The organism is Rhizobium sp. WYJ-E13, assembly GCF_018987265.1.
In the GTDB taxonomy this organism is placed as follows: Bacteria; Pseudomonadota; Alphaproteobacteria; order Rhizobiales; family Rhizobiaceae; genus Rhizobium.
On record NZ_CP076853.1, the window covers coordinates 111,638 to 167,488 of the forward strand.

Annotated in this window: 54 protein-coding genes, 2 tRNA genes and 1 riboswitch (2 of these 57 only partly in view); of the genes, 24 read left to right on the plus strand and 32 right to left on the minus strand. The window is 60.6% G+C overall.

Annotated features, from left to right (window positions below; translation table 11 throughout):
- The 7 genes from KQ933_RS00560 to KQ933_RS00590 form a co-directional block, all read right to left on the minus strand.
- Nucleotides 1-2,290 carry the 5' portion of a glycoside hydrolase family 2 protein gene (locus KQ933_RS00560; protein WP_216756898.1) on the minus strand. The gene continues 161 nt to the left of window position 1, outside the view, so only the first 2,290 of its 2,451 coding nucleotides appear in the window; the start codon lies at nt 2,288-2,290; its stop codon lies beyond the left edge, outside the window.
- Between the two features lie 15 nt (nt 2,291-2,305).
- On the minus strand, nt 2,306-2,701 hold the full coding sequence (locus KQ933_RS00565) for a VOC family protein (RefSeq protein WP_192728284.1): 396 nt from the start codon (nt 2,699-2,701) through the stop codon (nt 2,306-2,308).
- A 48-nt stretch (nt 2,702-2,749) separates the two neighbouring features.
- Nucleotides 2,750-3,499, minus strand: coding sequence for an ABC transporter permease (locus KQ933_RS00570; RefSeq protein WP_216756899.1), 750 nt, complete (start codon nt 3,497-3,499; stop codon nt 2,750-2,752).
- The gene (locus tag KQ933_RS00575) at nt 3,496-4,440 is read right to left on the minus strand and encodes an ABC transporter ATP-binding protein (protein WP_216756900.1); all 945 of its coding nucleotides are present in this window, start codon (nt 4,438-4,440) and stop codon (nt 3,496-3,498) included. Before KQ933_RS00575 ends, KQ933_RS00570 begins: the two co-directional genes overlap by 4 nt.
- Complete coding sequence (locus KQ933_RS00580) at nt 4,437-5,603, minus strand: ABC transporter permease (RefSeq protein WP_216756901.1); 1,167 nt, start codon at nt 5,601-5,603, stop codon at nt 4,437-4,439. Before KQ933_RS00580 ends, KQ933_RS00575 begins: the two co-directional genes overlap by 4 nt.
- A gap of 59 nt (nt 5,604-5,662) precedes the next feature.
- Nucleotides 5,663-6,571, minus strand: a complete 909-nt coding sequence (locus tag KQ933_RS00585) for an ABC transporter substrate-binding protein (RefSeq protein WP_216756902.1) — start codon at nt 6,569-6,571, stop codon at nt 5,663-5,665.
- Nucleotides 6,572-6,660: 89 nt separating this feature from the next.
- Nucleotides 6,661-6,978, minus strand: coding sequence for a hypothetical protein (locus KQ933_RS00590; RefSeq protein ID WP_216756903.1), 318 nt, complete (start codon nt 6,976-6,978; stop codon nt 6,661-6,663).
- Between the two features lie 40 nt (nt 6,979-7,018).
- Between KQ933_RS00590 and KQ933_RS00595 the strand changes: the two genes are divergently transcribed.
- Both KQ933_RS00595 and KQ933_RS00600 read left to right on the plus strand, forming a co-directional pair.
- The gene (locus KQ933_RS00595; RefSeq protein WP_216756904.1) at nt 7,019-8,233 is read left to right on the plus strand and encodes a LysR family transcriptional regulator; all 1,215 of its coding nucleotides are present in this window, start codon (nt 7,019-7,021) and stop codon (nt 8,231-8,233) included.
- Between the two features lie 33 nt (nt 8,234-8,266).
- Complete coding sequence (locus KQ933_RS00600) at nt 8,267-8,989, plus strand: copper homeostasis protein CutC (RefSeq protein ID WP_216756905.1); 723 nt, start codon at nt 8,267-8,269, stop codon at nt 8,987-8,989.
- Here the strand turns inward: KQ933_RS00600 and KQ933_RS00605 are convergent.
- The 7 genes from KQ933_RS00605 to KQ933_RS00635 all read right to left on the minus strand — a co-directional run bounded on the left by KQ933_RS00605 (nt 8,986) and on the right by KQ933_RS00635 (nt 16,941).
- Nucleotides 8,986-10,005 (minus strand): zinc-binding alcohol dehydrogenase family protein, encoded by a 1,020-nt coding sequence (locus KQ933_RS00605; protein WP_216756906.1) that lies wholly within the window; start codon nt 10,003-10,005, stop codon nt 8,986-8,988. The genes KQ933_RS00600 and KQ933_RS00605 overlap by 4 nt on opposite strands.
- Nucleotides 10,006-10,070: 65 nt before the next feature.
- Nucleotides 10,071-11,045, minus strand: a complete 975-nt coding sequence (locus KQ933_RS00610; RefSeq protein WP_216756907.1) for an ABC transporter permease — start codon at nt 11,043-11,045, stop codon at nt 10,071-10,073.
- Between the two features lie 27 nt (nt 11,046-11,072).
- A complete protein-coding gene (locus KQ933_RS00615; protein ID WP_216756908.1) occupies nt 11,073-12,626 on the minus strand; it encodes a sugar ABC transporter ATP-binding protein in 1,554 nt (517 codons plus the stop codon).
- 103 nt (nt 12,627-12,729) lie between these two features.
- Nucleotides 12,730-13,719 (minus strand): ABC transporter substrate-binding protein, encoded by a 990-nt coding sequence (locus KQ933_RS00620; protein ID WP_216756909.1) that lies wholly within the window; start codon nt 13,717-13,719, stop codon nt 12,730-12,732.
- Nucleotides 13,720-13,931: 212 nt separating this feature from the next.
- Complete coding sequence (locus KQ933_RS00625; protein ID WP_192728272.1) at nt 13,932-14,378, minus strand: RbsD/FucU family protein; 447 nt, start codon at nt 14,376-14,378, stop codon at nt 13,932-13,934.
- 9 nt (nt 14,379-14,387) lie between these two features.
- Nucleotides 14,388-15,407 carry an aldo/keto reductase gene (locus KQ933_RS00630; RefSeq protein WP_216756910.1) on the minus strand — a complete coding sequence of 340 codons (1,020 nt, stop codon included), beginning with the start codon at nt 15,405-15,407 and terminating at the stop codon, nt 14,388-14,390.
- 31 nt (nt 15,408-15,438) lie between these two features.
- Nucleotides 15,439-16,941, minus strand: a complete 1,503-nt coding sequence (locus KQ933_RS00635) for a UxaA family hydrolase (RefSeq protein WP_216756911.1) — start codon at nt 16,939-16,941, stop codon at nt 15,439-15,441.
- A gap of 249 nt (nt 16,942-17,190) precedes the next feature.
- On the opposite strand from KQ933_RS00635, the gene KQ933_RS00640 reads away from it, so the two are divergent.
- Nucleotides 17,191-18,090, plus strand: a complete 900-nt coding sequence (locus tag KQ933_RS00640; RefSeq protein WP_216756912.1) for a GntR family transcriptional regulator — start codon at nt 17,191-17,193, stop codon at nt 18,088-18,090.
- A 64-nt stretch (nt 18,091-18,154) separates the two neighbouring features.
- Here KQ933_RS00640 and KQ933_RS00645 read toward each other — a convergent pair whose 3' ends face one another.
- Entirely contained in the window at nt 18,155-19,648 is a 1,494-nt protein-coding gene (locus KQ933_RS00645) for an MDR family MFS transporter (RefSeq protein WP_216756913.1), read from the minus strand.
- A gap of 349 nt (nt 19,649-19,997) precedes the next feature.
- On the opposite strand from KQ933_RS00645, the gene KQ933_RS00650 reads away from it, so the two are divergent.
- The 3 genes from KQ933_RS00650 (at nt 19,998) to KQ933_RS00660 (ending at nt 22,446) form a co-directional block, all read left to right on the plus strand.
- The gene (locus KQ933_RS00650; RefSeq protein ID WP_216756914.1) at nt 19,998-20,840 is read left to right on the plus strand and encodes a glycosyl transferase; all 843 of its coding nucleotides are present in this window, start codon (nt 19,998-20,000) and stop codon (nt 20,838-20,840) included.
- Between the two features lie 78 nt (nt 20,841-20,918).
- Nucleotides 20,919-21,422, plus strand: a complete 504-nt coding sequence (locus tag KQ933_RS00655) for a hypothetical protein (protein WP_216756915.1) — start codon at nt 20,919-20,921, stop codon at nt 21,420-21,422.
- A 310-nt stretch (nt 21,423-21,732) separates the two neighbouring features.
- Nucleotides 21,733-22,446, plus strand: coding sequence for a hypothetical protein (locus tag KQ933_RS00660; RefSeq protein WP_216756916.1), 714 nt, complete (start codon nt 21,733-21,735; stop codon nt 22,444-22,446).
- 75 nt (nt 22,447-22,521) lie between these two features.
- Here KQ933_RS00660 and KQ933_RS00665 read toward each other — a convergent pair whose 3' ends face one another.
- On the minus strand, nt 22,522-22,785 hold the full coding sequence (locus KQ933_RS00665; protein ID WP_216756917.1) for a hypothetical protein: 264 nt from the start codon (nt 22,783-22,785) through the stop codon (nt 22,522-22,524).
- A gap of 65 nt (nt 22,786-22,850) precedes the next feature.
- On the opposite strand from KQ933_RS00665, the gene KQ933_RS00670 reads away from it, so the two are divergent.
- The 3 genes from KQ933_RS00670 (at nt 22,851) to KQ933_RS00680 (ending at nt 26,884) form a co-directional block, all read left to right on the plus strand.
- The gene (locus tag KQ933_RS00670) at nt 22,851-23,084 is read left to right on the plus strand and encodes an AlpA family transcriptional regulator (RefSeq protein WP_216756918.1); all 234 of its coding nucleotides are present in this window, start codon (nt 22,851-22,853) and stop codon (nt 23,082-23,084) included.
- Between the two features lie 32 nt (nt 23,085-23,116).
- Nucleotides 23,117-25,609: a VapE domain-containing protein gene (locus tag KQ933_RS00675; protein WP_216756919.1), complete on the plus strand. Its 2,493-nt coding sequence runs from the start codon at nt 23,117-23,119 to the stop codon at nt 25,607-25,609.
- Nucleotides 25,610-26,080: 471 nt separating this feature from the next.
- Nucleotides 26,081-26,884 (plus strand): hypothetical protein, encoded by an 804-nt coding sequence (locus tag KQ933_RS00680; protein WP_216756920.1) that lies wholly within the window; start codon nt 26,081-26,083, stop codon nt 26,882-26,884.
- Between the two features lie 36 nt (nt 26,885-26,920).
- Here the strand turns inward: KQ933_RS00680 and KQ933_RS00685 are convergent, their stop codons facing one another.
- The 4 genes from KQ933_RS00685 to KQ933_RS00700 all read right to left on the minus strand — a co-directional run bounded on the left by KQ933_RS00685 (nt 26,921) and on the right by KQ933_RS00700 (nt 29,669).
- Nucleotides 26,921-27,517 carry a hypothetical protein gene (locus KQ933_RS00685; RefSeq protein WP_216756921.1) on the minus strand — a complete coding sequence of 199 codons (597 nt, stop codon included), beginning with the start codon at nt 27,515-27,517 and terminating at the stop codon, nt 26,921-26,923.
- Nucleotides 27,514-28,179 carry a DUF4393 domain-containing protein gene (locus tag KQ933_RS00690; RefSeq protein ID WP_216756922.1) on the minus strand — a complete coding sequence of 222 codons (666 nt, stop codon included), beginning with the start codon at nt 28,177-28,179 and terminating at the stop codon, nt 27,514-27,516. Before KQ933_RS00690 ends, KQ933_RS00685 begins: the two co-directional genes overlap by 4 nt.
- Before the next feature lie 330 nt (nt 28,180-28,509).
- A tRNA-Thr gene (locus tag KQ933_RS00695) sits at nt 28,510-28,585 on the minus strand.
- A 124-nt stretch (nt 28,586-28,709) separates the two neighbouring features.
- Entirely contained in the window at nt 28,710-29,669 is a 960-nt protein-coding gene (locus KQ933_RS00700) for a nitronate monooxygenase family protein (protein WP_216756923.1), read from the minus strand.
- 378 nt (nt 29,670-30,047) lie between these two features.
- On the opposite strand from KQ933_RS00700, the gene KQ933_RS00705 reads away from it, so the two are divergent.
- Nucleotides 30,048-31,298 carry a hypothetical protein gene (locus KQ933_RS00705; RefSeq protein WP_216756924.1) on the plus strand — a complete coding sequence of 417 codons (1,251 nt, stop codon included), beginning with the start codon at nt 30,048-30,050 and terminating at the stop codon, nt 31,296-31,298.
- A gap of 38 nt (nt 31,299-31,336) precedes the next feature.
- Here KQ933_RS00705 and ppk2 read toward each other — a convergent pair whose 3' ends face one another.
- Nucleotides 31,337-32,218: a polyphosphate kinase 2 gene (ppk2, locus tag KQ933_RS00710; RefSeq protein ID WP_216756925.1), complete on the minus strand. Its 882-nt coding sequence runs from the start codon at nt 32,216-32,218 to the stop codon at nt 31,337-31,339.
- A gap of 245 nt (nt 32,219-32,463) precedes the next feature.
- Here ppk2 and phoR point away from each other — a divergent pair, with 245 nt between their 5' ends.
- The 7 genes from phoR to phoB all read left to right on the plus strand — a co-directional run bounded on the left by phoR (nt 32,464) and on the right by phoB (nt 40,289).
- Nucleotides 32,464-33,687: a phosphate regulon sensor histidine kinase PhoR gene (gene phoR / locus KQ933_RS00715; RefSeq protein ID WP_216756926.1), complete on the plus strand. Its 1,224-nt coding sequence runs from the start codon at nt 32,464-32,466 to the stop codon at nt 33,685-33,687.
- A 198-nt stretch (nt 33,688-33,885) separates the two neighbouring features.
- Nucleotides 33,886-34,920 carry a substrate-binding domain-containing protein gene (locus KQ933_RS00720; protein WP_216756927.1) on the plus strand — a complete coding sequence of 345 codons (1,035 nt, stop codon included), beginning with the start codon at nt 33,886-33,888 and terminating at the stop codon, nt 34,918-34,920.
- A gap of 165 nt (nt 34,921-35,085) precedes the next feature.
- Nucleotides 35,086-36,567 (plus strand): phosphate ABC transporter permease subunit PstC, encoded by a 1,482-nt coding sequence (gene pstC / locus KQ933_RS00725; protein ID WP_216756928.1) that lies wholly within the window; start codon nt 35,086-35,088, stop codon nt 36,565-36,567.
- A complete protein-coding gene (pstA, locus tag KQ933_RS00730; protein WP_216756929.1) occupies nt 36,564-37,886 on the plus strand; it encodes a phosphate ABC transporter permease PstA in 1,323 nt (440 codons plus the stop codon). Before pstC ends, pstA begins: the two co-directional genes overlap by 4 nt.
- A 14-nt stretch (nt 37,887-37,900) precedes the next feature.
- Nucleotides 37,901-38,716 carry a phosphate ABC transporter ATP-binding protein PstB gene (gene pstB / locus KQ933_RS00735; protein WP_216756930.1) on the plus strand — a complete coding sequence of 272 codons (816 nt, stop codon included), beginning with the start codon at nt 37,901-37,903 and terminating at the stop codon, nt 38,714-38,716.
- Between the two features lie 44 nt (nt 38,717-38,760).
- Nucleotides 38,761-39,474: a phosphate signaling complex protein PhoU gene (gene phoU, locus KQ933_RS00740; RefSeq protein ID WP_007821274.1), complete on the plus strand. Its 714-nt coding sequence runs from the start codon at nt 38,761-38,763 to the stop codon at nt 39,472-39,474.
- A gap of 131 nt (nt 39,475-39,605) precedes the next feature.
- On the plus strand, nt 39,606-40,289 hold the full coding sequence (phoB, locus tag KQ933_RS00745; RefSeq protein WP_004672768.1) for a phosphate regulon transcriptional regulator PhoB: 684 nt from the start codon (nt 39,606-39,608) through the stop codon (nt 40,287-40,289).
- A 223-nt stretch (nt 40,290-40,512) separates the two neighbouring features.
- On the opposite strand, the gene KQ933_RS00750 is transcribed toward phoB, so the two are convergent.
- Together KQ933_RS00750 and KQ933_RS00755 are read right to left on the minus strand one after the other, a co-directional pair.
- A complete protein-coding gene (locus KQ933_RS00750) occupies nt 40,513-40,740 on the minus strand; it encodes a hypothetical protein (RefSeq protein ID WP_216756931.1) in 228 nt (75 codons plus the stop codon).
- A gap of 280 nt (nt 40,741-41,020) precedes the next feature.
- Entirely contained in the window at nt 41,021-41,551 is a 531-nt protein-coding gene (locus KQ933_RS00755; protein WP_216756932.1) for a GcrA family cell cycle regulator, read from the minus strand.
- Between the two features lie 422 nt (nt 41,552-41,973).
- On the opposite strand from KQ933_RS00755, the gene KQ933_RS00760 reads away from it, so the two are divergent.
- The 3 genes from KQ933_RS00760 to KQ933_RS00770 all read left to right on the plus strand — a co-directional run bounded on the left by KQ933_RS00760 (nt 41,974) and on the right by KQ933_RS00770 (nt 45,219).
- Entirely contained in the window at nt 41,974-43,173 is a 1,200-nt protein-coding gene (locus tag KQ933_RS00760; RefSeq protein WP_216756933.1) for an aspartate aminotransferase family protein, read from the plus strand.
- Between the two features lie 44 nt (nt 43,174-43,217).
- On the plus strand, nt 43,218-44,135 hold the full coding sequence (gene argF, locus KQ933_RS00765) for an ornithine carbamoyltransferase (RefSeq protein ID WP_216756934.1): 918 nt from the start codon (nt 43,218-43,220) through the stop codon (nt 44,133-44,135).
- A 91-nt stretch (nt 44,136-44,226) separates the two neighbouring features.
- Nucleotides 44,227-45,219: an Hsp33 family molecular chaperone gene (locus KQ933_RS00770; RefSeq protein ID WP_216756935.1), complete on the plus strand. Its 993-nt coding sequence runs from the start codon at nt 44,227-44,229 to the stop codon at nt 45,217-45,219.
- Here the strand turns inward: KQ933_RS00770 and apaG are convergent, their stop codons facing one another.
- Together apaG and KQ933_RS00780 are read right to left on the minus strand one after the other, a co-directional pair.
- A complete protein-coding gene (gene apaG / locus KQ933_RS00775; protein ID WP_183728254.1) occupies nt 45,220-45,612 on the minus strand; it encodes a Co2+/Mg2+ efflux protein ApaG in 393 nt (130 codons plus the stop codon).
- Nucleotides 45,613-45,856: 244 nt separating this feature from the next.
- Entirely contained in the window at nt 45,857-47,041 is a 1,185-nt protein-coding gene (locus KQ933_RS00780; RefSeq protein WP_216756936.1) for an O-succinylhomoserine sulfhydrylase, read from the minus strand.
- A 46-nt stretch (nt 47,042-47,087) separates the two neighbouring features.
- Nucleotides 47,088-47,166, minus strand: a riboswitch (SAM riboswitch).
- 73 nt (nt 47,167-47,239) lie between these two features.
- Between KQ933_RS00780 and KQ933_RS00785 the strand changes: the two genes are divergently transcribed.
- Both KQ933_RS00785 and KQ933_RS00790 read left to right on the plus strand, forming a co-directional pair.
- A complete protein-coding gene (locus tag KQ933_RS00785) occupies nt 47,240-48,334 on the plus strand; it encodes a 2'-deoxycytidine 5'-triphosphate deaminase (RefSeq protein ID WP_216756937.1) in 1,095 nt (364 codons plus the stop codon).
- A gap of 60 nt (nt 48,335-48,394) precedes the next feature.
- Nucleotides 48,395-48,468, plus strand: a tRNA-Gly gene (locus KQ933_RS00790).
- Nucleotides 48,469-48,478: 10 nt separating this feature from the next.
- On the opposite strand, the gene KQ933_RS00795 is transcribed toward KQ933_RS00790, so the two are convergent.
- Complete coding sequence (locus KQ933_RS00795) at nt 48,479-48,760, minus strand: hypothetical protein (RefSeq protein WP_216756938.1); 282 nt, start codon at nt 48,758-48,760, stop codon at nt 48,479-48,481.
- Nucleotides 48,761-49,076: 316 nt separating this feature from the next.
- On the minus strand, nt 49,077-51,077 hold the full coding sequence (locus KQ933_RS00800) for a methyl-accepting chemotaxis protein (RefSeq protein WP_216756939.1): 2,001 nt from the start codon (nt 51,075-51,077) through the stop codon (nt 49,077-49,079).
- A gap of 488 nt (nt 51,078-51,565) precedes the next feature.
- On the opposite strand from KQ933_RS00800, the gene KQ933_RS00805 reads away from it, so the two are divergent.
- Nucleotides 51,566-52,402 carry a transporter substrate-binding domain-containing protein gene (locus KQ933_RS00805; protein WP_216756940.1) on the plus strand — a complete coding sequence of 279 codons (837 nt, stop codon included), beginning with the start codon at nt 51,566-51,568 and terminating at the stop codon, nt 52,400-52,402.
- A 98-nt stretch (nt 52,403-52,500) separates the two neighbouring features.
- Here the strand turns inward: KQ933_RS00805 and KQ933_RS00810 are convergent, their stop codons facing one another.
- From KQ933_RS00810 to KQ933_RS00830, 5 genes are all read right to left on the minus strand, one after another.
- Entirely contained in the window at nt 52,501-52,914 is a 414-nt protein-coding gene (locus KQ933_RS00810; protein WP_007821246.1) for a tellurite resistance TerB family protein, read from the minus strand.
- 48 nt (nt 52,915-52,962) lie between these two features.
- Nucleotides 52,963-53,712 carry a thermonuclease family protein gene (locus KQ933_RS00815; protein ID WP_216756941.1) on the minus strand — a complete coding sequence of 250 codons (750 nt, stop codon included), beginning with the start codon at nt 53,710-53,712 and terminating at the stop codon, nt 52,963-52,965.
- Nucleotides 53,713-53,723: 11 nt separating this feature from the next.
- Nucleotides 53,724-54,395: a helix-turn-helix transcriptional regulator gene (locus KQ933_RS00820; RefSeq protein ID WP_216756942.1), complete on the minus strand. Its 672-nt coding sequence runs from the start codon at nt 54,393-54,395 to the stop codon at nt 53,724-53,726.
- Between the two features lie 116 nt (nt 54,396-54,511).
- Complete coding sequence (locus KQ933_RS00825) at nt 54,512-55,159, minus strand: response regulator transcription factor (RefSeq protein ID WP_216756943.1); 648 nt, start codon at nt 55,157-55,159, stop codon at nt 54,512-54,514.
- A gap of 90 nt (nt 55,160-55,249) precedes the next feature.
- Entirely contained in the window at nt 55,250-55,648 is a 399-nt protein-coding gene (locus KQ933_RS00830) for a hypothetical protein (RefSeq protein WP_216756944.1), read from the minus strand.
- A gap of 133 nt (nt 55,649-55,781) precedes the next feature.
- Between KQ933_RS00830 and KQ933_RS00835 the strand changes: the two genes are divergently transcribed.
- Nucleotides 55,782-55,851, plus strand: the 5' portion of a protein-coding gene (locus tag KQ933_RS00835; RefSeq protein WP_216756945.1) for a DUF952 domain-containing protein. 284 nt of this gene lie beyond the right edge of the window; 70 of the gene's 354 nt are visible here — the first part of the coding sequence; the start codon lies at nt 55,782-55,784; its stop codon lies off the right edge, out of view.

Here is a 55,851-nt window from a genome sequence, read left to right on the forward strand (position 1 = left end):
CCGCCATCAGACACAGATCCTTAAGGAAGCTCTTCGCCGCGACGGTAACCTCATAGCCGTCGGCCAACCTTGCCACCGAAATACCAAGCTCCGGTGCGGGAAGCTTCAAATCGACATCCTCGACAAAATAATGGAAGGCTCGCTTGTCGAGCATCTGCACGACGATGACTTCCTCATTCGCCAAGCCGGCTGTTGCGATATCCTCAGGCAGAGCAAATTCCTTCACTTCGAAACGATCGCAGAGCAGCCGCCAGAATTCGAATTCCGCCAGCACCGCGCCATCCAGCCGCATGCGCTTGCCGCTGATCTTCGAGCGCCAGAACAGGGTCTGTTCGTTGACGGCGAAGGCCGAAAGGCCTTTGCCGCGTGGCTGGATCGTCAGCAGGCGAGGGTGAAAGGCCTGCTGCATCGCATACCAGAGCGGCTTGCGCCGACCGGCGGAATCGAGTGCTGCCCATGACGTGACCGGCCAGCAGTCGTTGAACTGCCAGACGACCGTGCCCTTGCAGATATCGCGATGCGAACGCATGTGCTCGACGGCGAAGCGGATGGCGCGCGCCTGGTTAAGCTGTGTTGCGAAATGCCAGTCATCCATCGTCTGCGGCACGGGCAGGTGTCCGGCAAGCCCCTTGATGAGCTTGTCATTGCCTTGCGTCGCCTTCTGGTGATGAAAGACGCCGCGCGATTCCGGCGTCAGCGGTTCGTCATGCACGCTCTCCTGGAGCGTCGCCCAGTTCGGCGGGGCCTGCCAACCGAATTCGGAGCAGAAGCGCGGAATGTAGTTGCGGTAGACTTCGTAACCGACATCGTTCCACACGTCCCAGATATGTTTGCAGCCGTGCCGGTCGTCATTGGGCTCGATATCCATGGAGCCGGAGTAGGGACTGCCCGGATAATAGGGCCTGATGGGATCGAGTTCGGCGCAAAGCTTCGGCAGCACATCGAGATAATAGCCGAGCCCCCAGCTGACACCGTCCTTGATGATCGGCCGCCAGCCCCACTCGTCGAAGCCCCAGATATTCTCGTTATTGCCGTTCCAGATGATGAGCGATGCATGCGGCATCAGCCGCACGACATTGTCGCGAACCTCGGCGACGATCTCGCTGCGCAACGGCTCCTCCTCCGGATAGGAGGCGCAGGCAAAGAGGAAATCCTGCCAGACGAGCATGCCGGCCCGGTCGCAGGCTTCGTAGAATTCGTCCCGCTCGAAGATACCGCCGCCCCAGACCCGCAGCAGATTGATGTTGGCGGCTTTCGCCTCGTCGATCCGCGCCGCATAGCGTTCCGCCGTCACGCGGGACGGGAAACAATCATCCGGAATCCAGTTGGAGCCGCAGGCAAAGATCGGCACGTCGTTGATGATGAAGGTGAAGGCCGAGCCATGCGTATCCGGTGACGTATCAAGCCGCAGCGAGCGGAAGCCAATCTGCTTCGAATAACGGTCGAGCATATCGCCGCTCTCGTCTTCCAGCCGGATCTCCAGCGGATAGAGCGGCTGAGCGCCGAGATGATGAGGCCACCAGAGTTGCGGCGAGGGGACGCGAACCTCGAACGAAACCTCCTCTGCATCCGCTTCGACTATGACCGTCTGCGTTACGCCGCCGATCTCGGCCGTGAGCGTCGCCGGCGCGGCCTCGCCATGTCGCGCTATCAGCGCATATACCTTGACCAGCCCATCGCCGCCCGCAAGCGTCGCCGAAACGCGTGTTTCTGCAAGCCGCGCCCGATCCCAACTCTCCAGCCGCACCGGTTTCCAGAGCCCGGCCGTGACCAGCGTCGGACCCCAGTCCCAGCCGAAATTGCAGGCCATCTTCCGCATTAGATTGCCCGGCCCGGGATAGTTGTTGGGCCGGTAGCCGTAATGTTTCTCCATCTCGGCGCCATAGGCATAGGCGGAATGGAAGGTGACGCTGAGCTCGTTTTCTCCATGCCGGAGCAGCGACGAAACGTCGAAGCGATAGGTGCGGTGCATGTTGAAGGTGCGGCCGATCTCCTCGCCGTTCAGGCGGATCGTCGCGATCGTATCGATGCCGTCGAAGACGAGTTCCTGCACCTGGCCAGCATCCGGCTCGGCTTCGAAGCTCAGCCGGTAGACCCATTCCGTCTTGCCGATCCAGTCATTGGTGATCTCGTTGATGTCGAGATAGGGATCGGGGATCAGCCGGTTTGCGAGCAGGTCGAGATGCACGCAGCCAGGCACCGTTGCTGGAATCGAAGCGGGCAGGCCGGTCCTTCCTGTATCGTTACAGGAAAGCGCCCAGCCGTTATGAAGGTCTCTCCTCCCAATCATGTCAGCCTCTTATGTTTATTGAAAACGGCCGTAGCGCTGCAGCACTTCGATCTTGTAGCCGTCAGGGTCGGTGATGAAGAAGAACAGTCCGAAGAGCTTGCCGTCGCGGTTGAGTTCCACGAGCTTGCCGGGATTGAGGCCGAGATCCGTCAGCCGCTTGTGCTCGACCTGCACTTCCTGGACGGAAACAGCCAAATGCCCATAGGCATCACCGAGATTATAGGGCTCGATACGGCCCTTGTTGACCGTCAGCTCCAGCTCGAAGCCGGTCTCTTCATTGCTCATATAGATCAGCGTGAAGGTCTCGAAATCGACGCGGTCGGCAACCTTCAGCCCGAAGACCTTGCTGTAGAAATCGACCGAGCGCGCCTCGTCCAACACGCGGATCATGGAATGGATCATCTTGGCCAAGGCGGGTCTCCCATTACGACTGTCTCCGCTGCCTTGGTAGCCGCCCTTTCAAGCCGGACGCAAGCCCATTCTGCGCGTGATTGCGCCTTCCAGCATGCCGATGACATCATAGATCAGCACCGCCATCAGGCCGACGATCAGACCGCCCTGCAGGATGAAGGCGGTATTGTCGGAGATCAGGCCGGCAATGATGACCTCGCCAAGACCCTTTGCCGCAACCGTCGAACCGATCGTCGCCGTGCCGATATTGATGACCGTCGCAACCTTCAGCCCTTCGAGGATCAGCGGCAGGGCCAGCGGCAATTCGACCTTGAAGAGACGCTGCGTGCCGTTCATGCCCATCCCGTCGGCAGCATCCAGCACCTGCGGCGACACCTGCTTGAGGCCCGCGACCGTATTCTCGAAGATCGGCAGCAACCCGTAAAGGAAGAGCGCGATCAGCGTCGGCGCAGCACCAAAGCCGGTGGCGGGAACGGCAAGCGCCAGAACGGCGACCGGTGGAAAGGTCTGGCCGGCATTGGCGATGGCGCGCGATAGCGGCAGAAAGTCTGCCCCACTCGGGCGGGTAACGAAAATGCCGCCGAGAACGGCCAACATTGCGCTGCCGATGATGGAGACGAAAACCAGCTCCAGATGGCCGAGCGCCAGCGAAGCAAGACTGTTCTGCATATAGACGGGCGGCGCATTGTTGTTGGTCAGCGGCACCAGCATGAAGGAGAGCCACTCCGTCCTGAAGATCAGGATGAGAAGCAGCACCAATGCCAGCGCGCGAAAGAGGTTGGCGATGATGAATTTCATGCCTTGCGGCCCAGTTCGAGCAGCCGTTCCATCGAGATCGAACCGACCGGCGCCTTGTTGGCGTCCTGCACGGCTGCCTCATCGACGCCCTGCCAGATCATTTCGGCCAGCGCATCGCGCAGGTTCAGCGACTGCGCCAGCGAATAGGGCAATCCGGGCTTGGCAGGCTCCATGCTGTCCTTCAGCGGCGTCAGCGACATCAGTTTCAGCGCCCGGTCGGACGTGCCGGTCAGTTGCTGCACGAAAGGATCGGCAGGCTCGGTCAGGATCTTCTCCGGCGTCGAGCATTGCAGCATCTTGCCGCCGCTCATGACGGCAATCTGATTGCCGAGATGGAAGGCTTCGTCCATGTCATGCGTGACGAGGACAACGGTCGTCCCGAACTGTTTCTGGATCGCCAGCAGATCGTCCTGCGCCTTGCCGCGGATGACGGGATCGAGCGCCCCGAACGGCTCGTCCATCAGCAGCAGTTCCGGCTCGGCGGCCAGCGCCCGGGCGACGCCGACGCGCTGCTGCTGGCCACCCGACAATTGATGCGGATATTTTTCCGCAAAACTTGCCGGGTCGAGATTGAAGAGGCCAAGCAACTCCTTCACACGCCTGTCGGTACGATCAGCATCCCAGCCGAGAAGTTCCGGCACGGTGGCGATATTCTGTGCGACAGTCCGGTGTGGAAAGAGGCCATGCCCCTGGATCGCATAACCGATCTTGCGGCGCAGCTCCGTCGCAGGCACGTCCATGATATCCTGCCCGCCGACGAAGATCTGTCCTTCGGTGATCGGCACCAGCCGATTGATCATCCGCATCAGCGTCGATTTGCCGGAACCCGACGTGCCGACGATGACGGTAATCGAGCCCTTCTCGATACTGACAGAGACATTGTCGACGACGGTTGCAGAGCCGTAGCGCTTGGTGACGTTCCTGATCTCGATCATGCTCATGCGGCTGGCCCCTGGATGCTTTCGATGACCGCATCGAGGATGACGGCCGAGGAGAAGGCGAAGAAAACGGTCGGCACGGCGCCGAGCAGGACGAGGTCCATGGCTGTCTGGCCAAGCCCCTGGAAGATGAAGATGCCGAAGCCGCCGCCGCCGATCAGCGCGGCGATCGTCACCATGCCGATCGCCTGCACGAGCACGATGCGGATGCCGGTGAGGATGACGGGAAAGGCAAGCGGCAGGTCGATGCCGGTCAGGATCTGCCGGCGCGTCAGCCCCATGCCGGCGGCAGCGTCACGCACCGAGGGATCGACACCCTCGAGGCCGACCACGGTATTGGCGACGATCGGCAGAAGCGAATAGAGCACGAGCGCAATCAGCGCCGGCGCCGTGCCGATGCCGCGAATGCCGATATCGGCGGCAAGCGGTACATGCGTGGCGAGATAACCGAGCGGCAGCATCAATATGCCGAAAAGCGCCAGACTCGGGATGGTCTGGATGAGGCTCAACGTCTGCAGCACGATGGCGCGCAGTTTTGGCACCCAGAAACAGAGGATGCCGAGCGGCAATCCGAGAACGATGGCAATGGCGAGCGAACCGAAGGCGAGAAGCAGATGGGAATAGGCTTCGGTCCAGAACTGCGCCGAGCGCGTGGAGAATTCCCTGAGGATCGACAGGCTGTCGAGCAGGCCGGAGGAGAGGCAGGTGGCGAGCAGGGCCGTATAGGCGACAAGGGCCGCAACCCGCATCCACGGCGTCAGCCGGATCTTCACCAGCGCGTCGGAGATGATAAGGCCGATGACCCCGAAGAGCACCCAGAAGCTGCCGCCGGGCGTCATGCGCGCCACGGTGCTGCCGGGCGGGGTTGCAGCCGTCGCTGTCAGCCCGATGGCGGCGATCAGCCCCGCAAGGCAAAGCGTGCCGAGGGCGAGCCGGATGAAAGCGTTGCGCAGGAAGAGCGTTGCCAAGGCTGTGGCAGCCAGCAGAGCCAGCAGGATGAGGACTGATGTCTGAGGAAGAAGCTGCGTCAGCAGCATCGGCTTGCCGGCGGCGATACGGTTTGCCTTCACATAGATGAAAGGCAGAAGGGTTGTTGCCGCAATGCCGCCTGCCACCAGTACCACGCCGAGCCGGTCCAGCTTGCGGACCGCTAAGGTTTCTTCCATCGATCCAACCCTGTCCGGAAAGTGCCCCGCCCGGATACCGAGCGGGGCGCATCAGCCAATTATTTCAGGAAGCCTTTTTCTTTGAGATAGGCTTCGGCAACGGACTTGGCAGGCTCGCCATCGACCTGGATCTTGGCGTTGAGCTTGCGCAGCTCGTCTGCCGTCAGGCTCTGGAAGATCGGAGCGAGGATCTCCTGGATCTTCGGGTTTGCCTGCAGCACCGCTTCGCGGATGATCGGCGTCGGCGCATAGACCTGCTGCACGCTCTTGTCGTCTTCGAGAACCGTCAGCTCTGCTGCTTCGATAGCGCCATCGGTGCCGTAGACCATGGCGGTGTTGACGCCGTTGGTCTGGTCGGCCGCAGCCTTGATCGTCGCAGCCGTATCGCCGCCCGAAAGCACGACTTCCTGGTCAGGCTTCAGCGTGAAGCCATAGGTGGTCTGGAACGCGGGCAGGGCGCCTGCCGAATTCACGAATTCGGCGGAAGCCGCAAGCTTGGCGGCACCGCCACCCGAAACCCACTTGCCGAAGTCGGACATTGTCTTGAGGTTGTTCGGGCCGGCAACGTCGTTGCGCACGGCGAGCGCCCAGGTGTTGTTGGCCGGCGAGGGCGTCAGCCAGACGATCTTGTTGGCGTCGTAATCGAGCTTCTTGGCTTCCTGGTAACCCTGCTCGAGGTTCTTCCAGGCCGCGTCGTCGGCCTTGTTGAAGAAGAAGCCGGCATTGCCGGTATATTCCGGATAGATGTCGATTTCGCCTGCGGTGATCGCCTTGCGCACGACCGGCGTTGCGCCGAGTGCGATGCGATCCTGCGTCTTGATGCCGTTGGCTTCCAGGGCAAGCGCGATAACATTGCCGAGCAGCGTGCCTTCCGTGTCGATCTTCGACGAAACGACGACGTCTGCGGCGTGGGCCGCGCCGGCCGCAAAAGCGGAAAGCGAAACGGCAAGTGCGATTTTCCTAAACATGATTATCCCCTTGGTTGAACACCGTTAAACGTCGCGAAAGCCCCGGACGCGAAGCCTGCGCGCAATGAATTCTGCCGGCACGTCAGCCATCAGGCCATCATGCCGGAAATACGTGCGTCATGGAAATAGTGTGCCCGCCCGAAAAATCGATGACCGAAAAATCGATGCCCGAACATCGAGGCAGCCCCCTCCAGTATTCGCTCTCGCGGCGCGATTATGGCTGTCAATGCAGGTCCATGCGCGGAATTGCATTCCCTTTTCCAAGGCCGGCGCGATTTGTTTTTGTCCCCTGGCGTGTTTCCACGGTGTTCCGGTGCTTTTGATCGGTTCTGCCGCCGCCCGGATTTCTTATGGAGCGAACGATAGCCTGCACCTTCATGAGCAGGGATATCTTTTTTCACGAACACGTCATATCCTCCGCCTTTTCAGTCGTTTCCGGAGAATGCCTTGCATCTCGGCGCCCTTTTCATCGCAAGTCATGTCCTGTCCTCCGGTTCCATGCGCGAGACGGCGCGCCGCTTCAATATCTCCGTCTCGACCGTGTCGGCAGCGATCGACAGTCTGGAAACGGAGCTGGCTTTGAAGCTCGCTGAGCGTTCCTCGGGCGAACTGGTCATTCTGCTCGCCGGTGGCAGGGTTCAGGAGGGATTGGCCCCGATCCTCGCTGCGACGGAGCAGCTTGGCAACCTGCTCGGCCATCATGAGCCGGAGGCTTACGGACGATGGGCCGCGCGCATCCCCGTCAAGCTCGTCACGATGGAGCGTTACCTGGAAGTCGCCGATCAGGGCAGCATCAACAGAGCCGCCCGCCGTCTGCGCCTCGGTCAGCCGCAGCTTTCATTGCAGATTGCCAATCTTGAGAAATTCTTCGGCCATCGCCTCTTCGAGCGCCAGGCGCAGGGCTCGGCAATGACGGAAGAGGGCCGCTTTGCCTACACCGTCTTTTCGACGATCAGCCTCGCCTGGAACGAGCTGAAATCGGCCGCAGACGAGCGTTACCAGCGCACCGCCCGTTCGCTGCGCATCGGCGCCATCATTCCGACAGGCTCGGAAAGCTGGGTCGCACGCTGCCTGGGTAGCCTCGTTGCCGAGTGGAATGCTGGCCGCAGCAAGAATGCTTTATCGCTGGTCTCGATGACTGCCGACGATCTGCGTGAGGCGCTCAAATCCGGGCGCATCGATGTTGCGATCCTCGATTCCGTTTTCGGCCTTGAGAGTTTCCGCCATCGCGAATTGCTGCGCACCGAAATGGTGGCGATCGCCCCGCCTGACAGTACGGAAGCGACGGCCGCTGACCTCGTCGCCAGCCATCCGATCTGCACACCAAGCCCGCGCACCGGCATCGGCCATGCCGCCATGACCTTCGGCTACGACCGCACTCTGCATCGTCGTTTGCGGGATCGCGACATTACCGCAGCGGATTCACTGCCTGTCATCGTCGACCTCGTCGCCAATCACGGCTACGTCTCCTTTCTTGGCCGTGCCAGTGCCATGCCGATCGCCGATAGGGTGCGTATCGTCGAACTCGCCGAGCCGATGCTGATGTCCTACCACGTGGCCTTCAATCATCGGAAAGCTGCGGCTGACGCTTGCGACCTGCTGATCGCGACCGCGGCAAAAATTGTCCCGGCGCCTGTCGCGCAAAATGCCGCCGTTGCATAAATAGGCTGCGACGGAAGAAGAGGGATTCGGGATATGACGATTTTGCTGGAAGTATGCGTCGATAGCGCTCAAGGCCTTGAGGCTGCAATCGAAGGCGGCGCTGGCCGCATCGAGCTATGCTCGGCGCTGGAGCTTGGCGGACTGACGCCATTGCCGAGCCTGATGCGAATTGCGGTGCAAGCGCCGATCCTCGTCTATGCAATGATCCGCCCGCATGCCGGCCCCTTCATCTTCGATGCGACGGATGAGAAAGCGATGCTGGCCGATATCGATGCTGTCAGGGCCGCAGGCCTCGCCGGTGTCGTCATCGGCGCCAACCGGCTGGACGGCACGCTCGACATGCCGCTCATTCATCGTTTGAAGGCGCATGCCGAGGGCCTCGGCTCGACCCTGCATCGCGCTTTCGATCTCGTGCCGGATCCGGATGCGGCACTGGAGCAGGCGGTCGAACTTGGCTGCGAGCGCATCCTCACGTCGGGCTGTGTACCGAAGGCGATGGATGGGCTCGAAACGCTGAAGCGCATCTCCGCCAAAGCAACCGGCCGCATCTCCATCATGCCGGGCAGCGGCGTGCGCCCGGCCAATGTCGTCGAGATCCTGCGGGCAACGGGCGCACGTGAAGTCCACGGTTCCTGCAGCTCGGTCGTTGCCAGCGCCGATCCGCGCGCCGTCTCCTTCGGCTTCGACGTACCGACCTCGAACCGGACGGACGTCAATGTCGTTCGCCAGATGCGCGCGGCAATCGAGAGTGTTTAAGCCGCGACCTTGATCACGGCCTTGATGAGGCCGCTCTTCTCATGCGCCCAGCGGGCGAGGTCTCGCGGCGCATCGGCAAGCGTTGTGCGGTGGGTTATCAGCTTGTCGACCGGCACGAACGCCCCAGCAATCGAATCCGCAACATGTTCGAAATCGACGCGCGTCGCGTTGCGGCTGCCGATGACCATCATCTCTCGCTTGTGGAATTCCGGATCGGAAAAGCGGATATCGTCCTTCACGACGCTGACCAGCACCAGCGCGCCGCCATGGGCGACAAAGTTGAAGGCTTTCTCCATCGACGGCCCATAGCCCGTCGCATCGAAGACGACGTCGAAACCATCGCCATCCGTTTTTGCCTTCACGGCATCGAGGGTGCCGTCATCAGCGACGATGCCTGATGTGAACCCGAAGCGTTCGGAGGCCATCTGCAGCCGTTCAGCGCTCGTATCGAGCAGGGTCACATCATGACCGGCAATGCCTGAGAAAATCGCAGCACCCAGGCCGATCGGACCTGCGCCGATAACGAGCGAGCGCGAACCGGCTGACGCCATGGAGCGGCGCACGGCATGCGCCCCGATCGCCAGGAATTCGGTGGTCGCCGCCGCCTCCAGGCTCAGTCCCTTGGCGGCATAGAGATTGCCGGCCGGCACCACGATCTCCTCGCAGAAGGCGCCGTCGGTATGAACGCCGAGAACCTTGATATTGGTGCAGCAGTTCGGCTTGCCCTGCCGGCAGGCAACACAGTTACCGCAGGAAAGGTAAGGATTGACGATCACAGGCGTACCGACCGCCATCGCCACGCCGTCGCCGGCCTCCAGCACAATCGCCGAGATCTCGTGACCCATGACGCGCGGATATTCGAGGAACGGGTGTTTGCCTTCGAAGATGTGGTAATCCGTGCCGCAGATGCCGACATGGCTGACGGCAAGCCGTACCCAGCCGGGTGCAGGTTTTTCGGGGGAGGGGCGCTCGACGAGATCGAGGACGCCGGGTTCGCGGCAAAGGACTGCTTTCATGACGGTTCTCGCATTGCTGACATGAAGAAAGCCGGCCCTTGGGCCGGCTTCGTTTTGTATCTCGCTTAGCCCGCCCGGCGCCGGCGAAGCTGATCGAAATAGACGATCACGATGATCAGCAGGCCGGTGATGATGCGCTGCCAGAACGAGTTGACGTTCAGGAGGTTTGCGCCGTTGTTGATGGTCGCCAGAATGAAGGCGCCGATCAGCGGACCATGCACGGAGCCGACGGCTCCGAAGAGCGACGTGCCGCCAATGACGGAGGAAGCGATCGCCTGCAGTTCCCAGCCGTCTGCCTGTGTGGCGTTGCCGATGGCGATACGCGAGGCGAGCAGCACGCCGACGAAGGCCGCAAACGAAGCCGAGAGGATATAGGCGAGGTAGATCATGCCCTTGACGTTGACGCCGGAAAGGCGCGCGGCCTCCGCATTCGAACCGACCGCGAAGAGATAGCGGCCCCAGCGGCTCAGATGCAGGAAGACGAAGGAGGGGATCGCTACCAGGATGACCATCCAGAACAGGCTTGGAACGCCAAGGAAATCCGCTCGGGCGAAATTGCTGAAACTCTCATCGGTGATGCTGATCGTCGAGCCGTTGGTGATCAGCAGGCCGATGCCGCGCAGCGATGTCAGCGTCGCCAGCGTGATGATGAAGGGCGGCAGGCCCATATGCACGATGCCGAAGCCATGGAAAGAGCCGATCGCGACACCGATTGCCAGCGTCAGCAGGATCGCCGCCCAGAGCGGGACGCCCGCCTGCAGAAGCCAGGCGATGATGACGGTACAGAAGCCGACGATGGCGCCGACCGAAAGGTCGATGCCGGCGGTGATGATGACGAAGGTCTGGCCGAGCGCCAGGATCGCCGTCATCGCGCCTTGGCGCAGCAGGTTGGAGATGTTGAGCGGCGTCCAGAAGCTGGCTGTCGAGAAGCCGAGCACGACCCAGAGGAAGATCAGCAGCCCGATCAGCGTCAGGCCGAACAGGATGTTCATCTTCCGGCGCGGCGGCGGCGCGACGATTTCGGTGGGGGTGACAGTCATGAATTTTCTCCCTCTTATTCTTCTGGCTCAGACGCCGATCGCTTCGCTGAGCACTTCTTCATGCGTCGCCGCGTGGAAATCATGGCTTGCAACGAGCTTGCCGCTGCGGAAGACGTGCAGCCGGTCGGCCAGTTCGTAGACCTCGGGCAGGTAGGAGGAGATCAGGATAATGCCTGCTCCCTCCTTCAGCAGCTTGGCGAACAGCCGGTAGATTTCCGCCTTGGTGCCGACGTCGACGCCGACGGTCGGCTCGTCGAAAATGAACAGCCGGGCGCCGTGGCTCAGCCACTTGCCGATGACGATCTTCTGCTGGTTGCCGCCCGACATGCTGGAGGCCGGGACACGCCGGCTCGGCGTCTTGATGCTGAGATCGCGGATCTGCTTGTCGGCATTGGCCGATTCGCGTGTGTGATTGATGACCGGGCCGTTGCTGAGGCGTCCGAAGACCGGCAGGTTGATGTTGAGGCCGATCGGCAGGTTGAGGCAGAGCCCCTGGTCGCGCCGGCTTTCGGGCGCCAGCGCAATGCCGAGCTCCATCGCGGTTCGTTCGTTCCTGATGTCGACGCGCTTGCCCATCCAGTGGATTTCGCCCGCGCTTGTCGGCTGGCGTCCGTAGAGCCCGAGCGCAAATTCGCTGCGTCCGGCGCCGATCAGGCCATAGAGCCCGACGATCTGTCCTGCCTTGACGCTGAGCGACACGTCTTCGAAGCCCGGGCCGGTAAGACCCCTGACGTCGAGGATCGTCTCGCCGATCGGAATCTCTTCCTTATGATAGATCTGCTCGATCGAGCGATTGATCATCAGCGCGATCAGCTCGGCCTCGTTGGTCTCGCCGATGAGGCGCGTGCCGACATGCGTGCCGTCACGCAGCACCGAGACACGGTCGGCAAGCTCGAAGACTTCCTCCATGCGGTGGCTGATATAGACGATGGTGACGCCCTCGCCCTGCAGGCGGCGGATCAGCTTGAACAGCTGTGCGGATTCCTGGCGGGTGAGATAGGCGGTCGGCTCGTCGAAGATCAGGAACTGCGTGCCGCGCATGGCCGCGCGCGCGGTGGCGACGAGCTGCTGCTGACCGATCGTCAGCGAGCTCAGAAGCGCACCGGCCGGCAGGCCGAAGCCGAGATCGTCGAGAACGGACTGCGCCATCTTCTCCATCTGCTTCTTGCGCATGATGCCGAAGCGATTGACCTCGTCGCCGAGGAAGAGATTGGCGGCCACCGTCAGGTGCCGGCAGAGCACGACTTCCTGATGGACGGCGTTGATGCCGCGCGCGATTGCCTCGTTCGGCGTCGACAGTCCCACCGGATGGCCGCACCACAGCACCTCGCCGGCCGTGCGTGTGATGACGCCGGTGAGCAATTTGATGAGAGTGGATTTGCCGGCGCCGTTTTCACCGACGATGGCGTGGATTTCGCCGGCAAGGAAGGTCATGGTCGCGGGCTTCAGCGCCTGCACGTGACCATAATTCTTCTGCAGGCCTTTCAGTTCGAGGATGGGCGATCCGGTGGGAATTCGATTGGCTTCTTTCAGCGTCGTGCTGTCATCGTGGCGATGACTGACCTCTTCCAGTCCGACCATGGACCTCTCCTCCTCTTGTCACGTCTGCTCCATCCCCGGTGAACAATACCATGGATGAAAAGGGCCGCGCCGGTTTTTGAAGCCGCCGCGGCCACCTGCCGTTTTACTTGATCTTCGGATTCAGCAGCGCGTCGATCTTCGGATCGGCCATATTCGCCTTGGTGACGAGGTTTGCGCCCGTATCGACATTTTCCGGAACCTTCTCGCCCTTGGACACGGCAAGAGCGGTCTTGATGCCGTCATAACCCATGCGATAGGGGTCCTGAACGACGAGGCCGGCAATCGCGCCGTCCTTGAGGAAGCCGACCGTCTTGTCGTCGCTGTCGAAGCCGATGACCATGATCTTGTCGCCGAGCTTGTTTTCGGCGATCGCCTGGCCCACACCCTGCGCCATGATGAGGTTCGAGGCGAAGACGCCGACGAGGTTCGGGTTTGCCGTGATCAGGTCGGTCATCATGTTGAGGCCGGTCGTTGCCTGGCCGTCGCCATACTTGTCGGCGATCACCTTCAGGCCGGGATGCTTGGTCTTGATCTGATCCAGGAAGCCTTCGCGGCGCTGTTCCAGGGAGCCGACGCCGGGAAGGTTGGTCAGGATGACGACTTCGCCTTCTTCCTTGCCGGTCGCTTCCTTGATGGCGGCGGCAAGACCGTCGGCAGCGATGCGGCCGCCCTGGACGTTGTCGGTCGTCAGAAACGACTTGAATGCCTTGGAGTCGGCGCCGGAGTCGATGCCGATGATCGGAACCGACTTGGCGGCTTCATCGATCGGCTTGCCGAGTGCCTTGAACTCGGTCGGCGAGATGACGACAGCGGCCGGCTTGCCGGCAACGGCGTTCTCGAGAATGCTGATCTGGCCGTTGATGTCGGATTCAGCCTGGGCGCCAAGCTCCGGCACGTTGACGCCGAGATCCTTGCCGGCCTTGCGGGCGCCTGCCAGAACGATCTGCCAGTAGAAGGACGTCGTGTCCTTGACGATGATCGGGATCGTCACCTCGGCGGCAAAGGATGCGGCCGGCATTGCCGTGGCGATGACGGCAGCGCCCGCAAGTGCCGTAAAGGCGCGGCGAGACAGAATGGATTTCACGATACTCATAAGGGTTCTCCTCTCAGGGTGCGTTCTCCTCCAATGAAACCGGACCGCTGAACGCAGGCGGACGATTTTTTATCGATAAAAAACATTTACAGTGAGAAGCTAGCTGAGGCGCAGGCAAATTGCAAGTGTGCCTATTTCGCTTTTTTAGCCGCTAAATTGCCTCCCAAGCAGTTGTTTTCGTTTAAAATACATAAGGACCTAAAATAAGATCCTCAGTCGAATTGCACTTCGTGCGGATGCACGACACCCTTCTTCAAAATCAGGTTGCCATAGAGCCGGAACTCTGTGGTTGCGACGATGTAGGCGGCCTTCCGTGCCATCTCGTAAAAGGCGAAGCGTTCCACCGATGCGATGGAGAAATTACCGGCACGCCGGGTGACGATCTCCTGGAATTCGGCGCAAACCTCCGGCACGGCCTTGGGATCGCCGACCACTTCCATCCGCCATGCCGATTGCGGCACGAACGTATCGAGCGGCATATGGGTGAGGATCGCCTCGGCCATGGCAGTCGCGCTGACGCCATCGGCCCGGATGACGTCTGGTCCCATGCTGCTTGCCGGGAAATTGGCGTCGGCAATGACGATATCGTCGCCATGCCCCATGCTCTTCAGTGCATAGAGCAGATCGGGGCCGAGAAGCGGATGAATACCTTTAAGCATAGTGTCTCCTCAGACCCGCACGGCTTCGTCGCCGAGCGGCGCGGCAACCAGCGTATAGGGTTCGAATTCGGGATAGATGTCGGCGGGAAGCTGCGGTTCGAAGTTCTCCATGTTGCGAACGAGGCTCGAAGGCTTCGCCGTACCGATCAGCACCGAGGAGACAACGGGGTCGTGCAGCGGAAACTGCAGGGCAGGGGCGGCAAGCGGCACGCCGTGGCGCTTGGCCACCTCTTCCATTGCGCCCACCTTGGCGAGTACTTCCTCGGTTGCCGGCATATAATCGAAATGCGAGCCCGGCACCGGGCCGGTTGCGAGGATGCCGGAATTGAAGACGCCGCCGACGACGAAAGAAGTACCCTTCTGCCGGCAGAGCGGGATCAGTTCGGCAACGGCAGACCGGTCGAGCAGCGTATAGCGGCCGGCCATCAGGATTGTGTCGATATCGGCGTTGCGCATCACGTCGAGGCAGACAGGCACCTCGTTGACGCCGAGGCCGAAAGCCTTGATCGCGCCCGAGGATTTCAGCTGTTCCAGCGCCTTGATGCCGCTATCGAGGAAATTTTTCAGATGCACGGCATTCTTGGCCGCACCATGCGTATAGGCGCCGATGTCATGAACGAAGAGGATATCGATGCGGTTCAGGCCGAGGCGCGCATAGCTGAATTCCACCGATCGCATGATGCCGTCATAGGAATAGTCGTAATCGGCATCGAAGGAGAGCGGATCGACATAGCTGTAGTCGGGAACGGTGCCTGTCGGCACCGGGCGCAACAGACGGCCGACCTTGGTGGAGAGAACATATTCGTGTTCCGGCTTGTCCCGCAGGAAATCGCCGACGCGTCGTTCGGCAAGCCCGAGGCCATACCACGGCGCTACATCGAAATAGCGGATGCCGTGGTCCCATGCGGTTTCCAGCGTTTCCATCGCCTGCTCACGCGGGCAGGCACGATAAAGGCCGCCGAGGGCTGCGGCGCCGAAGCTGATTTCGGTCACCTCGAGCGCCGTCTTGCCAATTCTCCTCGTCTTCATCATTCCTCCTCGTGAAGACCCAATGTTTTATTTAGAGCGTGGCGCCGAGATGCCACGGGACGAATTCGTTGTCGCCGTAGCCGAAAATCTCACTTTTCGTCTTCTTGCCCGAGGCCGTATCGACGATCAGGTCGAAGATCTCGCGACCCTTGCCGCTGATCGTCGCGTCACCCGTAACGATCGTGCCGCAATCGATGTCCATATCCTCTTCCATCGAGGTATAAAGCGCCGAATTGCTGGCGAGCTTCAGCGAGGGTGCGGGGCGACAGCCGAAGCAGCTTCCGCGGCCGGTCGTGAACGCAATCATGTTCGCGCCGCCGGCAACCTGGCCGGTGGCTGAAACCGGGTCATAGCCGGGCGTATCCATGAAGACGAGGCCGGGGGCCGTAACGCGCTCGGCATAACCATAGACGGCGGTCAGCGGCGAGCGGCCGCCCTTGGCGACGGCGCCGAGCGACTTTTCGAGAATGGTCGTCAGCCCGCCGCGCTTGTTGCCCGGAGACGGATTGTTGTCGAGCGAAGCGCCATGCAGGGCGACATAGTCTTCCCACCAGGCGATCTTCTCATCGAGCTTCTTGGCGACCTCTTCGCTGACCGCGCGGCTGCGCAGCAGATGCTCCGCACCATAGATCTCGGAGGTTTCCGAAAGGATTGCCGTGCCGCCGGCAGCCGCCAAGAGGTCGGCCGCGACACCGAGCGCCGGATTGGCGGTAATGCCCGAAAAACCGTCGGAGCCGCCGCACTGCAGCCCGATGATGATCTCGCTGACGGACATCGGCACGCGCTTTTCGCGGCCGACATCGGCGGCGATTTCGCGCAGCACGCCCATGGCGCGCTCGACCGCGCGGCGCGAACCACCCGCGTCCTGGATGTTGAAATGCCGCTTGGAGGCACCCGCGCCACTCTGGCCGTAAAGGGTGAGCTGATTGACCTCGCAGCCGAGGCCGATCATCAGCACGCCGCCGAAATTCACATGGCGCGTATAGCCGGCAAGTGTGCGGTGCAGCACGTTCATGCCGTCGCCGGTCGAGCTCATGCCGCAGCCCTGGTCGTGAACGATCGGCACGAAGCCATCGATCCCGTCATAATGCGGCAGAATGGTGCGGTTGGCCTCGTCGGCAATCGCCCGACAGACCGTGGTGGAACAGTTCACGCTGGCGATGATGCCGATATAGTTGCGCGTCGCCGCCCGCCCGTCGGCACGGCGATAACCCATGAAGGTCCGCGCCCTGTCTTCAGCGCTCGCTTCTTCTGGCGCCGAGTTGGCGGTTGCAGCAAGGCGGTCGTTTTCGAAATGCAGATTATGGCTGTGAACATGGTCGCCGGCTTTCACATCTGCCGTGGTGCGGCCGATCGCCTGGCCGTATTTTACGACCGGCATGCCCTGCGGAATATCGGTAAGGGCGATCTTGTGGCCGGGGTCGATCTTCTGCCGTGTCGTGACGCCGGCAACATCAGATCCTTCAGCAATCGGAGCCGTCGCGACCGCGACATTGTCTCCGGCCGACAGGATGATCCAATTCTGTCTGTCCAATTTCATCTCCCTGACGAAACGTTCGCTTCTGCGCCCGTTACATCGACGAATGCGCATTGATTTTGTTTTTTATCTACAATAAACATTTTCAAGTCAACGGGAATATTGATCCTGTGGACGAGGGAGGCAAACGGCCGCAGGCGACCGAAAAACAAGATAAAGGTCGCCTGAAGAGGCTCCTGGTCCGGCTGTACCCGTTGTTGGCAGCGGGGATCATCGCCGTATCGCTTGGGCGGAAAGCAGGGTCTGATGGCAAGGCAGAATACGGTCTTCAAGGAAGCCTATAATCGATATGCGGCAGCGTTGCGCACCGATACCGCGCTGCCCTCCGAGCCGGAGATTGCCGCCCAGCTCGGCGTCAGCCGCAGCACGGCACGCGCCATCCTGACCCGCCTCAGCGATGAGGGCATCATCCGCTGGAACAAGCGCCAGAAGATCGTGTTGCGCCAGCCTGTTGACCGCGACTTTTTTCCCACGGAAGAGACCGATTCACTGCACGACATCATCGAGCGCAGCTTCATGCAGCGCATTCTTTCGGATGAAGCAGCCCCCGGCATGCAGATCAACGAGCTGGAGCTTGCCCGCGAGATCGGCACGGGCACGACGAGCGTGCGCGAATTCCTGATCCGCTTCTCGCGCTTCGGGCTGATCGAAAAGCGGCCGAACAGCCATTGGACGCTGAAGGGCTTTACCCGCGAATTCGCGCTGGAACTTGCCGATGTGCGCGAAATGTTCGAGCTGCATTCGGCTGCCGAATTCGGCAGGCTGCCTGCCGAGCATCAGGCATGGGCCGATCTTGCTGTTATCAAGGAAGATCACCTCTCCATGCTTTCCGATATCAACAACCGCTTCAAGGAATTCTCTGTCCTCGACGAGCGCTTTCACCTTTTGATCCACCGCGCCTCGAAGAACCGCTTCATCGCCGACTTCTACGACGCGATCGCCATCATCTTCCACTATCACTATCAGTGGAACAAGACGGCCGCCCGCCAACGCAACGAGCGCGCGATTCACGAACATCTCGATTATATCGCAGCGCTCGAAGCCCACGATCAGGCAAGGATCGAGGCGGCCTGCCGCATCCACCTTCGCTCGGCCCGCCAGACGCTGCTGCAGTCCATTCCGCAGGCGGCTACGGAAAGTGTCTGAATTATCGTCATGAAGGGCGGATGAGGGGACCACATCCACCGATCCCAACCGATCAGCATTATCTCTAATGCGAGGCGGCTTCGCTCGCCGCACCTCCCGCACCTTTGCTCTTCACCCCGCGGCCGATCGGAATGAGCCAGGTGGTCGCAAAGGTCAGCACCGCTACCACGACGACGCCCCAGAAGCTCCAGTGGAGCGCCGCATCGAAAATGCCGCGCACCGTCGCATCGCCGGCGAGCTCCGAAAGGCCGGTCGGCTCGTTCAGGACATGATGCAGGCGGTTTGCCACATCCCCCGTCGCATAGTGACTGATCCCGGCGTTGAGGATGGCGCCGAGCACGGTGGCGCCGAGCGTATTGCCGAGGCTGCGGGCAAAGATGATCGAGGCCGTCGCACTGCCGCGCATCGACCATTCCACGCTGTCCTGCACCAGCGCGATGCTGGTGAGATTGATGAGCCCCATGCCGAAGCCCATGAAGAAGGAACCGGCGCCGGCGACGGCCGGATGGCTGTCCGGCGACAGGAACAAGAGGAAGAAAGCGCCGAAGGGGAACATGAAGCTGCCGACCCGCAGCGTATTGCGGATACCGAATGCCCTGAAGAAGCGGCTGGACAGCATCACCGACAGCGGCCAACCGACCACGAGCATGGTCAGCGTGAAGCCGGCCACGATGGGCGAGCGGCCGAGCACGCCCTGCACATACATCGGCAGGATCGTCGAAAGGCCGATCAGCGCCATGCCGGCAAGCAGCATGCAGGCGTTGCTGGTGGCGACAAGCCGCCGGCTCCAGAGCGCGATGGAAATGATAGGCTCCGGCGTGCGCCTTTCCTGCAGCACGAAAAGAATGCCGGTCACGACGAAGACGATCGCCAGCGCGATGAGGATCCAGGCCGGCGCATTCGTTTCCGTCAGGATCGTCAGGAGCGCGATGATGGAAATCGAAAACAGGATGGCGCCGAGATAGTCGATCCTGGCATTTTTGTGCGCCAAGTCCTCTTTCAGGAAGAGCAGGAAGGCGATGATCGAGAAGATGCCGATCGGCAGATTGATCCAGAAGATCCAGGCCCATGAGATGGTGTCGACGATGATACCGCCGGCAAGCGGCCCAACGACCGCCGAGGTCGCCCAGACGGTCGCCATCACGCCCTGCACCTTGCCGCGTTCCTCCAGCTTGAACAGGTCGCCGATGATGGTCATCGTCACCGGCTGGATCGCGCCGGCCCCCAGGCCCTGCACCAGACGGAACACGATGAGCGAGGCCATCGACCAGGCAAGCCCGCAGAAGAGTGAACCGACGAGGAAAACCAGGATGCCGCCGATCAGCACCGGCTTGCGGCCGAAAATATCCGAGAGCTTGCCGTAGATGACCGTGGTCGTCGACTGCGCCAGCAGGAAGGCGGAAAAGACCCAGCTGTAATAGGTGAAGCCGCCGAGCTGGCCGACGATCCGCGGCATGGCGGTCGCAACGATCGTGGCCTCGATCGCCACCATGAAGGTCGCGAGCATGATCGTCGCAACGACGAGCGTGCGGTTGGATTGCGTCGATGGTGCGGACATGATGAACCTTTCGGAGCTTTCTCCGTGGCGAGAAAACTGCTCTCGGCTGGCAGGGCAGCTGCAACGCGTGATGTCGGCAGTTCTTTTATGCTCCTGCTGATAGCAGGTAAAGCGCAGGTGACAGGCTTTCTTTTGTGTCGAGGCTTAAACTGCTTCCGGCCCTGGCGAATTTAAAATACAAGGAGGAAAAGAGATCTGACAGGCTGCGATCCGGCAGTTTGCCGGGGCTCTCGGATGTCAGGATTGCATTTCCGCCAGGTTATTCCCAACTGAAGATCTGATGCAGGCCTGTGAACCGCTCCATCGCGGGTGCGAAGGGTTCCGGATCCGGGCACGGAAATGGCGAGATATGATGGCGCATGTTTTGGCTGCGAGCGGAGGCGTTAAACAGGTAATCTGCATCAATTGGGGTACGAGATACGGGCCGACTTTCATCAACCGGCTCTATGCGATGGTGGCACGCAACATCACGCCGCCCTTTACCTTCACATGCTTCACCGACTGCCGGGACGATCTCCACCCCGGCATCCTGTGTGAGGATCTGCCGCCTCTGGATGTCGAAATGCCCGTCAATACGAGGGGCATCTGGCCGAAGGCGAGGCTTTGGGGACCGAAGCTCGGAAGCCTGAGCGGGCCGGTCCTCTATCTGGACCTCGATCTTGTTATCGTCGCCTCCCTCGATGACTTTTTCGAAGTCGGAGGCCCTGACGACGTCGTCATGGCCCGCAACCAGACGACGCCTTTCGAAAGGCTCGGCCAGAGCTCGCTCTTTCGCTTTCCGGTCGGCAAGCTCCTGCCGCTGCAGGAAAAGTTCAGGGCCGATCCGCAGAAAGTGGCCGATGAGTATCAGTACGAGCAGCGTTTCGTCACCCGCAATGCGCCCGGCGGCGTGAAATTCTTCCGACGAAACTGGGTTCTGCATTTCCGGCAGGACTGCCACTGGGCCTTTCCGCTGAACTATTTTCTCGCCCCCCGCCTGCCGTCCAGCGCCCGCGTGGTCCTCTTCCCGCGCGGCTTCCACCCGCAGAACGCCATCGACGGGAAATTCGGCCCGAAAGGCCGCGCCGAAACGAGGCTCGCTCATATCAAGGGCGTCTTCGATGCCAGCAAACGCAACGGCAAGGCGCCCTTCCGCTACCTGCGCCACTATATATTGCCGACACCCTGGGTGGCCGACCATTGGCATGAGTAGGAACGTTAATTTCGGATCGCAGCGGAACAATTTCCCGCCTTGAATGTTGTCGGCTGAGGAAAACTCCTGGGTGCTACCATGCGTCCTCTTCTATGCGCAGCATTGCTCTCGCTCACCGGTCTCGCCGCCGGCGCAAACGCTTCCGAGGCGGATTTTCTCAATTCGCTGGAGGGTGACTGGCGCGGAAGCGGCATGGTCCTGGCCAAGATCGGCGGCATGAAGGTCAACGTGTCCTGCAATCTGAAATCCGACGCGAGCGCCACGACAGTTGCGATGAACGGCAATTGTCGCGGTCTCGCCGTCCTTACAAGAAGCTTCTCGGCAAATGTGAAGGCGGCCGGTCAACGCTACACCGGCAACTACACGGGACCATCGGGCCAGCCTTCCAGGCTTGTCGGCAGCAGGAAAGGCGACGCTCTCAACTTCAATGTCACCTGGGCGCGCGTCACCAATGGCGACAGAAGCGCCATCATGATGATCGAAAAGGTGGGCCAGAACGGGCTTCGCCTGCAGACCGTCGATCGCGACCTTGCCTCGGGCCGGTCGGTAGTGACGAGCCGCATCGATCTGCAGCGGCAGTGACTGCCGAGATCGCCACCGCGAACGGACGTCTCGGGAGGCGGTTAGCGATGCCGCTACGGCATCCCCTCCACTTCAGCCCCGTGAACGTGTTCGAGGAATGATCGCAGGACGTGCTTGGTGCTTCAACTTTATCCTGTGCTCGCAAACGTCGCATTCAGGATTTAGCACGCGGAATAAGCGATTTGTTAACGCGCAAAATTCAAAGTTGTGACAACTAATGTCTCGTATCTAGGTTGCTCAGGCATGATGCCCCAAGCTCTTCCGTGCCGCGAATTCCGATGGAGGAAGTTCCGGTACCAGAGGAACGAAAATGACCGCGATCTCTTCAGGCAACAATGCGGCACTGCTCATCCTGCAGCAGACGAACGCATCGTTGCTTCCCAACAAACAGCAAGCCGGGAAATCGGCTGCCGACACTATCGCAGCCATCGCTAACGGCGTTTCCAGTCAAACGAGCGCCGTAAAGACCCAGGCCTCATCGACAATCAACAGCGCGTTGCTCGACGTCAAGGAGAGCAACGACGGGATTGTCTCGAGCGCGCTCGATTTCCTGGATTCGGGCAACTTCAAAACCAGCGATGCCGGTGTTACCGACGTCATCAAGAAGCTCATCAATGACGATGGGGACAAATTTGCCTCGCTCGTTAAAGCCGAAAAGGCGAAGAATCCCAGCATCAGCGATGACAATGCGATCGCCAATGCCATTCAGCGCCTGATCCGGGACAACAGATCCAAGTTCGGTGACGGCGAATTCGTGATCGGCTTCAAACTTGGAAACGGTGGCAAGATCATCTCGAACATCGAAGACAAGAATGGAAACAGCACCAGCAAGACCCTTATGGCTGGATTTCAGGCGGCCCATTCCTCGGTGATCGAGGCGGCGAAGATCATCAGCAGTTCGGATGGTAGCAATACGGATGAGTTGAAAACGGCATCCGCAATGCTGACCAACAGCAATTTTGGCGAAGCCTTGAACGACGTGGCGGCTTGGAACGACAAGTGGCTGAATGCGTTCGGCTTTTGAGGCCGATTATAATCCTGATATCTGTAAAGAGGCCCAGATCCAACATCGATCTGGGCCGATTTCGTTCAGAGCCGCTTATGCAAAAAGCAGATCGGAGCCATCGATCGCGGACGGAGAGACGCCGTTCAGGAGCGCGTAGGTATAGTGTGCGCTTCCATCGTCGAACTCCAGGAGTGCCGAACCGCCGGAGTTGTAGAGATTCACCAGCGTGACGGACGAGCCAACGACGATTTTGTCGATACCGTCGGCCCCGCATTGCCGTCGGCGCTGATGAGCCGCATCGACCTGCAGCGGCAGTGAAGGCCGCCTGGGCTCGGCCTGTATCGCGTTGAAATACATCGCGTTTATTATCAACAACTGTCGTCGCGCATTCTACCTCTGATCGGAAGCTTAGAGGAATGAGCATGACTGGCAAGACAATCCCCTACACACTTTTAAGTACGAGCGACGTTCAGAAGATTGCGCCGGTTTCGAACGTGACGCTCTGGCGCTGGGTGCGGGACGGCAGGTTTCCCGCTCCCATACGGGTGGCGAAAAACAATTTCTGGCGGTCCGACGAAGTTGGCGCCTGGATGGATGAAATGTCCTTGAGGCGCGCTGCGTCAAATCCGAAAGCCCCTTCTCAGGAACGCGAATAGGCGTCGGCCTCCCCAGTTTCATCGGAAAATCCATGGATAGAATCTCGCAATACGCGCCGTCGCCGGCGGCGGGCGTCTCAGGCTGCGTCGAACGGCTGCGCCGCGACGTGTCCCTGTCTTCGACAGCGGCGCAATACGGCTGCAGGCTCACCCGCAACGGGCAGGAGTTTTCCGCCTGCTGCCCCTTCCACACCGAAGACACCCCGTCATTCACGATCTTTGCCGGTCAGGATGGCGTCGAGCGCTTCCATTGCTTCGGCTGCGGCAGGAAAGGCGATGTCCTCGACTTCGTACAGGAGGTCAGGGGCGTCGATCTTGCCGAAGCGATCCGCATTCTCGGCGGCCGCGACGACATCAAGCCAAACGTCCCTCCGCGCCAGATCCAGGCGCGCAACATCTATGAGGGGATAGTGCCTGTTCCGCCGCCGGCTGACTTGCTCACGCCCGGTGTGCGCATCACGCTCTATAATCCGAAACGCGGGGGGACGCCCTCGCAGTGGGGCACCTTCGCCCCATCGATGGTGTTTCCCTATCGACATGCCGACGGCTCCCTTCTCGGCTATGTCCTGCGCCGCGATCTGCCTGATGGCGGCAAGGAGACGCCGATGGTCATGTTCGTTCGCCTCCCCGATGGCAAGGAGACCTGGTCGCGTTTCCCCTTCCCGAAGCCGCGGCCGCTCTACGGCCTCGAAACGATCGGTGACCGGAGCCAAATGGTGATCGTCGAAGGCGAGAAGTGCCGCGATCGGCTCAGCCAGGCGAGCGGGCAAACCGTCGTCTCCTGGCCGGGCGGAACCCAGGGCGTAAAACACACGGACTGGTCGCCGCTCTCGGGTCGGCACGTGCTGATCTGGCCGGATTTCGACGGCCCGGGCCTGACGGCTGCCGATGATATCGCCGCCCGCCTGACCGCCATCGGCGCGCATGTCCAGTGCGTCGGCTTCACGGATGCGGCGCACGCTTCCGATATCGAGCGCTACCGTTTCGACGATTGGCGGGCCGGCCTTTTTCCATGCCGCGGCTGGGACAGCGCCGATGCCGTCGATGCCGGATGGACGCAAAGTCAGCTTGACGCTTTCATGGCTGCCACGCTTCGCGACTGGATACCGGAGCCCGTTGCCGAGATGCCAGTTGCCGAGATGGAAGAGGGGCGCGTCGTGCAGTTCAAGCGGACAGTTTCCGTGCAGGCCTTCATAAGCGCACGTCCCGCACCGGTCGCAGATGCGTTCACCCAAGACCCGGATGCGTTCGAAGACGATGAGCCGACGCCGGCGATCGCGCCTGCCGGGGAGGCACCCCGACGTTCCGGCCGCCTGATGGGCATCGCGCGCTTCGATATCGAACTCGAACAATGGCTGGTTGATCGCCAATGGTTCATCAAGCTCAACCTGCTTTCGGGCGAGTTGGAGATCCATCGCAACAGCGGCATCGTTGCCATGAGCGACGCACGGCTGGCGGAAATTCGCTTCGAGCTCGCCCGCGCGCAGGGCAGGGAGCCGTCCAAGGACAACATTTTCGATGCCCTGGCGCTGATCGGCGAGCGGCGGGCCTATCATCCGGTGCACGACTATCTCGCCCGTGTCAAATGGGATGGAAAGCCGCGCATCGACACCTGGCTCGTCGATTATTTCGGCGCCGAGGACACGCCCCTCAACCGCGCCTTCGGCCGCAAGATCCTCTGCGCCGCCGTTCGCCGCGTCAGGCATCCGGGCTGCAAATTCGATCACATGCTCGTCGTCGAAGGCCCCCAGGGCATCGGCAAATCCTCGGCCATCCTGGCGCTCTGCCATGACAGCGACTGGTTCACCGACCAGCTCGAAATCGGCGCCGACGCCAAAGTGACCATCGAAAAAACCGCCGGCCACTGGATCCTGGAAATGCCCGAACTCGACGGCTTGAGCCGCCGCGACACCAACCGCGTCAAATCCTTCATCCCCACGCAGAAAGATATCGCCAGGCTCTCCTATGGCCGCTTTCCGACCAGGCGCAAACGGCAATTCGTCCTCTTCGGCACTACGAACGAAAGCCGCTACCTGACCGACACCACCGGCAACCGCCGCTTCTGGATCGTCCGCGCCACGGCCGCTGATCCCTCCGGCATTGCGGCGGTGCGAGACCAGCTATGGGCGGAGGCTGCCGAGAGGGAGGCGGGTGAGGATATTTCTCTGCATGATCAGGCATTGCGGAAGGCAGCGGCCGGCGTTGCCCATGAATCCTCGGATTTCGGGCCGTGGCTGGAAATCCTTGGCGAGCGCATTCCGGAAGGCCCGCTGAAGATCAAGGCCACCGATGTCTGGAAGCTCGTCGGCTTCGATGGCCCGGAAACCATCAACAAGCTGACGAAGGCTCATCACGCCCATATGCGCGCGGCGATGACCGGCCTTGGGTTTGAGAAGAGGGACAACGGCCTTCGCTTTCGCGACGGCGAGAAAAAGGCCGCTTACCTTCGCGGCGATGCGGAGGAGGCGAAGGAATGGAGCCCTGACAGGCCTGAGCCGGCCTATAGTTACGGTTCGATTTTCTAACGGGCACCGTCACCCTGACAACCCGGCCACCGAGCCGGGTTTTTTATGTCCTGGGGTATGACGAACCCCCTCCACCGAACCCCGTCCGGGCCTGGAACCCCGTCCATCAACGGCAGATTCTGGACGGGGTTCATGGAGGTGGAGGGTGTATGGACGGGGTAACGCCAGCCGGTTTAGGCGGTTGATTTGAAAAGATTATCTTCTTCTGGATGGGGTGGATGGGGTTGTTTGCTGAAAGGTATCGGAAACGGGTTATGCCGGCTTGTAAACGGCGAAATACAGGGTGTTTCCGGCGACTCTTGGAAACTGCGTTTTAACCCCGTCCACCGCCTCCACGGATGAATGGCGCGGTTTTGATGATGCTACCGGATAGTACCAGCCTGCGGAGCGCAATAAGTAGCGCTGAAAATTTCTAGTATGCGTTCATCGGATGCTGTACGCGGTGGTTCTGATCAAGTTTCGGAGGATGCGATGACGATTGCCGTCGTATGGCTAGAGGATGATGGTTTGTGGTGTGTTTCTGACACGCGAATTAGCAGACGCGGCCAGGGTGGCGGAGTACAGATCGTCACCGATGCCGGAGCTAAAATTTACCCCTTGAACGTGGAATGTCGCTTACTAACCGTTGAGAGGGAGCTCTACTACGGCCGCCGCTACGGGATGGTTTTCGCTGGGATGACCGCGGTTGCGACCCAGACGTTCGCCACTCTCTCAGGTATGTGCCAAGCCCTTCAGGGGGCTTCGCGTCAAGATATTCCATCGCTGCGCGATGTAGCGACGCTTTTATCTAAACTGGTTGAGCTCTATGTGAGAGATTTTAGGGCTTCTACCACCTTGGCAGATCCCGGTGTTATCGAAATCCTCTTGTTCGGGATGTGTCCCGTTTCAAGAAGCTATGAGATTTGGAGAGTTTCAGATCAGATCGTTGAAGGTTCCCTGCATGTCGCTATCGATCAGCAGCCCGCGAGAACAGGCGATGTCGTCGCGATAGGAAGCCAAGTCTCACGGTTTCAAGAAATTCTCGCCGAGCTAAAACAGAAGACAGAAAACACTTTTCGCCTTCCCAAAATTGCTGTGGGACAAATGGCTGACGCAAGCCGAGGAGACGTAGGGGGAGCCGTTTCAATCGGAATTTGCAATCAATTTGGCTTCCAGACCTATTGGTCACTGGGGCTGACGCCTCATGGGCAAGGCGCTCGCCTAATGTTTGGCGTTGATCTCGATGACATTGGTTGGGTTGGCCCAGTAGTCATATCAGGAGGCGGGATGGCTTGAGGGGTTCAACACAACCTGAGTATGAAGGAGTTTGCGTTATCCAGTTTTATCGAAAGCATTGAAGAGCTCTCCAAGGAATGCGAGATCGACCAGCTTTCTAATCGCCGGAGCATTAGGATACTGGAAGTGTGATAGTCCCAAAGGCCCGTAGCCATTTCTCAAAACTTGCGGGTTGTTTGAAATGCGATCGATGAGGTGTGCTGTAGAAGGGAAGCAAAGATCAAGTTTGGCCGAGGAATAGCCGGTTTCGCCGTCTTTGAGGCCATATCGAAAGACGAAACCTCGGTGCGCCTTTTCCATCGCCAGTATGCACGATGCTTCCCCCGCGTCGATCTGCAAGCCCTCCGCGATAGCCCTCGCCAGGAGAATTCGAAGACTGTGCGAGCGGGATAACTTATCGTATTGCGTGCTTGTTATATTTCTCCGCAGAAAGTGCTTGAGAGATAACTCCATGGAGTGGCTGAGGAGATGGCAGATCGGGTCATTTAGCATAATCTCCCTCGGAGCGTTCTCCCAGGCAAGCCTTGCCGTGTGCCAGAACTGCACGGCGAGTATCATCTCGCGCCATGAGTTCTTGGAAGGCACGGAAGGAATTTCGATATTGCTATTTCCTGATGAGGCAAGGCCGCTCAATCGCCGTTACTCCATAGATCCCTAGTCGCCTCCCCCAGCCTCCGCAGCAGCCTCGTGGCGGTGTATTCCGCTTTGCCAACGGTAATGGTAAGGCGGCTGCCAACATTGCTCTTGGCAACGATGTATTGAACAGTGTCGTCGTCATAATCGAAAAGACCAATGACTTCCATTCTGTCGAGTGCCGACGTGAGTTCGCTTTCCGACGCTTCAAAATCGCTGCTCACAAGGTCACCGACTGCGCGGCTGAAGACGATTCTCAATATTGGCCAGTCTGATGGTTCCAGGCGTCTGATCACATCGATCAACAAACGATCTGGGTGGGGCATCTTCGGATTGATCGCATTTTTGATGTACTCCGCCCACACGTCCTGCAACATGTCATCGCTTTCGTCAGCAATTGCATCGTACACCTGCACTCCAATTCGAGGGTCGAGCTGACGGGTGTTCCCCGCAAAGCGGGCTCTTTTAATTGCCGCTTGAGTCTTTTCCACGACCCGCATCCGATTTCGCATACGATATCCCGCCATACTGTCTTCGAACGCACCGCCCAAATGACGAAATCCTCCACCGAACACCTGATCCAGCCAACCTCCAGCTTTTTCGGCTGTCTCTAGGGACTTTTGGCCTAGTTTCGCTAATTCCTCGATCGACCTATCAGTCATTGTTAATCCCTGTATGTATCGAACTCGACTCGACAATCATATTCATCCGATCATCGGTTTCAGCGCTCAGGAAGCGATTAGAAGTGCGAGAGCCAATGAGCTATATAACAACTCGGCCGCGATGACAGGCTGGAGAAAATCTGGCAGCTCGAAAGTCGTAATTTTCCTCTGCCTCCATGCAATAGCTGGTATAGAGGCGGCGATTTGAGTTGGGGTGCTGCAGTTCACAAACTCGTGAATCCGCCCATACTACGCACTCAGAGGTGGATAGGAAGCATTCAGAAATCGATTTTTCTAAAATAATTTCAGGACGGCATCAAAGAGAAAAAATGGTGCCGCTTACGTGACTCGAACACGTGACCCCATCATTACGAATGATGTGCTCTACCGACTGAGCTAAAGCGGCAATCCGGCGGGAGAAGCGTGTCGCCCGCGATTTGCATGGGGCTGATACAGGCATTGTCTGAAGATTTCAAGCACCCTCTTATGCCCCCGGGCAAAAAAGCTGAAGCCTGTGGAAAGGCTCCCCTTCAGAGGGAGAGCCGGGTGCGGGCGGCGTGATATTCCGCTTCCAGCCGGTCGACCAGCTTCGCGACCGGCTCCACGGCCTTGATCGCGCCGATGCCCTGGCCGCTGCCCCAGATGTCCTTCCAGGCCTTTGCGCCGCCGGTCGCCTGTTCGAAATCCATCTTCGAGGGGTCGGCGTCGGGCAGGTTGTCGGGGTCGAGGCCGGCGGCGCGGATAGAGGGTTTCAGGTAGTTGCCGTGTACGCCGGTAAAATAGTTGGAGTAGACGATATCGGCCGCCGCTCCCTCGACGATCGCCTGCTTGTAGGCTTCGGAGGCGCGGGCCTCCTCGGTCGCGATGAAGGGCGTGCCGATATAGGCCATGTCGGCGCCCATCGCCTGAGCCGCCAGAACGGCGCCGCCGGTCGCGATCGAGCCGGCGAGCAGCAGCGGGCCGTCGAACCAGGAGCGGATTTCCTGCACCAGCGCGAAGGGGGAAAGCGTGCCCGCATGTCCGCCCGCACCCGCCGCAACGGCGATCAGCCCGTCCGCGCCCTTGCGGATTGCCGAATTGGCATGGCGGTTGTTGATGATGTCGTGCAGCACGATGCCGCCATAAGAATGCACCGCGGCATTCACCTCGGGCACCGCGCCGAGCGAGGAAATAACGATCGGCACCTTGTATTTCACGCAGAGCATCAGATCGTGCTCCAGCCGCTTGTTCGACATATGGACGATCTGGTTGACCGCGAAGGGGGCTGCCGGCCGCTCCGGATGCCTGGCATTATACGCGGTAAGATCTTCCGTGATCATCGCCAGCCATTCGTCGAGCTGGCTTTCCGGCCGCGCGTTGAGCGCCGGAAAGGCGCCGATCACGCCGGCCTTGCATTGCGCCAGCGTCAGCGCCGGGTGCGAGATGATGAAAAGCGGCGAGCCGATAACGGGCAGTCTCAGATTATCCTTGAGGATCGGGGGCAGGGCCATGCTTTCACCGTTTTTTGACGTTTACGAAAACGTCAATTTAATATCAGAGCCGGCGCCCGAGGAAAAGATCAAGAGGGGAACGCGCGCTCTTTTCCGTAAACCTGTCCAGTTTCGGACTATCTAGAGCAATCCAGCAAAAGTGTGCAGCGGTTTTGCGTCTGGAATTGCGTAAAAACAAGCAGATAGAGCACTTTCGTGTTTCGAAGAAAAACGAAAGTGCTCTAATGAGCTCTGGAGCATTGCGCGGCATCGCTTTTCCCCGCCGATGCGCTCTGGAAGGGGTGCAAGGCTTGCGGTTTGCCGCACTTGCCGCTACCCAATTTTGACAGGCATTTTATCTTTTGCGGTGGATGTCTCTGGAAACGTGAAGGACTTGACGTGAGCGGACTAGAAACGGCCATCAGAACTGCCCTCGATAGTTCCGACCGCGACAATGCGGAAGTCCGTGCACGCATCTATCAGTCTGCCCGTCAGGCGCTGGAAGCCGGTCTGCGCAAGCAGGATATCACTGATGCCGATGTCGTGGCCTATCATCGCCATCGTCTGGAAACCACGATCCATACGATCGAGAGCGAGGAGCGCGCCCGTCTGCATCCGCGTCAGGGGCCTCCGGAGGTTCCGGTCCCGCCCGTTGTCGAGATGCCCGAGCCAAGCCATCCCATAGAAGAGCCCGTGCATCACGTGGAAGAGCCCGCCTATCGTGCGCAGGTGCCCGTCCATCGCGAGCACGAGGATGACAGCCTGGCCGTTACGGGTGAAACGCGCGGCTACAAAGCCACTTCCAGGCGTACGGACGATGTGAGCCTGGATGATGTACACGCCAGCAGCGCCGATCAGCTGGGGGCGGCTCCCGAGGCAGAGATGCGGGCAGAGGCGCGCGCGACGCCGGACAGGCGCGGCGGCATGGATTTCCGCCCGGAGCGGGCCGCCGTCCGCCGCAAGCCGCGCAAGTTCTTCTCGCGCCTGCTCGTCTGGTGCGTGGCTCTCGCCTTCATCGGCACGGGTGCCTGGTGGGTCTATACATCAGGCCTTCTGATGACGGCGGCCGAGCGCGACACCAGCGTCGCCAATCCGCCCGCCAGCACCCAGCCGGAAGATTTCAACGGCGAGGAGAGTGCCGGCAACGGTGCTTCGCCGCATAGCGATGAACCGGTCACCATCGACCCGCAAAACAGCTTCTCGGCAGACTGGATCGAGATCTTCAAGCCCTCGGATGCCGACAAGATCCAGGCTGGTGCGCGTGCGCGCACGGAAAATGTCACCGAAACCGAAGGTCCGGCCGTCCGCCTGACCTCCGAGAGCGCCAACACGGATGGCAATGTCTCCATCAGCGTTCCCGCCAATGTCCTGCAGCAGCTCGCCGGCAAGTCCTCGACCATCGCGCTGACCCTGCAGTCCACCACGGACGAGCCCACGCAGATCACCGTCGAGTGCGATTTCCAGTCGCTCGGCAATTGCGCCCGCCATCGCTTCAACGTCACGCGTGAAAAATCGGACGCGCTGCTGCAGCTGCGCTTCGACCGGTCGCTGGCGCCGAATTCGCCCGGTCGGCTGATGATCAACAGCGATGTCGACGGCAAGGCCCGCGGCATCAATCTCTTTGCCGTGCGGATCCTGCCGGGCCAATAAGCGGCCCGGCTGTCTAGGCCCCGGTTATCTCGTGAGATTTATTTCAGAAACCCAGGACCCGAGCCGATGATCTTGTCATCAAGCGTGCCGATGGCATCCTTGTCCTTGCCGTCATAATCCATGGTCTTCAGCATGTGGCGGATGAGGTTGAGCCTCGCCCGGCGCTTGTCATTGGCGCGGATCACGGTCCAGGGTGCGAACTGCGTGTGGGTTTCCTTCAGCATGCGGTCGCGCTTCTCGCTGTAATCGCCCCATTTGGTCAATGCGGCTATATCCATCGAGGAGAGCTTCCAGACGGCGAGCGGATCGTGCCGCCGGTCGTGGAACCGCTTGATCTGCATTTCCCGGCCGATATCGAGATAGAATTTGAAGAAGAATATGCCTTCGTGGGCGATGATCTTTTCGAGCTGCGGCGCCTGGTGCAGAAAATCCTCATACTGTTTCGGCGTGCAGAAGCCCATGACCGGCTCCACGCCGGCACGGTTGTACCAGGAGCGGTCGAAGAGCACGAACTCGCCCGATGTCGGAAACTGCGCGATATAGCGCTGGAAATACCATTGGCCCTGTTCGCGCTCGGTCGGCTTGGAGAGCGCCACCACCCGGGCGAGGCGCGGGTTCATGTGAGCCGAGGACGCCTGGATCGAGCCGCCCTTGCCGGCCGCGTCGCGCCCTTCGAAGAGCGCCATCACCCGCTTGCCCGTCGCCTGCAGCCAGAACTGCACCTTCACGAGCTCGATCTGCAGCTTCCTGAGTTCCCTGAGATACTCGTCTTCCTCAAGCTTCTTCTTGTAGGGGTAGCCGCCGGATTCCAGCGCATGTTCATCCACCCAGTCGGGCAGGGCGGGGTCGTCAATATCGAAGACGTGCTTCTTGCCCCTGATATCCAGCTCTGAAGCTCTGCTTTCGACGTCTTTGGCCATCGTCCTCTCCCGCGCACAATGATTTCGTTTTTCGGCAGGCGAACATATTTATCATTGAAAATCAAATCCGCTGCGTAAGCAAAGCGCAATCCGGTGCCGCGCGGCTGCGGCTTTTCGCGCAAGTTTCTCAAACGGAAAACTTCTGTCATGAAAGCCGGCTATCAGGCAGAGTTTGAATATAAAGAAAACGAATCGATGCCGTGAGGGGCGCTTTGGAAGACGAAACGTCATGGACGAAAAGCCTGTTGGCACGCATCCGGCGCGAACGCCCGGTTTTGCTGGCAACGCTGCTGAGCGCGCTGGTGGCGCTTGCTGCGGGCATGAACAAATGGATCGTGCTCGCCCTGCTGCTCGTGATGGTCGTCACCGCGCTTTTCAAGGAGGCGCCGGTCATCAGGGCTGATGTCGTCGAGCCGGTCGAACCCGAGCCTGAAGTGCCTCAGAGCCGCCTGCCGGAGGTCTCCGCCACGCTGGCCGGTCTCGATATCCCGGTCATGGTGCTCTCGCAGGATGCCTCGGTGCTGTTCCAGAACCGCGCGGCCGAAAAGGCCTTCGGCGAGGTGACGCTCGGTTCCCATATATCGGCGAGGCTGCGTTCCCCCGGCGTCCTGGACATGGTGCGCGAAACCATCGCCACCAACGCGCCGAACCAGATCGAACATTCCGAGCGCCTGCCCTCCGAGCGTGTCTATATCGTTCGCAGCGCCCCGGTCGAATTCAAGGATGATGACGGCCGCGACGAGCGCTATTACATCCTCTCCTTCCGCGATATTTCCGAGGTGCGCCGTATCGACCGCATGCGCTCGGATTTCGTCGCCAATGCCAGCCATGAGCTGCGCACGCCGCTTGCCTCGCTGCGCGGCTTCATCGAAACCATCCAGGGTCCGGCAAAGAACGATCCCAAGGCGCAGGCGCGCTTCCTCGGCATCATGCTCGACCAGGCAACGCGCATGAGCAGACTGGTCGACGATCTCCTGTCGCTGTCAAGGCTTGAGCTGAAGTCGCATATCGCCCCCGATGAAAAGGTGGATTTGGTGCCGCTTCTCGGCCATGTCAGGGATTCGCTTGTGCCGCTCGCAAGGGATGTCGGCGTCTCGATCAACCTGCACCTGCCGGAGGGCCGGGTCGAGGTGCTGGGAGATCGTGACGAACTCGTCCAGGTCTTCGAGAACCTGATGGAGAACGCCTGCAAATACGGCCAGGAAGGCGAGGTTGTCGATGTCTGGCTGAAGAACGGGTCGGGCCAGCCGGTGGAGGTCAGTGTCGTCGACAGAGGCCCCGGCATTCCAGCCGAACATGTGCCGCGCCTGACGGAGCGTTTCTATCGCGTCAGCATCGAAGACAGCCGCTCGAAAAAGGGCACCGGCCTCGGGCTTGCCATCGTCAAGCATATTCTGACGCGCCATCGTGCACGGCTGATCGTAAAATCCGAAGTCGGCAAGGGAACGGAGTTTACCGTGCGTTTCTGACGCATTATGTCGCACACAATTTAATACCGCTATATTTTTACGTTTAATATCAATGATTTATACTGTCATAAATGTTTCACCGATCTGACATAAAAGGACGGTGCTTAAGGCGCTAAGAGAGTCCTGCCGATGAAAAAAGGCAATGCGAGGGCCTCTTCGAGGCCGCACTCACACAAGCCCAAATGCCGGGAGATTCAAATGAACACCTTTAAACTTACTGTTGCCGCGCTCGCTGCAACCGCCGCTTTTGCTGGCGTTGCTGTTGCCCGCGACCAGATTCAGGTTGCTGGTTCCTCCACCGTCCTGCCGTACGCAAAGATCGTCGCCGAGTCGTTCGGCGAAACCTTCACCAACTTCAAGACGCCGATCGTCGAATCAGGCGGCTCGAGCGCCGGCCTCAAGGAATTCTGCAAGGGCGTCGGCGAAAACACCATCGACATCGCTAACTCGTCCCGCGCCATCAAAAAAAGCGAGATCGAAGCCTGCCAGGCTGCCGGCGTAACCGACATCCAGGAAGTCAAGATCGGTTATGACGGCATCGTCTTCGCAACCGACGCGTCTAACCCCGATGTCGCTTACGTTCCGGCCGACATTTACAAGGCTGTGGCTGCCCAGGTCGTCGTTGACGGCAAGCTCGTCGCCAACCCCTACAAGAAGTGGTCGGAAGTGAACCCGAAGCTTCCGGCTGTTGATATCGCTGCCTACATCCCCGGCGAAAAGCACGGCACCCGCGAAGTCTTCGAGGAAAAGGTCTTGGCAGCTGGCTGCGAAGCATCGGGCGCCGCAGAAGTCATTAAAGCCGCCATCTCGGACAAGGCCGCTCAGGGCAAGGCCTGCATCGCAGTCCGCAAGGACGGCGCTGCAGTCGACATCGACGGCGACTACACCGAAACACTGTCTCGCATCGCCGCCAACAAGACCGCGGTCGGCGTATTCGGCCTCTCCTTCTATGAAAACAATGCTGACAAGCTCAAGGTCGCGACCATGAGCGGCATCGTTCCGTCGACGGAAACGATCGCCAACGGCACCTACCCGGTTTCCCGTCCGCTGTTCTTCTACGTCAAGAAGGCACATCTCGGCGCCGTTCCGGGCCTGAAGGAATATGTCAACTTCTTCGTATCCGACCAGATGATCGGCCCTGAGGGTCCGCTCGCCGAATACGGCCTTGTTGCCGCTCCGGATGCAGAGCGCGAAGCGATCCGTAAGGACGTAGAGGCTGGCAAGACCATGTAATGACTTTGCCGGCGCGACGCTTGGGGTGTCGCGCCGGCATCGCCTTATCTGCCCGGCACCGTCAGGTGCCGTGCGGATGAAATTCTTCTCCATGATATTGAAGCCGATGGCATGCTCCTGGAGCTGCCGGGCTCTTTGGGGGCTGTGGGCCTGGGGACGTAACGAATGAGCACATCCATCATACTCTTGTGCCTGGTAGTGATCGGCGCCGTTGCCTATGTGGCTGCGCGCAGCCGCGCTGCCGCACTTTCCGGCGGCAGGTCTTCTGCCCTGCATTCGCGGCCGGCCTATTATGGCTCCTATGCCGCGATCTGGGCTGTTCTGCCGTCCCTGATCGTTCTGTGCGTCTGGCTGGCTGTCAGCCCGGGCATCATATCCTCCTCCGTTCGCGGCGCCTTTCCTGAAGACGTGAAGGCCCAGCCGGCCGTCCAGCAGGACCTCGCCTACAGCATGGTCGCCACGGTTGCCCGCGGCATGAACATGCTGACGTCGGATGAGGTTTCTTCCCTCTCCGGCGATCCCGCCGGCCTGCAGGCAAAGCTCAGCGAGAAGGGCGTACCGCTCGCCGGCGAGCCGCAGCCCTATATGATCGATGCCGCAAAGACCCTGAACGCGGAGAGCATGACGAGCCGCATCTTCATGACGGCGATCGTGCTGCTTATCTCCGTTGCGGGCGCCTTCTACGCGCTTCGTTCCGTTGCTCCGCGTTTCCGCGCCCGTAACCGCGTCGAGCGCGTCATGCTCTGGGCGCTTCTCGGGGCATCCTCCCTCGCCATTCTGACGACGATCGGCATCGTGCTCTCGATGCTGTCGGAAGCGGCCCGCTTCTTCGCGGTCGTTCCCTTTGCCGACTTCTTCTTCGGAACGGTCTGGGATCCGCGCTTTGCCGGTGCAGGCAGCTCCTCCTTCGGCCAGTTCGGCCTCATCCCGCTGCTGCTGGGCACGCTCTATATCGGCTTCGTCGCCATGCTCGTTGCCGTGCCGGTCGGTCTCTTTGCCGCCATCTACATGGCCGAGTATGCCTCTTCGAAGGTCCGCTCGCTTGCCAAGCCGCTTCTCGAAGTGCTGGCCGGCATTCCGACCATCGTCTACGGCTTCTTCGCCCTTGTCACGGTCGGCCCGTTCCTGCGCGATCTCTCGGCGAATGTCAGCGGCCTCCTGAGCGGCAATTATACCAACTTCATCCAGGCGCAGAGCGTCATCACCGCGGGCATCGTCATGGGCATCATGCTGATCCCCTACGTCTCCTCGCTCTCCGATGACATCATCACCGCCGTGCCGCGCTCGCTCCGCGACGGCTCGCTCGGTCTTGGCGCCACGCGTTCCGAGACCATCAAGAAGGTCGTTCTGCCGGCGGCACTTCCCGGCATCGTCGGTGCCCTGCTGATGACGGCGTCCCGCGCCATCGGCGAAACCATGATCGTGGTTCTCGCAGCCGGTGTCGCCGCCCGTATCCAGATCAATCCCTTCGAGCCGATGACGACAGTGACCGTCAAGATCGTCAACCAGCTGACGGGTGACCTCGAGTTCACCTCGCCGCAGACCCTGGTTGCCTTCGCCCTTGGCATCACGCTGTTCTGCATCACGCTCTGCCTGAACATCTACGCGCTCTACATCGTGCGCAAATACCGGGAGCAGTACGAATGACGAATATTGTTTCCCCCGTCGCCGGAGTGACCGTTTCCAAGGCGCCCGCGCGCCGCGACATCGGCATCAAGCGCCGTTATGCCGCCGAGCGCCGCTTCCAGGCCTATGGTATCGCCGCGATCGCCTTCGGCCTGATCTTCCTGTTTATCCTCCTGTGGACGGTCATCGGCAAAGGCTATACCGCCTTCCAGCAGACGGCGATCACGCTGCCGATCGAGTTCACCGAGAAGACCATCGACCCGGGCAACAAGCGTGCGACCGATCCCTCGGTTCTGATCGCCGCCAACTACCCGGTTCTCCTGCGCGACGCGATCGTCAAGCAGCTTGGCATCAATGCGTCCAGCCGTCCTGACGTGCGCGACGCAACCGCCATGCTGTCCAAGGGTGCGCCGATCCAGCTGCGCGACATGGTCGTCGCCGACCCCCAGATCATCGGCAAGACCGTCAATGTCACGCTACTCGCCGATGCCAATATCGACAGCGCCAACAAGGGCCAGATCGACCTCACCGTCGATGAGAAGAACCGCAAGGTGAACGACAAGCAGCTCGGCTGGATGAACGAGCTGAAGGCGAGCGGTGCTCTCCACAAGCAGTTCAACACCGGCCTCTTCGTCAACGGCAATTCCAGCCGTCCCGAAGCTGCAGGTCTCGGCGTCGCTCTCATCGGCTCGCTCTACCTGATGCTGATCGTTCTCGTCCTTTCGCTGCCGATCGGCGTCGCCGCCTCGATCTACCTCGAGGAATTTGCGCCCAAGAACAAGCTGACGGACCTGATCGAAGTCAACATCAACAATCTCGCAGCCGTCCCGTCGATCGTCTACGGTCTGCTCGGCCTGTCGGTCTTCATCAACTTTGCCGGCCTGCCGCGTTCGGCATCGCTTGTCGGCGGGCTGGTGCTGGCACTGATGACGCTGCCGACGATCATCATCGCGACACGCGCGGCGCTTCGTGCCGTGCCGCCATCGATCCGCGCAGCCGCACTCGGCCTCGGCGCCTCGAAGATGCAGATGGTGTTCCACCATGTGCTGCCGCTCGCAATGCCCGGCATCCTGACCGGCACGATCATCGGCCTTGCCCACGCACTCGGCGAAACCGCGCCGCTGCTCCTGATCGGCATGGTCGCCTTCGTCGCCCAGGCGCCGACCACGCCGCTCGATCCTTCCACCGCACTTCCGGTGCAGGTCTACATGTGGGCCAACGAAGCCGAGCGTGCCTTCGTGGAAAGAACCTCGGGTGCCATCATCGTCCTGCTCCTGTTCCTGATCGTCATGAACCTCGGAGCTATCCTCTTGCGTCGTCGCTTTGAGCGCCGCTGGTAAACGGAGTAAAGATCATGAACATGTTGACGGAAGCTGCAGTCGAGAAGGCGCTGGACCAGAAAATGAACAACGTCCCGTATAAGATGATCGGTCAGGATGTCTCCGTCTATTACGGAGAGAAGCGCGCGCTTTTCGATGTCAATCTGAACATCCGCGAAAACACGGTGACCGCGCTCATCGGCCCGTCGGGCTGCGGCAAGTCCACCTTCCTGCGGTCGCTGAACCGCATGAACGACACGATCGACGGCTGCCGGGTCACCGGCAAGATCACGCTCGACGGCGATGACATCTACGATCCCGATATCGACGTCGTCGAACTGCGCGCCCGCGTCGGCATGGTGTTCCAGAAGCCGAACCCGTTCCCGAAGTCGATCTACGAAAACGTCTCCTACGGCCCGCGCATCCACGGCCTCGCCAAGTCCAAGGCAGACCTCGACCAGATCGTCGAGTCCAGCCTGCAGCGCGCCGGCCTCTGGAACGAAGTCAAGGACCGCGTGCATGAATCGGGTACCGGCCTTTCCGGCGGTCAGCAGCAGCGCCTGTGCATCGCGCGCGCCGTTGCCGTCAGCCCGGAAGTCATCCTGATGGACGAGCCCTGCTCGGCGCTGGACCCGATCGCGACTGCAAAGGTCGAAGAGCTGATCCACGAGCTGCGTGAAAACTACACCATCGTCATCGTGACGCATTCCATGCAGCAGGCCGCCCGCGTGTCACAGCGCACGGCCATGTTCCACCTCGGCAACCTGGTTGAGGAAAACGATACCGACAAGATGTTCACCAATCCGGACGATCCGCGCACCCAGGACTATATCATGGGCCGGTTCGGCTGATTTTGGCGATGTGAAGCCTTCCCGATTTTCGAGGACAAAGCCCCATGGCATCGACACATATTTTTTCCGCCTATGACGACGATCTGAAATTCCTGTCCCGGCGCATTTCCGAGATGGGTGGTCTTGCCGAACAGATGGTCGGCGAGGCCGTCCGTGCGCTGGTCAACGGCGATACGGCGCTCGCCCAGAAGGTCATTTCCGACGACGTGATCCTCGATCACGCGGAACGCGAAATCAACGACAAGGCGATCGTTACGATCGCCCGTCGCCAGCCGATGGCCTCCGACCTTCGTGAGATCATGGGTTCGATCCGCATCGCCGCCGACCTCGAGCGCGTCGGCGATCTCGGCAAGAACACCGCAAAGCGCGTCATCGCCGTGCAAAGCACCGGCGTTCCCCGCAAGCTTGCCCGCGGTCTCGAGCATCTCTCCGAACTGGCGCTCGTCCAGCTCAAGGAAGTGCTCGACGTCTACACGACGCGTTCGGCTGACAAGGCCAAGTCCATCCGTGAGCGCGACGACGAGATCGACGCGATGTACACCTCGCTGTTCCGCGAACTTCTGACCTACATGATGGAAGATCCGCGCAACATCACGAGCTGCACGCATCTTCTCTTCTGCGCCAAGAACATCGAACGCATCGGCGACCATGCGACCAACATCGCCGAGACGATCTACTACATGGCAACCGGCGCCCAGCCGGAGGGCGAACGTCCGAAGGACGACAGCTCCAATACCGTCGGTGCGGTCACGGAGTAATCCGGACCTGCCGATTGCATATGCGCGTCCCATGCGGGGGCGCGCATGGGTGCAGCCAATTCCGAGTTCCTGCATGATCCCTGCTTAAATCACCCCCGGTTTAAGGATCATGCATTAGGAGACTGACACGCATGATCCCAAGAGTTGCAGTTGTTGAAGATGAAGAGGCGCTGAGCGTGCTTCTCCGCTACAACCTCGAAGCGGAAGGTTTCGAGGTGGATACGATCCTCCGTGGCGACGAGGCCGAAATCCGGCTTCAGGAGCGCACGCCCGACCTGCTCATCCTCGACTGGATGCTGCCGGGCGTTTCCGGCATCGAGCTCTGCCGCCGGCTGCGCATGCGGCCGGAGACCGAGCGTCTGCCGATCATCATGCTGACGGCGCGCGGCGAAGAGAGCGAACGCGTTCGCGGCCTCTCGACCGGCGCGGACGACTATGTCGTCAAGCCCTTCTCCACGCCGGAACTTGTCGCCCGCGTCAAGGCGATGCTGCGTCGTGCCCGTCCGGAGGTTCTTTCCAGCGTTTTGAAGTGCGGGGATATCGAGCTCGATCGCGAAACCCATCGCGTTCATCGCAAGAGCCGTGAAGTCCGCCTCGGCCCGACCGAATTCCGCCTGCTCGAATTCCTGATGTCGTCGCCGGGCAGGGTCTTCTCCCGCTCGCAGCTTCTGGACGGCGTCTGGGGCCATGATATCTATGTGGACGAGCGCACGGTCGACGTCCATGTCGGCCGCCTGCGCAAGGCGCTGAACTTTTCCAACATGCAGGATGTCATCCGCACCGTTCGTGGCGCGGGATATTCCATGGAAGCCTGATCCGAGTGATCGGAGGTCCAGACGGGTCGCTCGGGTTCTCCCGGGCGGCCCGTTTGTCTATCCGGCTGCGTTTTTAGGAGTAGGCGTTGCCTCGCTCACACTTTGACCGACATGTTTCTTGCACCGCGAGGGCTGAAGCCATGATGGGGAGGGCTGCTATACGCCATCAGGAGACGTTAGCTTCGGCTCGCTCGTGCGGCCACCCTTGTCTCCCTTGATGTGATCATGGGGAGCTCAGGTCCAGACCGAGCATGCTGCTAAGGACAAAGGCGAGGAGCCCCACGCCGAGTAGCGCCAGCGCGAAGACTGCGGCCATCATGCCGCCCGTGCGCAGTACCGCTTGCCGCTCCCCCATCTCGCTTCGATCGTAATGCCACTTGATGGCGAAGAACATGGCCGTTCCCAAAGCGAGAACCTTGAACGTAACGAAGACTACAGGGACCCAATCCATATCAGATACTCTCATGTGCACCAGCTACGCGCCTTATGATCCCATCTTAGGCAAACGCATACGTCCTATTGTGCAAGGCTGATATGTAACAGCAGGGGGCGGTTTCCTGGCCTGTATCGTCGGGTTCGGGAATGACCGCTTAGGGCCGCCAGAAGGCTTTGAGCACTTATTGCCCCACCGACCAGTTCCACGCCAGGAGTTCAGCGATGGGAAAAAATTCGCCCCCCTGCGCGTCAGCGAAGAGGGGCGACGAATGCTGCATCTCTGGGCAAGGCGTGGATCAGGCGACCCGGACAGCCTTGCGGCGTTCGCTCATCGGCTGATAGGCGAGACGCTGGTGGTAGTTGCAATAGGGCGATGAATCCGGGGAGTCGCAGCCGCAAAAGTAGAAATCGTCCTTCATCGGATCGCCGACCGGCCATTTGCAGGTGCGTTCCGTGAGTTCCGTCAGGCCGAGGCGACGGGAGATAGGCACGACCACGTTTTTGGCCGGTACATATTCCATTTCCTCGACAGTTTCGATCTCGATCTCTTCCTTCAGGACAGTTGCGCCCTGCTGGCGGGTAACGGTGCGGGTGGTGATGCGAGACGCATAGTTCGGGGCGCGGGGAGCCGAGGTATTGCGCTTCGGTGCACGCGCAGCGGTTGCCGTGCCGCCGGCCTTGGCGCGGCCAGGAAGACTGAGCCGGTGAACCTTGCCGATAACAGCGTTTCTACTGACGCCGCCAAGTTGCGCTGCGATCTGGCTGGCGCTCAGCCCCTCCGACCAAAGCTTCTTGAGCTTTTCGACACGCTCGTCTGTCCAGTTCATGCCCTGTCTCCACCTTTCGCGTTGGTGATGGCAGAATCCCTCACCGTTGCCTCGGAAACTTCCAAAGCAAGAAACGCCCGATCAATTTTGGTGACTAGTTCCGCCGCATGCAGTCTAGTAATTGAACTTTAACCTAGTGTGAGCCTGACTCTGTGACAAGAGTCGCAGGAATCCGATGAATCCGAATTCGTAGTTTTCCCCAACTTGCTTCCCGAGAGAGTCATTTCTGCAACATTAGCTGTTGATAGACCTGTAAAGCCGATTACCGGCTTGACGCATGCGCTAAATCCTCAGTTTTGTTGACATTGCAGTGCGAAAAGTAAATAGTGGTCCGGGCCGCCGAAAGGCGGCATTTTTAATTTTTCGGACCTGGTTTTCTTAGCCGGAGTCCGGTGCCCGGAACCTGATCAGGAGATCGCGCCATGGCTGAAGCCTCGCCGCTTTATGACACCTATTCTCGTGCCCCATTGCGGTTCGAGCGAGGTGAAGGCGTCTGGCTGATCACCGACACCGGCGAGCGATATCTGGATTTCGGCGCGGGCGTTGCCGTCACATCGGTGGGGCATGGCAACCCGCATGTCGTGGCCGCGCTCAAGGATCAGGCTGACAAGGTCTGGCACCTTTCGAACGTCTACGAGATCCCCGGCCAGGAGAAGCTTGCCAAGCGGCTGACGGATGCCACCTTCGCTGACAAGGTGTTCTTCACCAATTCCGGCGCTGAGGCTCTGGAATGCGCGATCAAGACGGCGCGCCGCTACCAGTTCTCCAAGGGCCACCCCGAGCGCTTCCATATCATCACCTTCGAAGGCGCCTTCCACGGCCGGACGCTGGCGACCATCGCCGCCGGTGGCCAGGAGAAATATCTCGAAGGTTTCGGTCCGAAGACCCCTGGATTCGATCAGGTACCCTTCGGCGATATCGAGGCTGTCCGCGCCGCGATCACCGAAAAGACGGCCGCCATCCTCATCGAGCCCGTGCAGGGCGAGGGCGGTGTCCGCCCTGCGACGTCAGAATTCATGAAAGCGCTCCGCCAGCTCTGCGACGAGCATGGCCTGCTGCTGATCCTCGATGAGGTCCAGACAGGTGTCGGCCGCACCGGCAAGCTTTTCGCCCATGAGTGGTCGGGTATCACACCTGATATCATGGCCATCGCCAAGGGCATCGGCGGCGGTTTCCCGCTTGGTGCCTGCCTTGCGACGGCAGAGGCCGCGTCCGGCATGAAAGCCGGCACGCATGGCTCAACCTATGGCGGCAACCCGCTTGCCATGGCTGTCGGCAGCGCGGTGCTGGATATCATCCTGGCCGACGGCTTCCTGCAGCATGTGCGTGATGTCGCCCTCGTTTTCCGCCAAGGCCTTGCCTCGCTCAAGGATCGTTATCCTGACGTAATCGAGGATGTCAGGGGCGAAGGTCTGCTGCTCGGCATCAAGGCCGCTATTCCCTCGGCTGAGCTGTTACAGGCGATCCGCGCAGCACATCTTCTGGCAATCCCGGCGGGCGACAACGTCATCCGTCTGCTTCCGCCGCTGGTCGTAACCGCAGAGGAGGCGCGCGAAGGGATTTCCCGTATCGAGCATGCCGCCGAAAGCATCCGCGCCGCCAAGGTCAAGAAGACCGCTTGATAGGATATTGCCCCGCCCGCCGGCGGGCGTAGCAGGTAAAGAACATGGCTTCCCCGAAACATTTCCTCGATCTCTCCGCAGTCACCGCATCCGACCTCAGAACCATCATGGAGGATGCCAAGCTGCGAAAGCAGGCATTCAAGGCCGGCACCGCCGACAAGCCGCTCGCCGGCAAGATGCTGGCCATGATCTTCGAGAAGCCGTCGACCCGAACCCGCGTCTCCTTCGATGTCGGCATGCGCCAGCTCGGCGGCGAAACGCTGTTCCTGTCGGGCACCGAAATGCAGCTCGGCCGCGCCGAGACGATCGGTGACACCGCCAAGGTTCTGTCGCGCTATGTCGATGCGATCATGATCCGCACGACCGAGCACAGCCGTATGCTGGAGCTCGCCGAGCATGCCACCGTGCCTGTCATCAACGCGCTGACGGACGATACCCATCCCTGCCAGATCATGGCCGATGTCATGACTTTCGAAGAGCATCGCGGCCCGATCAAGGGCAAGACGATCGCCTGGACGGGCGACGGCAACAACGTGCTGCATTCCCTGGTGGAAGGAGCCGCCCGTTTCGGCTACCGCATGAACATGGCCGTACCCCTTGGTTCCGAGCCGAAGGATCACTATTTGAACTGGGCCCGCAATGAGGGCGCCGAAATCATGCTCTACCATGATGCTGACCGTGCGGTCGCCGGCGTCGATTGCGTGGTGACCGATACCTGGGTCTCCATGAATCAGGAACATCGGGCTCGCGGTCACAATGTCTTCCAGCCTTATCAGGTCAATGCGCATTTGATGGCGCAGGCCGGCAAAGACGCATTGTTCATGCATTGCCTTCCCGCTCATCGCGGTGAGGAGGTGACGGACGAGGTGATCGACGGCCCACAATCCGTGGTCTTCGATGAAGCGGAAAACCGTCTTCATGCGCAGAAGTCGATTCTTGCTTGGTGCCTGGGCGCGATCTGAACCATAATCGGATGTCGCGAGTCCAAAACTCGCGGCTGCGCAAGCAGCCGGTGCGCTAGCCGGCTGCTCTGACAAAACAGGAGTGAAAGCCATGGCAGAAGCTGCCGCCGCCCTCGGCGAGTTCGATTTCGCCGGCGATGATCATGTCGTCCCTTTCCAGGTCGAAGGGCTGGATGTGCGCGGTCGCGCCGTCCAGCTCGGCCCGATGCTGGATTCAATCCTCGAACGTCATCATTATCCTGCGCCCGTCGCCCGCCTTCTGGCGGAAGTGGTGGTGCTCACGGTGCTGCTCGGCACATCGCTGAAGTTCGACGGCAAATTCACCGTTCAGACCAAGAGCGACGGTCCCGTCGACCTGCTGGTCGCCGATTTCTCGACGCCGGAAAACGTCCGGGCCTATGCCCGCTTCGATCAGGCCTCGCTCGACAAGGCTATTGCGGCAGGCGAAACCGAGCCGGAACAGCTTCTTGGCAAGGGTGTGCTCGCCTTTACCATCGACCAGGGCAAGTTCAGCCAGCCCTATCAGGGCATCGTCGCGCTTGACGGTACCTCACTGGAAGATATCGCCGGCGTCTATTTCCGCCAGTCGGAGCAGATCCCGACGCGTGTGCGCCTTGCCGCTGCCGAGCTCTTCGATCGTGACGATCATGGCAAGCCGCGTCACCGCTGGCGGGCAGGGGGCCTCGTTGCCCAGTTTCTGCCGGAAGCGCCGGAGCGTATGCGCCAGGCCGATCTTCACGGCGGCGATGGCGACACGGGCGAACGCGCCCATCTCGAAGACGATGCCTGGGCGGAAGCCCGCTCGCTCGTCGAAACCGTGGATGCCGATGAGCTGACCGATCCGCTGGTCGGCACGGAACGCCTGCTGTTCCGCCTCTTCCACGAACGCGGCGTGCGCGTCTACGATCCGCGCGCGGTCTTCGATCGTTGCAGCTGTTCGCGGGAAAAGATCGGCAACGTGCTGAAGGGTTTCAGCGCCGAGGAAGTAGAGGAAAGCCAGGAAAACGGCGAGATCGCCGTAACCTGCGAATTCTGCTCCACGACCTATCGCTTTCCGGTAAACGAGGTTGCACCGGCGGAGTGATCAGTTCAGCACCCTGAGCAGGCCGGGTGAATCCAAGGAGAAGGCGGGGATGTCGACATCGAACAGCTCGCCTTCGTCCGTCTCCATCTGGTAGTGGCCGAACATCAGGCCGGATGGCGTATCCAGCGGACAGCCCGATGAATATTCGTAAGTATCGCCTGGCTGCAGCCGCGGCTGTTCGCCAACGACGCCGGGGCCGCTGACCTCGTCGATCTGCCCGTTCTGGTCGGTAATATTCCAGTAGCGGTTGACGAGGCGCACGGCTATGTCGGAGTTGTTGGCGATGACGACGCGGTAACCCCAGACATAACGATCATCGTCCGGATCGGATTGCTCCTCCAGATAAAAGGGTTCGACAACCACTTCGATGTCTCGTGTGAGGGCGCGATACATGCCTTACACCTTAGTCAAGATATGTTACCCGTATCTTATAAGAGGCCCCATCCGTCAAGAAATGGGACAGTGATCGCGGCCTCGCCACCCCAGTTGGGCGGTCTTTCGTTCATTAAGCCTAACTCTCGGTGTTAATTTCAAGGCAAATGCTGCTGTCGCGGCATGATCCCTGGCATTCTACTCTTTGAAACTCATGCATCGGACCGAAAATCGATCCCGATTTTCGGGCCGATGCATGAAAAGATCAGGCCGAAACCTTGGACAGCGCGCGGGCGAAATCCTCAAGGAGATCGTCCGTGTCTTCGATGCCGGCCGAGAGGCGCACCGTGCCCGGCGAAATGCCGAGTTCGGCGCGGGCCTCATCCGTCAGGTTCTTGTGCGTCGTCGTGGCCGGATGAGTGATCAGGCTCTTGGAGTCGCCGAGATTGTTGGAGATCTTCACGATCTCAAGCGCGTTCTGCAGCGCAAAGGCCGCTTCCTTGCCGCCCTTTAGCTCAAAGCAGACGAGCGTCGAGCCGCCCGACATCTGCTTGGCGATGATATCGGCCTGCGGATGGTCCTTGCGGCCGGGATAGATGACCTTGGCGACCTTGCCCTGATCGGCCAGGAAATCGGCGATCTCAGCCGCGTTCTGCGTCTGCTGCTTGACGCGCAGCGGCAGCGTCTCGATGCCCTTCAGCAGTGTCCAGGCATTGAAGGGCGACATGGCCGGGCCGGTGTGGCGGAAATAGTCATGCAGGTTTTCGTCGATCCATTCCTTGTCGGAGAGAACCACGCCGCCGAGGCAGCGGCCCTGACCGTCAATATGCTTGGTCGCGGAATAGACGACGATATGCGCGCCGAGCTCCAGCGGCTTCTGGAAGAGCGGCGTCGCAAAGACGTTGTCGACCACGACCTTCGCGCCGATCTGGTTGGCGAGCTTGGCCACACCGGCTATATCGACCACTTCCAGCGTCGGATTGGTCGGGCTTTCCAGGAAGAACACCTTGGTCTTCGGCGTAATCGCCTTTTCCCAGTTCTCCAGATAGCGGCCGTCGACCAGCGTGCAGTCGATGCCGTATTTCGGCGCCAGCGTCTCGACCACCCAGCGGCAGGAGCCGAAGAGGGCACGGGCGGCAACGATATGATCGCCGGCCTTCAGCTGGCAGAGAATGGCGGCGGTGACGGCGGCCATGCCGGAAGCCGTGGCGCGGGCATCTTCAGCGCCTTCGAGAGCGCACATGCGCTTTTCGAACATGTCGTTGGTCGGGCTGCCATAACGCGCATAGATGAAACCTTCGGTTTCGCCCTTGAAGCGCGCCTCTGCTGCCTCGGACGTATCGTAGACGAAGCCCTGCGTGAGATAGATTGCCTCTGACGTCTCGCCATATTGCGAGCGCAGCGTTCCGCTGTGGACGAGTTGGGTTGCCGGGCGCCAGGTCTTGCTCATGCCATCACCACTTTCAAACAACAAAAAAACCGGCCGCAAAAGCAGACCGGTTTTCAACCCGGTCTTTTTAGCCACTTGTTTAACGTGGCTGCAAGCCGACCGGCCAAATCACCACGGGATAAATTTGCAATACTGCCGTTCTGCGCTTGCGTCAATTCCCCGACTTTGGTTTTGTCGGCGGCAGATTATGGATGGAGCATGATGGCTCGCGAAACTGGAATTCTGGCCGACCGCGCGATAGCAGCGCTGTTTGAAACGGGGCGTCTTCAAAGCGAACGCGAGCTTGATCGTGACCAGATCCAGCCCGCAAGCCTGGATCTGCGGCTGGGCGCCAAGGCTTTCCGGGTGCGCGCCAGCTTCATGCCCGGCCCGTCGCATCTCGTCTCCGACAAGCTTGACCGGCTGAGCCTGCACGTCATCGACCTCTCCGAAGGCGCGGTGCTGGAAACCGGCTGCGTCTACATCGTACCGCTGATGGAGCGCCTCGATCTGCCGGCCGACATGTCGGCTTCGGCCAATCCCAAAAGCTCGACCGGCCGGCTCGATATCTTCACCCGTGTCATCACCGATTACGCGCAGGAGTTCGACAAGATCCCATCGGGCTATTCCGGCCCGCTTTATCTCGAAATCAGCCCGCGCACCTTCCCGATCGTCGTGCGTCGCGGCTCGCGCCTGTCGCAGATCCGCTTCCGCGTCGGCCATTCGGTTCTCGGCGAGCCGGAGCTTTTGAAGTTGCACGCAACGGAAACGCTCGTCGCCGCCAAGCAGCCGAACGTCTCCGGCGGCGGTATTGCGCTGTCGATTGATCTGACAGGCGACGAGGAAGGCCTGATCGGTTATCGCGGCAAACACCACACGGCCGTCGTCGATGTCGACAAGAAGGCCCAGCACGATATCTTCGACTTCTGGGAGCCGCTCTATAGCCGCGGCCGCAATGAGCTGATCCTCGATCCGGACGAATTCTACATTCTCGTCTCACGCGAGGCCGTGCACGTTCCCCCGCACTATGCGGCGGAAATGACCCCCTTCGATCCGCTCGTCGGCGAATTTCGTGTCCATTATGCCGGCTTCTTCGATCCCGGCTTCGGCCATGCGCCCGCCGGCGGGCGCGGCAGCCGCGCCGTGCTGGAAGTACGCAGCCACGAGGTGCCCTTCATCCTCGAAGACGGCCAGATCGTCGGCCGCCTGATCTACGAACACATGCAGGAACAACCATCGAGCCTCTACGGCTCGGGCCTCGGCTCCAACTATCAGGCCCAGGGTCTGAAACTGTCGAAGCATTTCCGCATCTGATCTGCGGTGATTGCCGCGACTTGACAGCGGCGGCCATCTGTTGGAAGTCTCAAGTGGTTGGCGGGTGTAGCTCAATGGTAGAGCAGCAGCTTCCCAAGCTGAATACGAGGGTTCGATTCCCTTCACCCGCTCCAGTTACCCTCCTCAATCGCGTCCGAAAATATTGATCGGTCGGTACTGGCGGTGCGCAATCGCCAGCGAACGGTCCGGACGGATGATATAGGTCTCCTCGACCTGCCGGCCGTACTGGTCGATGAAACTGTGCGGGAAGGTCGATCCAATTGGCGACTTTGTCAGTTTCGTGCGCGGCTGGCCGTTGTAGGTGATGCTGCCGGGAATGGGCTCGATGCCGGGGCCGGTATATTCGACGGTGGTGCAGCCGGCGAGCGCCAGCGCGCCGATGAGGCTAAATGCGATCAGTTTCATCTCCGGAGCCTTTCTGTCCGCGGCACGGTGTCATTGTACCGCAAATCGCGGAAAGCTCACGACACAAACGGCACGCATGTCTTCAACCCTTCGAGAAGAGCTTTGGTAAGGTCACCGCCGGTCTGACTTCGCTCCTCTGAAGTCGCTCGGCCGGCCTTATTGCCGCTTTCGGCTCGATCTGCGGCGGCTGGCTGTTTTATTGCACGGCGCCCGGTAACGTGCTCATCGACGTCGGCTGGTGGCCGCAAGCCTGAAAAGGCCTGAAACGAAAATGGGCGGCCGGAGCCGCCCATTCTCATTCGATCAGGTTGTCAGCTCAGAATTCCGTCCAGTCGGCTTCCTGGCTGCTGGATGGGGCGGCAGTGCTGTTCGCACCGAAGGCGCTGGCGAGCTTCTGGCCAAGGGCGCGTGCCGGCGAAGCCTTCGGGCGTGCGGTGCTTTCGGCAACGCGGACCGGGGTTCTGGCGGCCGGCCGTGCGGCAGCGCGTGGCGCGGCCGATGTCGTCTGGATCGGCGTGGCTGCAACGAAGCCGCCGGTGCCCGTCAGGCGGAACTGGCCGAGCAGGTTGTTGAGTGCCGTCGCTTCCGTGGCAAGGTTATGGCTTGCCGCGGTGGATTCCTCGACCATCGCAGCATTCTGCTGCGTGCTCTGATCCATGCTGTTGACCGCAGTATTGATCTCCTGCAGGCCGATTGACTGCTCGCGCGAGGCTTCGGCGATCGCATGGACGTGCTGGTTGATTTCCTGCACCTCGTGGACGATCGCATCAAGCGCCTTGCCGGTTTCGCCGACCAGCGAGACGCCGGTCTGCACATGCGTGCCTGATGTGGTAATCAGCGCCTTGATTTCCTTGGCGGCGTTTGCAGAGCGCTGGGCGAGTTCCCGGACTTCCTGTGCGACGACCGCAAAGCCCTTGCCGGCTTCACCGGCGCGCGCAGCTTCGACACCGGCGTTCAGCGCCAAGAGGTTCGTCTGGAAGGCGATATCGTCGATGACGCCGATGATATTGCTGATCTCGGCGGAGGACTGTTCGATCTGATGCATGGCAGCGACAGCCTTGCGGACGACGTCGCCGGATTTCTCGGCGCCAAGGCGGGTTCGGGCGACGAGTTGGCTTGCCTCTTCGGCCCGCTTTGCTGCGTCCTTTACCGTCGTGGTGATCTCCTCGAGGGCTGCTGCCGTTTCCTCCACGGAAGCGGCCTGCTGCTCGGTGCGCTTCGAAAGCTCGTCGGCGGACGACCGGATCTCGTTGGCGCCGGCGCTGATGGCGCGGGCATTGGAGCCGACCGTGTGCATGGTCTCGTTGAGCTTTTCGACCGAGTTGTTGAAGTCCTGGCGCAGCGCGTCGAGATGCGCGACGAAAGGCGTTTCGATGTGCGAGACGAGGTCGCCCGCCGAAAACCGGCGCAGCCCGTCGCCGAGTGCATTGACCGCACGCTCGAGATCGGCTGCTTCCGCGGCCTTCTGTGCTTCGCGTTCGCGGCGCTCGCTGTCGCTGAGGCTGCGATCGGCTTCGGCGCGGGCTTCGAGCTGGATGCGTTCGATCGCATTGTCGCGGAAGACCGAGACGGCCTGCGCCATTTTGCCGATCTCGTCGCGACGGTCGAGGCCGACGATTTCGCTGTCCGTATCACCCTCTGCCAGGCCGGTCATGCGCTCGCGCAGCTTTGCCATGGGGGTGGTGATGCCGATCTGGGCGACGACGATGCTGAGACCGATGGCGCCGACGACGGCTAGGCCGATCAAGGCAAAGCAGAGGTTGATGCGGTCGTTGACGGAAGCCGAAAGCGCATCGCCGCCGTCGTTGAGCATCGCCATCATCGCATCGTTGTTGGCGATCATCTTCGGCGTCAGTGCGTTGAGCTTGGCGTTGATCAGGCCGACATTCGCCAGGGCGCCGGCGCTGTCCTTGGCCTTGCTCTGCTCGATGATCTTGTTCGCCAGAGTTTCGATTTCATCGATGCCTGCCTGGATTTCATCGACCGCCGCCTTGCGGCTGGGCACAAGCGCCAGCGCCTGCTTCATGCGGTCGCGTGCCTGCGGCAGCTTGCTGGGTGTAGCGAGTGCCGTTTGGAATGCCGGCGTATCGGGTTTCATGTCGGCAAGCAGGCTCACCTGCAGCACCGAGGCGACGACCGATGCGCTGGCGCGCGCGCTCTGCATCGAGGCCAGCGCCTCATGATCGATGAAGGCGCCGTAGGCCGCGTCCGCTCGGCGAAACTCGGAGATGACATAGATCAGTCCGGCTATCGTGATGAGCCCCAGGAGCGCCACGACCGATATGATTTTTGTGCGGATTTTCAGATGTTTCAGCATGGAGTTACCCGATTGGCCGGGCCTGTTGCGAGCCCGGTGCTTTTGAAATCATTTGTTGCAGAACGATTCTTCGGTATTGCGCTGGTGGGGATACCTTAAGAGGTGCGACATGCGCATCATGCAGTCGGCCGGTGAGGTCGATGTCGTCGCGTCGAATAAGATGGGATATTGCTTAATTCCGCGCTAACGGGCTCGGTGGTTGCCCATGAATTTGGACGGGCACGGTAGTTATTTGTGCTCAGGTGTTCGAAGATGCAATTTATGCGGAATTTTTGCGGCTGGTACGGCATCGTACTCGGTGAAAGACCTTGCTTTAAAGGCCGATGCGTCGTTCTAACCCCGCCGAGGCGCGGTCTGTCGCCTCGCCGGGCCATATTCCCCGACGGATATGATTCTGTTACATCTCGGCTGAGCGGCAAGCCCCGCGCGTAATCGTCAGGCAGATCAGAATGGTGCAATGTAAACCGGCGTTTCCGGCCTCCAGGTGGATGTCCATCCTCTGCCTGTTTTCAGTTGTACTGCTTTCGGCTTTTTCTGCTTTTGCGCAGCAATCCGGCTCGTCCGTGCCGCTGCTCTTCGATTCCCGTGAACGCCTGGCCAAGCCCGATCTCACTTCGCTCGTGCGCCTGCGTTTCCTGACCTCGGTAGACTTTCCGCCCTTTAATTTTACGGACCAGAACGGCAAGCTCTCCGGCTTCAACGTCGATCTCGCCCGCGAGATCTGTTCCGAGCTGGAGATTGCAGACAAGTGCCAGATCCAGGCGCTGCCCTTCGCCGACCTGCAGAAGGCGCTCGCCGGCTCGCAGGGCGATGCCGTCATCGCAGGCCTTGCCGTCACGCCGGAGCTGCGCCGCGAGTTCCTCTTCTCCCGTCCCTATCTGATGCTGCCGGCCCGCTTCGTGCGCAATACGGCGGCCGCCGTGACCGGAACGACGGCTGCCGGCCTCGCCGGCCATTCCGTCGGCATCGTCAAGGGCACCGTCCACGAGGCGATGCTCGCGGCCTTTTTCCCGGCCATCAAGGCCCAGCCTTTTGACAACAAGGAAGCGCTGTTGACGGCCTTGAAGGAGCGGAAGGTCGATGCTGCCTTTGCCGATGCGCTGCAGCTTTCCTTCTGGGTGGCTTCGCCCGCTTCGGACAAATGCTGTGCCCTGTTCGACGGTCCCTATATGTCGGAGCATTTCCTGGGCGAAGGGATGACGATCATGCTGCGCCAGAACGACAGCGTGCTGACGGCAGCAATCGACCATGCGCTGGCAACGCTCTCGCGCAATGGCCGCCTGCAGGAAATCTATCTGCGTTATTTCCCCTACGGTCTATACTAAAGCGCGTCGCGATCTCCAAGATTCGCATGTCGCGCTTTAGGTTCATGTTTTCGCATGTCGTTATCGCAAAACCGCTGCACACTTTTGCGCGACATGCTTTAACCCTTGCGGAAACGGGCGATCGCGCTGCGCTCGATGGCAGCACAGGTCAGCTTGTCGAGGCCGAGACGGTCGCGCAGCAGGCTGAGCAGCCGCAATTCTTCGGCCTTGACGGAAAGGTCGGCGGAGGCGACTTCGACCGCCAGTGCGTAGGCGGTGTCGTAGAGACGGGCAGGCAGCGTATCGCGAACGGTCTCCAGCACCACATCCAGCCCTTCCGGACCGGCCAGCAGCGAAGCGCAGTCACGGGCGATGGAAATCAGATTGTCGTCGTCGAAATCGCGGAACACCGGCAGGAAGCCGATGAGTTGGCCGATCCTCTCCATTTCCCGGTCGTTCATGGTGCTGTCGACGGCGGATGCCATCACCATCACATAGATCAGCGCGTCATGGGCGGAAAGCGGCTTGTTCATGTCTGATTCCCTCTTGAATGAACGGAGATTAGGAATTGACAGTCGTCATTACAAGGGATCTGCGGGTTCAGGCCGGGGCGTCGCCGCCGGCCTGCGGCGCGGATCCTCGCCGTGAATGCCTTCCTTCGTTTGCTTTGCTTTCTCGCCGGCGGCGGCAAGCGGCGAGCCCGGTTGCGCTTCCGCCCAGCCATTTTCCACCAGCCATGTGCCGATATCCTGCTGCCCCAGCCGGCAGGCGGCGCTTGCCATGTCTTCCCATGCATCGGAAGGCAGGTCGCAATCGATCGCGCGATTGCGCAGGAAAAGCCGCAACGCCGTCTTTGCCATCATGCCGCACGGCCATTGTTTGCCTTCGGAGCCGCAACTCTTTTCGGCGGGCGTCGCAATGATGCCGGCAATCTGCAGCCGGCGTTTGCCGAAGGAAAGGACGCCGGCGTTTTCCACCGTCGGCCGCAACAGCTCAACACTGTCTTTTCCATCAGCTGTGGCCGGCGGTGTCCCGGCGGGCGCCGGTTCGCTCTGCGCCGTTTCCTTCGCTGTCGCATTTTCGGAAGGAGGCGGGGAGGGGCCTGCCGCAGGCTCTGTTGCCCGGGCAATCAACGCCGCATCCTCGTCTGTGAGCGATGCGGGTGGCTTTGTCCCATCGGTATCCGCATCGGGCAACTCGGCGGTCACGCTTCCGGCATCTGCGTCAGGTGCCGCTCCGTCGCCGCTGTTGAGCCGCGCTTGCCCGGCCAGCAGCAGGCCGGTCACGATCGCCATCCCCGCGATACCTGTGATGAAGGCTGCAGGGCGCATGGATTATTTTCCTATTGGCTGGCCCAGATGATACGAGCAATCCATTCGACGTCGGAAAGCTCGATCGTCCGGTTGGGATGTTCGGGATTGAGAGACAATAGCTCGATGGAGCGCGGGCTCTGGCGCAACAGCACCTTGGCCATGACTTCGCCCTCGCGTGTCTTGACGACGACACGGTCGTTGCGGCGCACCTGCGCGCCGGGCTCCACGATCAGCACATCGCCGTCGCGATAGAGCGGCATCATGCTCTCGCCCTGCACTTCCAGCGCATAGACGCCCGCCTTCTGCGAGGGGCCGGCCGGAAATTCCACCACATCCCAGCCCTGGCCTGCCGGAAAGCCACCATCGTCGAAAAAGCCGCCGGCGCCCGCCTGCGCAAAGCCGAGCAGGGGAATGGAGCTTCCCTGCGACGCAAAAATACCGTCCGGTAAGCTGGCGGCGGCAGCGGCACTCGCCGGCCGCATGAAGCCCATGAACTGCTCCATGCTCGCCCCCGTCGCCTCCAGCACCTTGGCGATGGATTCCGTCGAAGGCCAGCGCAGGCGCCCATCCGCCGAAAGTCGCTTGGATTTATTGAAGGAGGTCGGATCGAGCCCCGCCCGCCGCGCAAGACCCGACGGCGTCAGGTCATGCCGTTCGGCAAGCCCGTCGATCGCCCCCCAGATCTGGTCATGTGACAGCATATGCGTCCGGTTCCGCGGTCCATTCGGCCGCTTTCTATCGCCGGCAGATTAACCGAGGCATCTCCCCGAGTAAAGCGCAAATGAGGAATAAAATCCTGTCCGGTGGGTGCCTGAACTCAGGCGACCATCGCCATGTTGATCTTGCCAAGCTGGATCACCGCCTGCGTGCGGCTGTCGACGTTGAGCTTCAGGAGGATCGCCGAGACATGCGCCTTGATCGTCGCTTCGGAAACCCCGAGCTCATAGGCGATCTGCTTGTTCAGCAGTCCTTCGCCGAGCATGGTCAGCACCCGGCTCTGCTGCGGTGTCAGCGTGTGAAGGCGGTGGATGAGGTCGGCGACATCGGGGTCCTGCTCCTGTCCGTCGCGATAGCTCTCCGGCGTGGCGATATCGCCTGCCAGCACCGTCTGGATGCCGCGGCGGATATCCTCGATACCTGAGGATTTCGAAATGAAGCCGGAAGCGCCGAGCTCCAGCGCCCGGCGGATTGTCGTGGTGTCATCGGTCGCTGAGATGATGACGATCGGCAGGCTGACGAATTCGGATCGCAGCGCCATCAGGCCGGAAAAACCGCTGACTCCAGGCATGGCGAGATCGAGCAGCATCAGGTCCGCATCCGGATGCGCAGTCGCTGCCCTCCTTGCCGCGGCAAAATCCCCGGCCTCGACGATTGTCTGCCGGCCTTCCATGCCGAGCACCGCCTGCCGCAGCGCGTCGCGGAACAGCGGATGGTCGTCAGCGATGATGATGGTCTGTTCCTGCATCGAAAACTCCCTCCCAAGAGCTCGATCTCCTCAGTCCTGTCCGGCTCCCCCGCACGAACATGACCCTCTACTTATATGAATATAACCAGATCAACTCCGCTGCGGAAGGGGATTGGCCTCGTCTTCCGCTTGGAATTCCCGAACTATACCCATGAAACTGCGCATCATCCGCTCCATGATGCCGATCGAGCGGTCGACTTCCGCATCCGTCGGCAGGGCGGGTCGGGCGGTTGTACTCTTCTCCAGCGCGCTCACCCGGTCGGCAAGCCGGTCGAGTTCGTCCTCGTAGGCAGCGCGTTCATCGGCGGCCATGCGGCAGACCAACGCCCCGTCCTTCTCGGTGCAGAGCGACATGGCCCCCGTTTGCCGGTCCAAGCGCACGAAATGGTCGCCGCTGCGCTCGAGCTGGAAGCGCGCCGCATCGGGCTCCGCTGCCATTGCCGCAAGCGGCAGAAGACCGGCGGCAAGCGTGATTGCAAATGCCTTCATCGTCTCATCCTCCGCAAAGCATGGTGCCTGTCCGTTTTTGCGCCCTGAGGCGTGGACATCGCCGTCTCTTTGGGGCAAAGCCCTCATCAGGAAGGCCAGCCCCCTTCTCAACAAGACCACTAACGGGATCATCATGACCGCGACACCGACCCTTTACAAGATCGTGCCGGAGGCGCTCTGGCAGGAAGCCAGACAAACCGGCG

What these genes read in the sequence shown, in the direction of transcription:
- KQ933_RS00690 (WP_216756922.1), bottom strand. Translation starts at nt 28,179, where the DNA reads ATGACTGATAGGTCGATCGAGGAATTAGCGAAACTAGGCCAAAAGTCC.
- KQ933_RS00755 (WP_216756932.1), bottom strand. Translation starts at nt 41,551, where the DNA reads ATGAACTGGACAGACGAGCGTGTCGAAAAGCTCAAGAAGCTTTGGTCG.
- KQ933_RS00615 (WP_216756908.1), bottom strand. Translation starts at nt 12,626, where the DNA reads ATGGTCGGACTGGAAGAGGTCAGTCATCGCCACGATGACAGCACGACG.
- KQ933_RS00680 (WP_216756920.1), top strand. Translation starts at nt 26,081, where the DNA reads ATGACGATTGCCGTCGTATGGCTAGAGGATGATGGTTTGTGGTGTGTT.
- KQ933_RS00670 (WP_216756918.1), top strand. Translation starts at nt 22,851, where the DNA reads ATGACTGGCAAGACAATCCCCTACACACTTTTAAGTACGAGCGACGTT.
- KQ933_RS00810 (WP_007821246.1), bottom strand. Translation starts at nt 52,914, where the DNA reads ATGAACAAGCCGCTTTCCGCCCATGACGCGCTGATCTATGTGATGGTG.
- KQ933_RS00805 (WP_216756940.1), top strand. Translation starts at nt 51,566, where the DNA reads ATGTCCATCCTCTGCCTGTTTTCAGTTGTACTGCTTTCGGCTTTTTCT.
- KQ933_RS00815 (WP_216756941.1), bottom strand. Translation starts at nt 53,712, where the DNA reads ATGCGCCCTGCAGCCTTCATCACAGGTATCGCGGGGATGGCGATCGTG.
- KQ933_RS00585 (WP_216756902.1), bottom strand. Translation starts at nt 6,571, where the DNA reads ATGTTTAGGAAAATCGCACTTGCCGTTTCGCTTTCCGCTTTTGCGGCC.
- KQ933_RS00655 (WP_216756915.1), top strand. Translation starts at nt 20,919, where the DNA reads ATGCGTCCTCTTCTATGCGCAGCATTGCTCTCGCTCACCGGTCTCGCC.
- phoU (WP_007821274.1), top strand. Translation starts at nt 38,761, where the DNA reads ATGGCATCGACACATATTTTTTCCGCCTATGACGACGATCTGAAATTC.
- KQ933_RS00780 (WP_216756936.1), bottom strand. Translation starts at nt 47,041, where the DNA reads ATGAGCAAGACCTGGCGCCCGGCAACCCAACTCGTCCACAGCGGAACG.
- KQ933_RS00720 (WP_216756927.1), top strand. Translation starts at nt 33,886, where the DNA reads ATGAACACCTTTAAACTTACTGTTGCCGCGCTCGCTGCAACCGCCGCT.
- KQ933_RS00575 (WP_216756900.1), bottom strand. Translation starts at nt 4,440, where the DNA reads ATGAGCATGATCGAGATCAGGAACGTCACCAAGCGCTACGGCTCTGCA.
- KQ933_RS00820 (WP_216756942.1), bottom strand. Translation starts at nt 54,395, where the DNA reads ATGCTGTCACATGACCAGATCTGGGGGGCGATCGACGGGCTTGCCGAA.
- argF (WP_216756934.1), top strand. Translation starts at nt 43,218, where the DNA reads ATGGCTTCCCCGAAACATTTCCTCGATCTCTCCGCAGTCACCGCATCC.
- KQ933_RS00785 (WP_216756937.1), top strand. Translation starts at nt 47,240, where the DNA reads ATGATGGCTCGCGAAACTGGAATTCTGGCCGACCGCGCGATAGCAGCG.
- KQ933_RS00750 (WP_216756931.1), bottom strand. Translation starts at nt 40,740, where the DNA reads ATGGATTGGGTCCCTGTAGTCTTCGTTACGTTCAAGGTTCTCGCTTTG.
- KQ933_RS00620 (WP_216756909.1), bottom strand. Translation starts at nt 13,719, where the DNA reads ATGAGTATCGTGAAATCCATTCTGTCTCGCCGCGCCTTTACGGCACTT.
- KQ933_RS00800 (WP_216756939.1), bottom strand. Translation starts at nt 51,077, where the DNA reads ATGCTGAAACATCTGAAAATCCGCACAAAAATCATATCGGTCGTGGCG.
- KQ933_RS00830 (WP_216756944.1), bottom strand. Translation starts at nt 55,648, where the DNA reads ATGAAGGCATTTGCAATCACGCTTGCCGCCGGTCTTCTGCCGCTTGCG.
- pstC (WP_216756928.1), top strand. Translation starts at nt 35,086, where the DNA reads ATGAGCACATCCATCATACTCTTGTGCCTGGTAGTGATCGGCGCCGTT.
- KQ933_RS00795 (WP_216756938.1), bottom strand. Translation starts at nt 48,760, where the DNA reads ATGAAACTGATCGCATTTAGCCTCATCGGCGCGCTGGCGCTCGCCGGC.
- KQ933_RS00570 (WP_216756899.1), bottom strand. Translation starts at nt 3,499, where the DNA reads ATGAAATTCATCATCGCCAACCTCTTTCGCGCGCTGGCATTGGTGCTG.
- KQ933_RS00640 (WP_216756912.1), top strand. Translation starts at nt 17,191, where the DNA reads ATGGCAAGGCAGAATACGGTCTTCAAGGAAGCCTATAATCGATATGCG.
- phoB (WP_004672768.1), top strand. Translation starts at nt 39,606, where the DNA reads ATGATCCCAAGAGTTGCAGTTGTTGAAGATGAAGAGGCGCTGAGCGTG.
- KQ933_RS00660 (WP_216756916.1), top strand. Translation starts at nt 21,733, where the DNA reads ATGACCGCGATCTCTTCAGGCAACAATGCGGCACTGCTCATCCTGCAG.
- KQ933_RS00600 (WP_216756905.1), top strand. Translation starts at nt 8,267, where the DNA reads ATGACGATTTTGCTGGAAGTATGCGTCGATAGCGCTCAAGGCCTTGAG.
- KQ933_RS00625 (WP_192728272.1), bottom strand. Translation starts at nt 14,378, where the DNA reads ATGCTTAAAGGTATTCATCCGCTTCTCGGCCCCGATCTGCTCTATGCA.
- KQ933_RS00645 (WP_216756913.1), bottom strand. Translation starts at nt 19,648, where the DNA reads ATGTCCGCACCATCGACGCAATCCAACCGCACGCTCGTCGTTGCGACG.
- KQ933_RS00770 (WP_216756935.1), top strand. Translation starts at nt 44,227, where the DNA reads ATGGCAGAAGCTGCCGCCGCCCTCGGCGAGTTCGATTTCGCCGGCGAT.
- KQ933_RS00630 (WP_216756910.1), bottom strand. Translation starts at nt 15,407, where the DNA reads ATGAAGACGAGGAGAATTGGCAAGACGGCGCTCGAGGTGACCGAAATC.
- KQ933_RS00605 (WP_216756906.1), bottom strand. Translation starts at nt 10,005, where the DNA reads ATGAAAGCAGTCCTTTGCCGCGAACCCGGCGTCCTCGATCTCGTCGAG.
- KQ933_RS00825 (WP_216756943.1), bottom strand. Translation starts at nt 55,159, where the DNA reads ATGCAGGAACAGACCATCATCATCGCTGACGACCATCCGCTGTTCCGC.
- KQ933_RS00650 (WP_216756914.1), top strand. Translation starts at nt 19,998, where the DNA reads ATGATGGCGCATGTTTTGGCTGCGAGCGGAGGCGTTAAACAGGTAATC.
- apaG (WP_183728254.1), bottom strand. Translation starts at nt 45,612, where the DNA reads ATGTATCGCGCCCTCACACGAGACATCGAAGTGGTTGTCGAACCCTTT.
- KQ933_RS00610 (WP_216756907.1), bottom strand. Translation starts at nt 11,045, where the DNA reads ATGACTGTCACCCCCACCGAAATCGTCGCGCCGCCGCCGCGCCGGAAG.
- KQ933_RS00675 (WP_216756919.1), top strand. Translation starts at nt 23,117, where the DNA reads ATGGATAGAATCTCGCAATACGCGCCGTCGCCGGCGGCGGGCGTCTCA.
- pstA (WP_216756929.1), top strand. Translation starts at nt 36,564, where the DNA reads ATGACGAATATTGTTTCCCCCGTCGCCGGAGTGACCGTTTCCAAGGCG.
- ppk2 (WP_216756925.1), bottom strand. Translation starts at nt 32,218, where the DNA reads ATGGCCAAAGACGTCGAAAGCAGAGCTTCAGAGCTGGATATCAGGGGC.
- KQ933_RS00760 (WP_216756933.1), top strand. Translation starts at nt 41,974, where the DNA reads ATGGCTGAAGCCTCGCCGCTTTATGACACCTATTCTCGTGCCCCATTG.
- KQ933_RS00580 (WP_216756901.1), bottom strand. Translation starts at nt 5,603, where the DNA reads ATGGAAGAAACCTTAGCGGTCCGCAAGCTGGACCGGCTCGGCGTGGTA.
- KQ933_RS00700 (WP_216756923.1), bottom strand. Translation starts at nt 29,669, where the DNA reads ATGGCCCTGCCCCCGATCCTCAAGGATAATCTGAGACTGCCCGTTATC.
- pstB (WP_216756930.1), top strand. Translation starts at nt 37,901, where the DNA reads ATGAACATGTTGACGGAAGCTGCAGTCGAGAAGGCGCTGGACCAGAAA.
- KQ933_RS00665 (WP_216756917.1), bottom strand. Translation starts at nt 22,785, where the DNA reads ATGTATTTCAACGCGATACAGGCCGAGCCCAGGCGGCCTTCACTGCCG.